The sequence below is a fragment of the Nonlabens tegetincola genome, assembly GCF_002954355.1.
GTDB lineage: Bacteria > Bacteroidota > Bacteroidia > Flavobacteriales > Flavobacteriaceae > Nonlabens > Nonlabens tegetincola.
The window spans coordinates 1-57671 of sequence record NZ_MQVV01000012.1 but is presented as its reverse complement, the minus strand read 5'-3'; the positions used below and the strand labels follow the sequence as shown (position 1 = coordinate 57671).

Below are 57671 nucleotides of genomic sequence, written 5' to 3'. Positions count from 1 at the left end.
ACTATGTTAACTATTAACACAATTTAATTAAAAACCGATATGCATTATTATTTCATTATATAAAATAATTGAGATGAGACTGTACTTTTATTTCAAACAAAAAATAATATTATGAAAAAGATTGGAATAAGTTTAATAGTAGCCGCTGCCATGGTTGCTTGTAATAATGAAAAGAAAAATACGGAAGAACTAGTAGAGGATGCTGGTAATGAAATGCAACAAGCTTACAATGATATAGGAGACGTATCAAGAGAATACGTAAGCTATACAGAGAATGAGGCAGAAAGCATGGCCCAAGACATGAAAACAAATGTCCAGGTAATGGACGATGGGAGCGTGAATATTTCAAATTTTACAGCCTATGGAGAATTACAAAATCAGGTAAAAAACTTATCAACATCACCTAATGTACGTGATGAAATGAATAGTGAAAATGCATATCAAGCATTTCAAACCTTTGTAGAAGAAATGCCAGCTTACTTGAAAACTAATGTTATCATGAAAGAAGTTGATGACGTCGAGAAAGCAATGAAAAAATTAGTTGCAGATCTTGAGGATGAATCAACAAAAGAAAGTACAATTAAAGATCACATCGAGGATATTCAAGAAGCTGTAGAGGATTTAAATGATGAAATTGTAGATGCCAGATTAAGATTTGACGGTTATGAGGATGAAGAACTTGCAAACTATGCAGACTTTGTGAGTAATGTAAACTATGATGATGAAGGTATAATAACGATTGTAGATTTTAATGATTACGAGACTGTGAAAACGGACCGTATGAATATGATGAATGCACAAGAAGACCAAAAAATTACTTATGCTCAAACACTAGTTACGGATTTTAATTCTATGCTTAACAACATGCCTGAGTACTTAAAAGTAGATGATGTAATGGATGCTGTAGAAGATGTTCAAAAAGAAATGAAAGAATATCAAGATGAAAAAGCCACAGCTACTTTAGATGAAAATCTTGAAAATTTAGAAGAAATCGATGAGGCTCTTTATGACTTAAACAAAGAAATGTTGAAAGCTCGTAAAAAGTATGACGAGAATCGTAGAGATGCTATTGAAGAATACTTAGAGGAATTGAACGACACTGATGAACCTATGTCACAAAGGTTGAAAGAAGCTCGTGAAGAGTATAATGAAGAAATGAATGACTAATTAATTAGTGGGAAGCAATGTAAAACCGCACTTTATTGTGCGGTTTTTTTATTCTAGCAATATTAGCATCTTTGTAATAATGAAAGGCTTTCCTATACTACTAATATTTTTTGTTCTATTTTCTTGTAAAAAGGAAGAACAAGCAGTCGCAGTTACCAAAACAGACCCTAACACTTTGACTTTTGCGCAAAGTAAAATGCAACTTATTGGTAAAGCACAACAAGAAGTTATCGCTTGGTCTAATTATGAAAGATTTAAAAATCTATTAGAAAATCTAGACCATACACCTGTAGCAGCTCAAAATTTATATGATGCAGCCCAGGACCTTTCAAAAGATATACCAGAAGAGTTAAACAGTCAGGAAGTAGTTAGCAGAATTAAACTAGTTATTACTCGTGCAGGTATTTACAATAGTTATATAAACTATTCCAACGTGGATGATAATATTCTAGTTAAAAAACACGCTGACCTAATTGAATCATGGGATATGTTAACCATAATCATAAATGAAAAAATAAACATTTATGATAAAATAAAACAAGAAACGCTAGAAGACTTGAAAATCATAAATCAAGCAAAACAACCGGGAACAGATTCACTTGACAATAATCTACCAGGATAAATAACATCTACCAGCCCGGCTTTAAATGAAAATAACATGAGCAGGGAACCTTTATTAAAATTTACAGAACGCGGTATATATTGCTCTGCGGCAAATGTGTATCTAGACCCATGGAAACCTGTTGACAAGGCTTTAATCACACATGGTCATGCAGATCATTCAAGATGGGGAAATAAAAAGTATATTACTCATTTAGATAACTTACCGATTATCAAACATCGCTTGGGAGAAATTAATGCAAGTGGTGTTAATTACGACGAGTCATTTAATATAAATGGTGTTACCTTTTCCTTTCATCCTGCTGGCCATATTCCTGGCTCATCCCAAATAAGAGTTGAACACAAAGGCGAAGTATGGGTTTTTACTGGTGATTATAAAACAGAAAATGATGGTATTTCCGTGCCATATGAGCCCATTCGTTGCAACACTTTTATAACGGAATGCACCTTTGGATTACCAGCATTTAAATGGCGTGATCAAAAAGATGTTATGCATGACATCAATATTTGGTGTTCTCAAAATAACGAAGAAGGTAAAACATCAGTTCTATTTGCTTATTCTTTAGGCAAAGCTCAAAGACTCATTAAGCATCTAGACACTTCTCAAATGAAAATTTATTGTCATGGTGCTGTTTTCAAAATGACAGAAGTTCTTAAAGAGTTAATCAACTTTCCTGATTTCAATCTAATTACCAGAGAAACAAAAAAAGAGGAACTTATAGGAAATATTGTCATTGCTCCACCTAGTGCTCATGGGTCATCATGGATGAGAAAATTAGTCCCGTATGCAACTGCAAGTGCTAGTGGATGGATGACATTCAGAGGAGCGAGAAGAAGAAGAGCTATAGATAAAGGTTTTGTACTTTCTGATCATTGTGATTGGGATGGATTGCTATCCTCTATTGAAGCTACTAGGTGTGAAAATGTAATAACAACGCACGGTTATCAAGAGATTTTTGCTAGATACTTAAGAGAAGAAAAAGGGTTGAACGCAATTTCAGAACGCACTCAGTATGAAGGAGAAAACCTTAATGAACAAGAGGATTTATCCACTAATACGAGTAACACATGAAACAGTTTGCCGAACTCATAAGAACCATAGACGGAACTAATAAGACTAATCTTAAAGTTCAAGCGCTCACCGAATATTTTAAAAATGCTCCAGAGCAAGATAAACTATGGACTATTGCTATTCTTTCTCACAGAAGACCTAAAAGACCGGTAAACACAACTCAGTTAAGAGAATGGGCTACAGAAATAAGCGGTATCCCTAGCTGGTTATTTGAAGAGTCCTACCACATCGTAGGTGACCTAGCCGAAACCATCGCCCTCATTTTACCTAGTTCAAACAATAGCACTGACAAAAGCTTATCTACTGTAATCGAAGAACTAATCGAATTGAGAAAAAAAACCGATGATGAAAAAAAAGCTTATTTAAAAGAAAACTGGCTAGGCCTTAATTATTATGAACGATTTGTTTTTAACAAGATAATGACCGGTGGTTTTAGAATCGGAGTCTCACAAAAATTGATGACAAGAGCTCTTTCAAATGCCACAAATATTGACAAGGATATTCTTGCTCATAAATTAATGGGCAGTTGGACAGGAGAAAATACCACCTACAATGAATTGATTTTTGAGGACAATGAAGTAGCTAGAAGAGGAAAACCTTATCCTTTCTATCTAGCTTATGCAATTGAAGGTAATATTGAGGACCTAGGAGATGTTTCCCAATGGAGTGCCGAGCATAAATGGGATGGAATAAGATCCCAAACCATTTTACGTAGCAACGAAATTTTTATTTGGTCACGAGGTGAAGAATTAGTGACGGATAAATATCCCGAATTTCAATCCTTCCTAAAATACATTCCCAACGGGACAGTTATCGATGGTGAGATTTTACCTTATAAAAATGGAGAAATACTAAACTTTAACGACCTGCAAACAAGGATTGGACGTAAAACTATAGGTAAAAAATTGTTACAAGATGTTCCCGTTGTCATAGTTGCCTATGACCTACTAGAATGGCAAGGTAAAGACATTAGAAATCTTCCATTTGAGGAACGTCGCGCCCTTTTAGACCAACTTGTTTTAGACACTAGAACAAAGGCTAGTATACAGGAACCTGATTCTGATTTTCCTTTATTACTTTCTGAAACTATGAGCTTTTCAACTTGGGATGAAATGGGTGAAGAGCGTGCGCTTTCGCGAAAGCGAAAAAGTGAAGGTCTTATGATTAAACATAAAAAAAGTCCTTATCAAGTAGGCCGAAAAAAAGGTGATTGGTGGAAATGGAAAACTGACCCTTATAGTATTGACGCTGTTCTCACATATGCGATGCGAGGACATGGTAGGCGTGCAAACCTGTTTACAGACTACACCTTTGCTCTTTGGGATAATGGTGAATTAGTCACTTTTGCCAAGGCCTACTCTGGCCTTACGGATGCCGAGTTTAGAAAGGTAGACGCTTGGATTAAGAAAAACACATTAGAACGATTTGGTCCAGTGCGCAGTGTAACGCCGCATCATGTTTTTGAAATTGCTTTTGAAGGAATCGCTCCTAGTAAAAGACATAAATCGGGTGTAGCTACAAGGTTTCCTAGGATTTTACGATGGCGACATGACAAAACCATTGACCAAGCAAACACGATCGAAGACCTCAAAGCTCTTATCCCAAAAGAAGGAGATTTGATTTAACTTACTCTACCCATAAGTTTTAGACTGAAATTGGTGAGTTCCTCTTTTGCTTGTTCTGGAATATCAAGACCTTTAATATCTTGTAAAGCCTTTTCAGTGTAGGATTTTATAGCCTCTAGAGTGGCTTGCGCTCCACCACTTTTTTCAAAATGAACCTTAACTTGTTCTTTTTTATCATCGATCTCATCCATGGTCATGTCTAGATGATTAACAGCAAACCATGTTTTTAAATCGTGAGTATGCTCTAGGTTCTCTATACTTTTTAAGTATAGATACGTCTTTTTATTCTCACGTATATCACCACCAACTTCTTTCCCAAAAGTTGCTGGATCACCAAATGCGTCTAGATAATCATCCATTAATTGAAAAGCTAATCCTAGGTTTATTCCATAGTTGTAAACCTTTTGTTGTTCCTCTTCATTTTTGCCAGCGATAATAGCTCCCATTTGTAACGCACATCCTACTAGAACTGATGTTTTTAACTTAATCATGTTCATATATTCAGCAATCGTAACATCATCCCTACTTTCAAAATCCACATCAAATTGTTGGCCTTCACAAACCTCTAGTGCGGTTTGAGAGAATAATGTAGTGAGTTGCTTAAAAGTACCTGCATCGTACTCATCAAATAGTTGATAAGCTATAATTAACATGGCATCACCACTTAAAATACCTGTGTTTTCATCCCATTTTTTATGAACAGTAGGATTACCACGTCTTAAATCTGCCTGATCCATTATATCATCGTGTAACAAGGTAAAATTATGAAACACCTCAACAGCCAGTGCCGCATTAAGAGCCTTCTCAATACTCTCACCATACATTTGTGCACTTAATAAGGTGAGCAATGGTCTTAATCGCTTTCCTCCTAAATCTAGAATGTAGTGAACAGGATCGTACAATCCTTTAGGCTCGTTATGATTTATAGTTGATTTTAAATGTTTTAGAAAAACTTCTCTTAACTGTTCTAGTGATTTCATGCTGTAAAAATAAGACAGACCGGCAAGTAGTCGATAAAAATGTTTCCTACATGTTAAACAAATGTAAAACTTAGGAAACTATTTTTGTTTTCAAAGTTTCCTATGGATATATTTGCACGCTGAAACAGAAGCAGGAAAATGTCGCAATTGAAAGATCAAATTATTAAAAAATCGCTAGAGATGTTCCTTACACTAGGTTTTAAGAGTGTAACTATGGATGACATCGCAGCAAAATTGGGTATGAGTAAAAAAACTCTTTATACCCATTTTAAAAACAAACAAGAACTTGTAGCTCACGCATCACTTCATATGTGTAATACCATTTGTGATGGTGTGGATAATATTATAGAGCAATATGAAGACAAACCTATCGAGGAGCTGTATGCTGTAAAACGTTTTGTAATGGAAGAAATGAAAGGAGATCAAACTAGCTCAATTCATCAATTACAGCGATACTATCCTGAGGCTTACAAACCGGTGCACGATATCAAATTTCACTACATGGATTCTTGTATTAAAAAAAATGTGAATAACGGTATCAAACTAGGAGTGTATAGAAATAATGTAAATCCTGACTTCATCGCTCGCATCTATTTTATTGGAATGCAAGGGATAAAAGACATTTCCGTATTTCCAACAAACGAATTTCCCGTAAATGATTTATATGACGATTATCTAGAATACCACTTACGAGGAATCCTAACTCCTAAAGGAAGACAAATATTAAACCAAATCATAAATTCTAATCACGATTAAATGAATAAATCTGTTCTATATATAATGGCTTTTATGGGTCTCGCTTTCGCGAAAGCGTACTCACAACAAACCGTTCCAGACACCTTCAGTCTACAAGAAGCGATAGACTATGGTTTAGAAAACAATTACCAAGCAATTAATGCACAACGAGAGGTTGCCAAAGCATTGAAGCAAAAATGGGAAACCACAGCTACGGGACTACCACAAATTAATGGATCAGTTGATTACACCAATCAATTAAAACAACCTGTAACTCCATTACCTGGTGAGGTTGTAGGTGGACAGCCAGGAACTTTTGTGCCGGTTGTGTTTGCGCCAAAACAATCTATGAACTTAACAGCCACTTTATCACAATTAATATTTGATGGAAGTTACCTTGTGGCGCTCGAGGCTTCTAAAACATTTTTGGATTACTCAAAAAATGCAGACAACAAGACTAAACTAGAGGTACGTAAAGGTATTATAAACGCCTATGGTGGTGTTTTACTGGCACAAGAAAACGTTGCCATCCTAACTCGTAATAGAGACAATCTAGATAGTAACTTAAAAGAAACGCAAGAGATTTTTAAAAATGGCCTTACCGAGGAAGAAAGTGTTGAACAACTACAAATCACACTGTCACAAATTGAGAATCAGCTAGCAAACGCTAGACGTCAAGCAGATATTGCAATGGACATGCTTAAATTGTCTTTAGGGATTGATTTATCTGAACAAATAAGCCTGACCGATGACCTAGAGTCCTTAACAAAACAACACTTAGATCCTAGTATCACACAATCTTCCCTAACTCTAGAGGAAAATGTCGATTATCAAATTGCATTAAATTTTTCTGAACAGCGTCGATTGGAATGGAAACTAGAACGAGCAAAATCACTTCCTACCGTTTCAGGGTTTGTGAACTACGGTACTCAAACTTTTGATGATGAATTCGTGTTCTTTAATAGCGATCAGCCTTGGTTTCAACAGAGTGTGGCTGGAGTAAGCATTCAAGTCCCTATTTTCAGTTCCTTTGGTCGTAAAGCTGCTCAAGACAGAACAAAAATTGCGTGGGAACAAGCACTTACCGATCTTGAACGAACTGAGCAGGAATTAAATCTCAATTATCAAACAGCAGTAAACAACTATCAACTAGCAATTGACACATATCAAACAACAAAAGATAATTTATCCCTTGCTGAGCGTATAGAGAACAAAAACTCGGTGAAGTTCAAAGAAGGTATTGCTACTAGCTTTGAATTAAGACAAGCACAAACACAGTTGTACAGTACTCAGTCAGAATACCTTAATAGCATGTACCGTGTTATTCAAGAAAAAGTAAATATTGAAACACTACTTAATACACCTAAATTTAAATAAAAACACCCATCCTAATAATTATCCTATCATGAAACATATTTTAACCATAGCAGTTGCTTTATTTCTGATTTCTTGTGGTGGAGAAAAAACCGCTGAAGAATTAATTGCTGCTGGAGACAAACAAGCTCTTGCAACAAAAAAATCTGAATTGAAAAAACAAAAAGAGACTATAGAAAAAACGATTGCTAAAATTGAAGCCTATGAAAAAAAGAGTAAGGGCGAGGCAATTAAAGCACAAGTAAGTACTATGGTGTTAAAAGACACCCTATTTAATCATTATGTAGAACTGCAAGGTAGTGTAGATACTAAACAGAACATCACTGTAATGCCTGAGACAGCTGGATTACTTACCCAAGTTTATGTAAAAGAAGGACAGCGAGTGTCAAAAGGTCAACGACTAGCTAGTATTGACGATGGTGGTGCCGCTCAAAACCTAGAACAAATGAAGGTACAAGCTCAACTGGCTAAAACTACCTATGAGCGTCAAAAACGCCTTTGGGAACAAAACATAGGTTCAGAGATTCAATATCTGCAATCAAAAGCTAATTATGAAGCTCAAGAGCGCTCAATAAACGCAATGCAACAACAACTTGCCAAAACAGTGGTTACAGCACCTTTTTCAGGAACTATTGACGACGTCATTACAGAACAAGGAAATGTGGTGAGTCCAGGAATGCCTCTATTCCGATTAGTAAGTCTTAAGGACATGTATCTTAAAGTAGACGTTCCAGAAACTTACTTAACCGCAATTAATAAAAATACTGATGTTATAGTTGAATTTCCAGTTTTGGGTGAGACCGTTAAGAGTAAAATTAGACAAACAAGTAACTATATTAACCCGTCAAATCGCTCATTTTCTATAGAGGTTCCTGTTGATAATAAGTCTGGTAACATCAAACCTAATCTTACAGCAAAATTGCGTATAAATGATTACACCTCTAAAAATGCGATTTTAGTTCCTCTTAATGTAATAAACGAGAATCAAGATGGTGATCAATATGTGATGGTTACCGCTCAAGGCGAAAACGGATTAATTGCAAAAAGACGTGAGGTAACAACAGGAAAAGCTTCTGGTGATTATATCGAGATCCTAAGCGGTCTTGAACCTGGTGATGAAATCATCACTGAAGGTGCTCGTAGTGTAAAACCAGATCAAGAAATTAATATTATAAACTCATAAGTATGTCAAATAAGAAAAACAGTGACAAAGAGTTTAAACTCTCATCATGGGCAATTGACAACAGTGTTGTTGTTTATGTCATGATGGTAATCATCTTCTTTCTAGGATTAAATGCTTACAACAGCATGCCTAGGGAAGATTTTCCAGAAATTAAAGAAACAAAAATTTACATCTCAAGTGTTTGGCCTGGAAATACGGCTGAGGACGTTGAACGATTGATTACCGATCCCTTAGAAGACAAGCTTAAAAATATTAGTGGCGTAACAGAAACTGAATCTACATCTCAAGAGGACTATTCAATAATCATTGTTGAATTTGATGATGATATAGCTGTAGAGGCTGCTAAACAACGTGTGAAAGACGAAGTAGATCAAGAATCTGCTGGTGAAGACTGGCCTACATTTAACGATAAGCCGGTTACTCCTAATGTTTTTGACCTTACCCTTAGTGAGGAAATGCCTATAATGAACATCAACATCAAAGGTGATTACACTGTGCGTAAACTTAAAACCTTTGCCGAATATCTAGAAGATGAAATTGAAGATATAGAGCAAATTAAACAAGTAGACATACGCGGTGCACAAGATCTTGAAGTAGAGATTGCTGTTGATATATATAAAATGACAGCAGCTAAGGTAAGTTTTGATAATATCTTAAATACGGTAAGAGGAGGAAATGCAACCGTAAGTGCTGGTAATTTAAAATCTAGTGGTCAACGACGTACTATTAGAATTATAGGAGAAATCGACAACCCTAAAGAATTAGAAAATTTTGTAGTCAAAAATGAAAATGGACCTATTTACCTAAGGGATGTAGCTACCATCAAATTTGAAGAAGAAGATAAAAATACATTTGCAAGGGAATCAGGTGATCAGGTAGTAATGCTAGACGTAAAGAAACGTTCTGGTAAAAACATGATTATTGCGGCAGATAATATACGTGAGGTAATTAAGGAGTCTCAGGATTCCGGAGCATTGCCTTCTGACCTAGAAATTACAGTGACAAATGATTTATCTAGCAAGACACTTAATCAAGTAGATGACCTAGTTAATAATATCATTTTTGGTATTCTACTGGTAGTAGGTGTATTGATGTTCTTTTTAGGGTTTAGAAATGCCTTATTCGTTGGTTTTGCGATACCTATGTCTATGTTCATGTCCTTTGCCATTATCAGCCTATTAGGTTACACCTTAAACACAATGATATTATTTGCTATGATTATGGGGCTGGGAATGCTTGTAGACAATGGTATTGTGGTTGTTGAGAATGTTTATAGGTTGATGGATGAAGAAGGTATGTCACGTATCGAAGCTGCAAAAAAAGGAGTAGGTGAAATCGCCATTCCAATTATTATTTCTACTCTAACTACAGTTGCGGCATTCGTTCCATTAGGTTTATGGCCTGGTTTAATGGGACAGTTTATGATTTACTTCCCAATTACTCTTTCTATAGTTTTAGGAAGTTCCTTATTTGTCGCAATATTCTTTAACTCCATGCTAGTTTCAAAATTCATGGAAATTGATGACCGCAACCTATCTATAAAATCCCTAATATACCTAACCGCTATCATGGTTCCTCTAGGAATATTTATCTTATTAGTAGGTGGACCTGTATCTGGTTTAGGTTCTTTGATGATACTTGTAGCGGTTTTATTTTGGCTATATAAGTTTGCTATCAAACCTCTTACAAGAGGATTCCAACGCACGTTTTTAGTATGGTTAGATAATCTATATGAGCGATTTTTAAGATTTGCATTAAGCGGTATAAAACCATACATCTTTATGATTGGTATGGCGGTAATGTTTGTGGGAATTTTAATGGCATATTTTGGGTGGTCTGTTGCATCTGGAAGAACTAAAATTGAATTTTTTCCAGATAATAAGCCTAATCAAATTATTGTTTACATAGAATATCCTCAAGGAACTTCAATTGAAAAAACAAACAGTATTACCAAAGAAATTGAAGAAGTAGTCTATGAAGTGATCAACGATGATTTCTATATGAAAGACGGAAGAAACGTGCTTGTAGAAAGCGCTGTTTCTCAAGTAGGAATGGGAGCTGGTAATCCTCAAACAGACGGTGGTAGCTCCGCAGAGATGCCTCATAAGGGTAAAATCACCGCGAGTATGCGTGAATATAAATTTCGTGAAGGAAAAGATGGAGAATTAAGAGATAGTGAAGTTTTACGTAAAAAAGTTCAAGAAACTCTCGAAGGTAGATTCCCTGGAGTTGCTATTTCAGTAGAAAAAGATGCAAATGGACCACCACAAGGATATCCTGTGAATATAGAATTAGAAGGTCCTGATTACGGCGAGCTTATATCAACAGCAGAACAAATGGTAAAATTTCTCAACACTAGAAATGTAGCCGGAGTTGATCAATTAAAGGTTGATGTAAATAAAAGTAAACCTTCGATGATTGTTGAAGTTGATCGTGAAAAAGCTGGTGAATTAGGAATAAGCAATAGCCAGGTAGGAATGCAGCTTAGAAGAGCAGTGTTTGGTGAAAAAGCGGGTATCTATAAAAAAGACGGTGAAGATTACGACATCAATGTAAGGTTTAACGAAGATCAACGCTATGATCGTAGTGCGATCTTTAATCAAAGAATAACCTTTAGAGATATGGTAACAGGACAGGTAAAAGAAATACCAGTAAGTGCTATTGCCAAACAACGTAATACTTCTAGCTTTAGTGCTATTAAGCATAAAGATGCAAAACGTGTGGTTACAGTATACTCTGCTCTTAAACCAGGTTTCACCGATGCTGGAGCCGTAGTAGAATCAATAAAATTAGAGATGGTTGACTTTACGATTCCAAATGGTATTAAAGTTGATTATACAGGACAAATTGAAGAGCAAGAAAAAGAGATGGCATTTTTAATGAGTGCTCTATTCGGTGGTTTATTCTTGATCTTCTTGATATTAGTATTTCAATTTGGATCTATATCTAAACCTACTATTATCATGATCGCCATCTTTTTAAGTTTTATTGGTGTTTTCTTAGGGTTGATTATAACGGGAGATCCTTTTGTTATTTTAATGACAATGATGGGAATAATTTCACTTGCAGGTATCGTGGTAAATAACGGTGTGGTACTTATTGATTATATAGACTTACTTAAGTTAAGACGTAGTGAGAAATTAGAACTTGGTGACGATGAAATTCTTCCTAAAAAAGAAATGTTTGAAGCTATAGTTAAAGGAGGAAAGGCTAGGCTTAGACCAGTTATATTGACTGCCATCACAACAGTTCTAGGACTTATTCCTCTTGCTATTGGATTAAATATTAATTTCTTTACGTTATTTACTGAATTTGACCCACAAATTTTCATTGGTGGTGACAACGTAATATTCTGGGGACCATTAGCTTGGACTGTTATTTACGGTCTAATTTTTGCAACCTTTTTAACCCTAGTTATAGTTCCTATCCTATTGTACATGGTACATAGAATCAAGATCAGAATTTACAACTGGCGCAATAATAAAAAGTCATCTGAAGTACAAGTAGCGACTTAGATTTCCCCTATTTCATTTGTCGTTACTACGAGCCCGATTCCCTAATCGGGCTCTTTTTATTTAAGTAGGAATTACCTTTACGCTCTATATTAATGATATATATCCAATAGTAATTCGTTTGACCTATACTAAAGCTTTTCAAACAATAACCTTCGTTTGGAGCTTTATCAATAAGCTGTAAATTTTAATTTGGATGATAAATTAATGTTGTTCTGAAGAAATAAATAGATCTGCTATGATCAACTAACAACTATAAAAAAAGCTCTGTAGAACATACAGAGCTTTTTATATTAAAGGATGTCATCCTTTTATTCTAAGTCAACTTTTTTATCGTACTGTATATAATACTCTTCTACTACTTGCATAGTAGTTTCAATCAAGTCCCTAGTTTCTAACAAAAGGCTAAAATATAAGGTAGTATTCTTAGGAGATTGCTCATCATCCTTAGTACGTTTAACCTGTCTATCGATTTTTGCATCGACTAATGCAAGCAATTCACGTTTTGATCTTATAATTTCATCAAGTGATGAAAACTCTTTATTCTTAAAAGTCTGTTCTGCTTTTCTAAGTATTTGACTCACTTCAGTAATAACCTCTTTCAGGTCTTTCATTTGATTGAACTTCAAACTCTTGTGATTATTACTAATATGTCTAGTACTATTCTTTGTAATTAAGTCCAAAGACTGAGTCATATCTTGAAGATGTCCTAAAACTTCAATGTAAAATTTACTCGCTCCTAGATTCTGTTCATCAAGATTCTTTATAAAGTAGAAAATATTATTCCTAAGATCGTCTATTTCTTCACCTAGCTTATTACTTTCCTTTTTAGAAGATTTAAGAACACTTAAATCTTGAGACATCAAACCCTCTAGAGTATTATTATAAATACGTTTTGATCGCTTAAACACCATTGAAACATTATCAGAACTCTCGTGAATAATACCTTGAATGGTTTTACTTTCTGCCTTTTTAAGCTCATCAGTCTCTTTAATTTTAGTAACAGATTTTTTATGAGCTAAATAACTACGGTATAGCAATAACACGGCCAATATAATTAATGGAAATATGGCATAGTTATTAGTTATATAAATTAAGTAGGCCATTATCGCAGCAGCTGTAAAAGCACTAAAAGCTGTAAAGAACCAACCGCCTATCACATTAATAACACCTGCTATTCTATAAACAGCACTTTCAGTACCCCATGCACGATCAGCAAGAGAAGTACCCATCGCAACCATAAAAGTTACATAGGTAGTAGATAAAGGCAATTTGTAAGAAGTAGCAACCGAGATTAAAATAGCTGCCACCATTAAATTCACACTAGCACGCACATAATCAAATGCAGGCTTATCCTCGTGTTTAGGCACTACATCAAGTTCCGCCACTTTTTCAAACCTCGATGATATATAATTTGATGTTTTTTCTGGTAAAATTGCCTGAATTCCTTCTGCAGCTCTTAATGAATAACGTACTAAAAATCTTGACAATGCATTAGCTTTGAATCGTTCAGTACCTGTATCTTGTCTAGCAAGATCAACTGAGGTTTTAACAACCGCTTGGGCTTTTGATGAGAACCATAGAGTTGCTACCATTATCACACCAGCCACTACTAACAACCACTTATTAGAAGGTAATTTGTTCCCTAGAAAATCCATTGCAACACCAGAAACATCTCCAGGCTGTGTGATAGCATATTCATAAGCTTGATAAGCACCAATAGGCACACCAATAAAGTTCACTAAATCATTACCTGCAAAAGCCATGGCAAGACCAAAGGTTCCCGTGATTATTATTAGTTTATAGATATCCTTTTTAAGTAGAATGACATAAACAAAACTGAACAAGGTCCAGAAAATAGCCGAAATCGTAATAATCTTGGAAACGCTAGTTGTTACTATTATCTCGCCTACCTTACCTAGATCAGCTCCTTTAAGACCTTTTACTATGATGAAGTAAAACAAGCTAGTAAGTGATAAACCACCAAAAATTCCAGCAAAAAAAGCTGGCCTTTTACGGTAGTCAAAGGTGAGCATTAAGCGCGAAATAAACTGCACCAGTGCTCCAATAGTAAAGGCGATGACGACCGATAACAAGATCCCCATGATTATTTGAAGAGCCTTGTCTGATTCAATGTACTTACCTAGGTCTAGAAAGGATTCTTCTCCAACTTGAGAAATTTTGATCAAAGACATGCAAACCGCCGCACCTAAAAGTTCAAAGACAATAGAAACTGTTGTAGAAGTAGGCAATCCCATCGTATTGAAAAAATCTAACAACAGCACATCGGTTATCATTACCGCCATGAAAATGATCATCACCTCACTAAAATCAAATTGAGATGGAATGAATATTCCTTTACGAGCAACTTCCATCATTCCACTGGAAGAAAGAGCTCCAAAAGCAATTCCCACACTCGCAATAATCATGATGGTTTTAAAGTTGATCGCCTTGGAACCTATAGCACTGTTTAAGAAGTTTACAGCGTCATTACTCACACCTACCACTAGATCGGTTATCGCTAGACCTGCTAGAATGATGAGCATTATTAGATAAATATCTGGCATCTATGTACAAATTTTCGACCCGCAAAAGTCGTTAAAAAAATCCTTTACAATGTTATCTAATCGTTATTTATATTGAGGATAGATTCATTACGCTTTCGCGAAAGCGAACCAAACTAAAATCATTTAAATAAAAAAGAACCGCACTTGTGCGGTTCTTTCATTTATCTATAGTGTTGTTTCTTATTAGAAAGAATAACCAGTCCAAGCAAATACTGAAGCATCAGCACCTGTATTTGAAGCTGAAACATTTACCGTAGCTCCAGGAGCATTCTTAACGTCTGTACCATCAGCATTACCACCAGCAGTAGCGTTAACCACAGTAGCGCTAGTAGAATCACCTCTACTATCTTCTAAATCAATAAAGTCAGAAGCTGTAGCAGTACCCGTAATAGATGCCAATGCGTTGTTGATAGTTGCAGTTGCTCCTCTTCTTACTTTAATAAGATCTGAGAATTCTACGTTGTTACCGCTGTTGATTATTGTAATATCTTGAACAGTAAAGTCTGATTGTACATTGTCAGTCGGTGAGTTACCGTCTAGGTTACCATCTGCCTCGATACCACGTGGGTCTGAAGTAACAGCTGTATAACCAGGCTCACGTACACCATATAAGTTTGTACAAGTACCTCTATAACCTTGTGTGAAATCGAACATGTCATCTTTTGCATTAAGTACAAAAATGTTTGAAGCGTTTACAGAACCTCCAAAGAATTCAATTGCATCATCATCACCATCTTTAATCCAGATGTTAGACAAAGTTGTTCCAGATCCTACACCATTTAATGTAAGCCCATTATGTTCTGCACTACCATCAATACGTGCTCCTGTATATTCAATGATCACGTGATCAAGGATACCTGAATCTTCAGTATCATTATTTCCACCAAATAATACACCAGTGTTAACCTCGGTACCAGCTTCGTTTTGTCCAGCTGGGTTTTGTCCAGAAATCCATGCGTTACCATTTATGATAACTCCACCCCAAGCAGCAGGAGTTTGTGAGCTAGCTGTAAAGCGTATAGGAGCTGATGGACTACCATCTGCAACGATTCTTCCACCTCTTTCTACTAGTAAGTAAACATCAGTACCACCAGCCTGAGCTGTAATAGTAGTTCCTTCTTCGATTGTTAATGTAGCACCATTTTTCACAAACAATGGGCCGTTTAATACGTATGCGTTACCTGCAGTTAATGTTCTGTCTTCAGTTAAGTTTCCAGAAAGATTTAGGTCGTTGTTGTTACCGTTTCCACCACCATTTACATCATCATCAGTTTCACAAGATGTGAAAGTAAGTGCTGCAACAGTTAATAAAGATAAGATTGCTTTTTTCATTGTAATCGTGTTAGTTAATTTTTAAAAAATTTAGTTGTGCAAATATGAATCGTTATTATACGATTAATGTTATCTAAACTTTATCAAACTTTTAAAATTGGTAGCTATAACCTAGGCTAATGTCAACTCCACGTTTATAATTGCTTAACACAACGTTACCTAATTCACCATCACGTTCTAATTGAATCTTTGGATTAAGCAGGTTTCTTGCTTTAAGGGATATTTTACTATTATCACCTAATTTTAAACTACTTACAAAATCCAATGTTGGAACTCCTTTTTCTGTAATGTTTTCAAATCCTCTTGTTCCCACAGAGTATACTCTATCACTGAAGTAACTGAAAACTAAAGCTGTATTTAGGTTGCTAGTTCCTATGAATGTGTTATAATTAATATCTGCATTAATCAAAAATGGTGCAGCTCCTTGTAATTCTGTCGAATCCTCAGAAAATTGTGCTAGTGGATTATCTAGATCTTGCTTACTATTGATATAAGAAGCAGTAATTCCTCCAGATAGTTTAGATTCTCTTACTACATCATTAAGGGTAGTCATCTCCTTAGTCACAAAATCTTTTTTAGCTTCAAGCTCAATACCTAAAACTGTTGCTTTTTCACCTACATTTAAATACGTTAAAGTATTTCCTGCAGATGGAATCTCAACTCGTGAAACTGGATCTGAGATATTCTTATAAAAACCAGTTAATGAGATTAATTCACCTTTTGAAGGGTAAAATTCATATGCTACATCTAGGTTGATAATGTTAGATATTTCTAGATCTGGATTACCTTGAATAGCAAACTGAACTCCATCATATCTAAAAGGAGCAATCTCCTTAAACCTAGGCAACATGTAAGTTTGACTAGCTCCTAGTCTAACGATATTTTCTTCATCAATGGTGTATTTAACACCCAAACTCGGTAAGAAGAAGCTTTCATTTATTTCAGAAGGACCATTTATAGAGCTACGTGCAATGTTGGTATTGTATTCAACTTCTTGATTAATATTTTCAAATCTACCACCTACGTTAATTAAGAACTTTTCATTGAACGCTTTAACATAATTCAAATTTCCTGCAATTGTAGACTTATCTCCTATGTAGAAGAAAGGAGTAAATGCTTCTGGATTGATAGCACTACCACGCCCAGTCTCTAGTCTAAAAACACCAGCAGTCAATGATGGTTGATTGTATATTGAATCTGGATTGTTGATATCAACGGCAACACGTGTGTTAAAAGTATGATTGAAAACAGTTGCTTTAAACACGTGATGTGTATTGCGGTAGTCTCCACCCAATTCGATATAGTTTAATAGATCATTATCTATATCCTTGTTCAAATTGTATTTTAACTTCACTGTAGCATTATAATCATTCTCTTGAAGTTCACTGAAATAACGTTGATTATTTCCACCAGAATCAACGTCTGGACTATAGAATCCATCTCGGAAAAGATATTGAAAATCACGACGATCAGGCTCACTTCCTCTTATGGCATTAAAACTTCCCTTAACTTTTAATTCAAGCTTTTCAGACAGGTCAAATCTTCCCAACAATTGATTTACGAAAAGATTGTTATCATTAGTTTGCTGTCTATTGATATAAACTCTATCACCATCTTGTTCTGGGTTGTTTATACCTTCGTACTCCTGAAAACTTTGTGTGTTTTTATGGATGTAAAGAGAAATGAATTCAATATTATTTTTACCCATTCGATAATCCAAGTTTACCATTCCTATCTGTTGGGTATCATAATTATAATTTTGACCTTCTACATCAAAAAATAAAGAACCATTACTAGTAGTGTTTTTCACTTCTCTTTCTAAAAATCTATAACCATTATCAAAGGTTAATAATCCATATACATTTAAATAATTATCACCTATATCAATTCTTCTTCCTCCCATTACAGAGAAGCCTACATTAGGAGCAAAACTGTTCGTGTTAGGAGCAAGATTATTTTCAAATCCATATACGGCAAGATTATTTACGGGAATATTAGAATCACTGAACCCAAAATATCCCTCGCCATCAATACTCTTAAAATCCTCTCCAACAGTTTGAGAGTTCACACCAGTAGAAAGACCAAATCCAAACGCTTTGCGACCGGACAAACCTTTTAAATCTATATTAATATTAGCACCTGCGTTGTCACCAGTGATGTTTGACGTATATACTTTATTAATATCAACTGTTTCTAACAAATCTGAACCAAAGAAATCCAATGAAATATTTTTATATTCTGGATCATCAGATGGTAATGGCAAACCATTAAGAGTAGTTGAGTTATAGCGATCACCTAATCCACGTACAAAAACATTTTTCACACCAGATTGCTTACTCACACCACTTACTTTAGTAACTGCGCCTTCTGCATCACTTACCCCTTTTTTAGATAGCTCCTCTGCACCTATCGACTGTACAATAGTTACTGAGTTTTTCTTTTCTTGGATAAGAGCCTCTTCACTCTCTCTTGTTTTTGCTACAGTAATTTGGATTTCAGTAAGCTGGTCCGCTTTAGCTGTCATAGGAGTATTTACCGTTGTTGTAAATCCAGCCTTAACTTCAATATTTTCGATTTCGACAGTTTGCATACCTACATACGTAAAAATTACAGTGTAAGTCCCTACCGGTGCTGTAATACTGTAATTTCCATCCATATCAGTTTGTGCACCTAAAGAAGTCCCCTTCAACGCTACAGAAGCAAAGGCAAGTGGTTCGTTCTCAAAATCAGCGTCGGTTACTAATCCTGCTACCTTACCAGATTGAGCTGACAATAAGGCGCTTACAAGTAAAAAGCTAAATAAAAAATACTTTTTCATTACATTAAATTTCATCTTGCAAAAGAACTAAGGATATACGTGTACAAAGGTTACCTCAACATTAACTTTAATAGATTCTTACGTTAAGAAATAGTAAATTTCAAATTGTAATCACCAAATCATTCAAAACGTTATCTTGCAAAAAAATGTACCGTATGAACTGGGAGCAATTACTGTCACTTAAAAGATTTGGAGACAAAAAGCCTAGGCCTAGAAACCAGCAAGATGAACTACGATTAGGTTTTGAGGTGGATTATGACAGGGTTATTTTTTCTAAACCTTTTAGAACCCTTCAAGATAAAACTCAAGTAATACCACTTAGTCAATCTGGATTTGTACATACTAGACTCACTCACAGTCTAGAAGTAAGTGTGGTTGGCAGATCGTTGGGTCGAATGGCAGGGAAAGCAATATTAGAAAAACACCCACATCTGGTTGAACTTGGTTATAAACAACAAGATTTTGGGGCAATTGTAGCTGCAGCCGCACTGGCTCATGATATAGGAAATCCTCCATTTGGACACAGCGGTGAAAAAGCAATAGGAAGTTATTTTAATACTCGTGTGGATAAGATGGTATGGGACACGCTTTCGCGAAAGCAGAAACAAGACCTACTCTTATATGAAGGAAATGCAAATGGATATCATCTACTTAATCAAAACAGCCCAGGAACTCCTGGTGGCCTACGTCTGTCCTATGCAACATTAGGTGCATTCATTAAATACCCTAAAGAATCATTACCACATCGTCCTACTAAACACATATCCCAGAAAAAATATGGCGTTTTTCAAGCTGATGTGGATCATTTTAATGACGTGGTTAATGAATTAGGTTTAAAAACTGAAAATAAGCAGGAACCTTTTCATCGTCATCCACTTACATATCTTGTTGAAGCCGCCGATGATATATGCTATACTATTATTGATTTTGAAGATGGAATTAATCTAGGCTATATAAGTGAAGATCATGCTTTGGAACAACTAATTAAACTAGTCAAGGATTCAATAAAGATTGAAACCTACACTCAACTTACAGGTACACAAGAACGGTTAACCTATTTGAGATCACTAGCAATTAATAGCCTGATCAATGATGCAGTAAAGATATTCATGGAAAATGAATCAACTATTTTGGATGGTAATTTTACTTGTTCATTGATGGATAAATCTGCTTACAAACCACAGATCGACGACATATTAAAAATCACCATTGAACGAGTTTACCAGCACCCAGAAGTCATCGAAAAGGAATTAGCAGGATATAAAATGATACAAGATATTTTACATGCTACCATTATCGCTCAACTCAATAAATATAAAGGTAATGAGACGCATTACGACCAATTGATTTATAAAGCCTGTGGAACAGAATTAAGATCGGGAACAACAGAATATGAATGCATGCTTAACGCTTGTGGCTTTGTAGCTTCACTTACTGATAGTAAAGCAATGAATCTTTTTCATATAATCAACGGGCAAACTAAAATAACTTAATTACTTTTATACAAAATTCAGGCTATGAAAACCCTTAGTAAGTTACTTATTATCATGTCGTTTGCCTTTCTTTATTCTTGTGGCAATAACGATACTACCCAAATCAAAGAAGATAGAGAGCAACACGAAGCTTTTCTAGATATTCATCCTTTTAACCAAACTATACAATTATCCAGAGAAGATAGAAAAAAACAAGGTCTTCCACCAAACGCGTATTATGAAAGAGAATACCTGTTAACCATGAACCCTAGTCTGGGTAGACCTACTCCAGAGAAAGTTAAGCTAATAAATAAGGATCTTGAAATTGCTAAAAGTGTTCCAGGAAACTCTAGAAGTTGGGAAGATCGTGGACCAAATAATATCGGTGGTCGCACTCATGTAGTTTTCTTTGACCCGAACGATGTTGGACCTAATAATGGTGATGGAATAGATTACAACCGTGCTTTCGCAGGTGGTGTAGGAGGCGGATTGTGGGTTAACGAGGATGTTACCGATGCAAACTCTTCATGGACTACAATCCCTGGTGTAGCATCTAATCTTAATGTAAGTTGTTATGCAATAGATCCCAACGATCCATTAACCATGTATATAGGGACAGGAGAAATTTATACTTCTGGAGCGGCTGTTGGTAACGGTCTTTACAAAACAACCGATGGTGGTTTAACGTGGAATGAAGTTCCTATTCCAGCTGCCAGTGGTACGGATGTAACAGTTTCAGGGAATTTATTTAAATCTGGAATTTTCTATGTGACAGATGTAATCGTTAGAAATGTAAATGGAACATCTGAAGTATACGTGGGAATAGGTGGTGAAGATTATGTATCACCTAACTTTAATATAAGTAATCCAAACAATACACTAGGAGCACAAAATGCTGGTTTGTATAGAAGTACTGATGCCGGTAGTAACTGGACTCGTGTAGATGGACCGTTATTAAGATACACTGCTAACGGTGACACCTATTACGTTATTCCAAATGATTTTGCAATTGCGGCAGATAACGAACTTTACTTTGGAACCATAGGATCACCAATAAACAATCAAGGAGCTGGTAGAGTATATAGAAGTACTAACGGTACTACATGGCTACTTGCAGATGTCATTCCTGGAGCGGATCGTGTAGAACTAGCTGCATCAAAAACCAACTCTAATTTGTTTTATGTTGCTGTTCAAACAGGAAGCAACCAAGGTGATCTATATATTACTACTGATGATTTTGCTACTTTAAATCCAATGAACGAACCAAATGATGCCGATGTGACCATCCCTGCAACAGACTTCACCAGAGGACAAGCATTTTATGATTTGGTTATTGAAGTAGACCCCAATAATGATCAAATAATATATGCTGGAGGAATTGATTCTTTCCGAAGTACTGATGGAGGAAATAGTTGGAGACAAATATCGAAATGGACAAATGGTAATGGTCTAAGTTCAATACCTGCACCATTTGTTCACGCGGATATTCATGCAATCAGTTTTCGACCTGGAAATTCTAATGAAGGCTTAATAGGATCAGATGGAGGATGCTCTTATGTAAGTAGTTATAGTAGCGCTCCTACCAATGTAAATGTCATCCAAAATAGAAATAATAATTTAAATATTACTCAATTTTATTATGCTGCAATAGATGAAAATGGAGCTGCAGGAGGAGACGACTTTGTAGGCGGTACTCAAGACAATGGTACTCTTAGAGTAAATAACGCTCAACCTGGAGCAAACTCATTTATAGAAGCTGTTGGTGGTGATGGGGCACATGCAGACATTGATGGTGCAGACGGATACGTAGTAGTTTCTACCCAATATAATAATCATAGGTATTACACCTATCCAGGTTATAGTTTTAGATATTGCATAACCTCTCCAAATTGCGGCGATAATGCAGGTGGTACTGGAGATTTCATTAATGTTGCAGAACTAGACAAGGTCAATAATTACTTATTTGCAAATAGTAGAACATTCAATGGTAGTAATGGTATTGAAGTATGTGAATTATTTAATTCATCTTCAAATTGTAATACGATTACAAATACTCAAATAACCAGCGATAGACCAACGGCAATGAAAGCTTCACCTTTTGCTAACGGTAATCCAGTTTTATATGTAGGAACTGAAAGATCGAATTTATACCGTGTAAGTAATATTACAACTACACCTGTATGGAACAATATTCGTCCTGCTGGATTGCTGGGTAGCGTTTCTGATATTGAATTTGGAGCTACAGAACAAGAAATTTATCTAACTATGCATAATTATGGTGTGAATAATATTTATTACACGAACGACGGTGGTACGACCTGGGATCTCAAGGATGGTGATTTACCAGATATTCCCGTAAAAACAATTCTTCCAAATCCATTATTACCAGGAGAAGTTCTTATAGGAACCGAATTAGGAGTTTACACCTCATCAAATTTTAATAGCACTTCACCTAACTGGATTCCAGCAATTAATGGTATGACTAACGTTAAAGTAGTTGATCTAGACTATCGAGCCAGCGACAACACAGTATTAGCAGCTACTCATGGTAGAGGACTATTTACTGGTACCTTAGATACAGCAAGCATAACTGACAGTAACGAAATTTCCAATGAAATTTTTGTTACACCAACTGTGTCAAATGGAACTTTTTCAATTCACAGTGAATTGGAAAATACATATGATGTAAAGCTACATGATTTAAACGGTCGCAGAGTTTGGTCAAAAGAGAATATGACGCTTAGCAAACAAGGTTCTCAAGTACAATTAAACTTAAAATCAGGTTACTATATTTTAAGTGCTTATAAAGACAACATTGCGATAAGTACCAAACTACTGATTAAGTAACTTGCTAAGTAGATTTAGTATAGATTCCTCATCTATACTTACCTCTTTATACAATTGTTCTGTAGGGCCATGACTTATAAATGTGTCTGGAATTCCTAAAGAATGGATTTTGACAGAATATGCTTTTTTGGATTCATCACTGATTGATGGATTTGAAAAAGCATAATTTTTTATAGTGGATCCCAATCCTCCTATCAAACTACCATCTTCAATAGTTACAATATGCTCATGGGATTCAAAAACCGATTGTAACATATTCTTGTCAAGTGGTTTTAAAAAGCGAACGTCAATGTGAGTTACGGATAATTGATTTTCTTGAATAAGTTTTTGCACGGTAACCCCAATAGGTCCCAAGGTTAATAAAGCAACCTGTTTACCTCTAGACAAAGTTCTAGATGTACCAATTGAAATTTTTCCCAAGGTAGATCGCCAATTTATTGAATGACATCGACCTCTAGGATAACGTATAGCAATAGGTAAATCCAACCCTAAAGAAGCAGTGAACATCATACTTCTTAACTCCATCGCATCCATAGGCGCAGCTATAATTAAATCGGGTATACAATTAAGATAGGCAAGGTCAAAAACCCCATGATGTGTAGGCCCATCTTTTCCTACAAGTCCTGCCCTATCCAAACAAAAGATCACGGGTAATTTTTGCAAGGCCACGTCGTGAATCACCTGATCATAAGCCCTTTGTAAAAATGTTGAGTACACATTACAAAAAGGAATTAATCCTTGTGTGGCCATCCCAGCTGCCAATGTTACAGCATGCTGCTCTGCTATTCCTACATCAAATGCTCGATCAGGAAATGCTTGCATCATGATTTTCATAGAGCTACCAGTAGGCATTGCAGGCGTTATGCCTATTATCTTATCATTAACTTGTGCAAGTTCAACAAGCGTATGACCAAAAACATCTTGGAATTTTGGCGGTAACATACTCGTATCACTAGGTGTAAGATCACCCGTTATCTTATCAAATTTACCAGGAGCGTGATATCTTACTTGATCAATTTCAGCCTGCTTTAGACCTTTTCCTTTAACAGTTCTTATATGCAATAAACGTGGGCCATTAAGAGTTTTTTGCCTCTTTAGCTCACGTAATAAGCCATTCATATCATGACCATCAATAGGTCCCGAATAATCAAATTTGAGCGCTTCAAAAATGTTATCTTGACCTGTTTCTTTTCCAGATTTGGTAGTGGTTAAGTACTCTTTAAGAGCTCCTACACTAGGATCAATACCTATTGCATTGTCGTTTAGTATAACTAATAAATCTACGTTACTAACTCCGGCGTGGTTGAGCGCTTCAAATGCCATACCACTAGCTATACTAGCATCTCCTACAACGGCTATATGTTTTTTTGACGAGTTTGATAATTTACTAGCTATCGCCATTCCTAAAGCTGCACTTATAGCTGTAGAGCTGTGTCCTACACCAAATGTATCGTAGTTGCTCTCATCAATTTTTGGAAAACCGGATAACCCACCATAATCACGGTTAGTTTTAAACGCTTCTCTGCGGCCCGTCAAAATCTTATGGCCATAAGCTTGATGACCTACATCCCAAACTAATAAATCATTAGGTGTATCAAAGACATAATGCAACGCTATAGTAAGCTCTATTACTCCTAAACTAGCTCCTAAATGTCCTTCCTTCTGAGAAATTATTTCTATGATATAATCTCTTAGCTCTTGAGCAATTTGGGTGAGTTCGCTTTCGCGAAAGCGTCTTAAATCACATGGATCTTCTATCCTAGAAAGCAATGTTTCCTGCATGAGTCAAAGGTAATTCTTATCGTTGGGAATTTACTACTACCACTTTAATAAAGGCTTTATAGTCCTATTGTACCTATATTTTGTACAAAGTTATCGCGTAACTTACATTAAGATAGTAATAGTTCTACTACTTTTACAGCATGATTGAACCTTACGACGATATTTACTTTATGAAAAAAGCGATTCAAGAAGCTCAAGAAGCTCTTGACCGCAATGAAATACCGGTAGGTGCTATCATCGTTACACAAAATAGAATCATAGCACGAGGACATAATTTAACCGAAACATTAAACGATGTTACCGCTCATGCCGAAATGCAAGCTATTACAGCTGGCGCTAGTTTTCTAGGTGGCAAATATCTTAAAGACTGTACTATGTATATCACACTAGAACCTTGTCAAATGTGTGCCGGCGCATTGTACTGGTCACAAATAAGCAAGATAGTTTTTGGCGCTAGCGACAGCTCACGAGGATACAGGAATATGGGAACCCAACTTCACCCTAAAACTGAAGTTGTAAGTGGTATATTAGAAAATGAATGTGCTGGCTTGATGAAGGAGTTCTTCAGAAGAAAAAGAGCGCTTAATTAGCAAAATAATTTGGTCTTTGAAGAAGGGCAACCTTTGAAATCAAATTTTGATAAACACCCATATGCTTGGCTCGCCAAGTAACTGACTCACCTTCCTCTATTAATCCACTAGTTTTTCCAGCGATCGCACGTTCCTTGCTACCAGATGTTGAAATAAGATGAAAATCTATACTCCTGGCTAGATCAAAAACAACTTTCACATCGCCTTTAATACGTGTTTCTATTTTAATTACAGGCATATAAGCCTAGTTCCCGTTAAAATACCTCTTACTTAATCTAGTAGCCAGCTCACTCATCTCATCTTGTGACATACTTACTTTTGACGAGAAACGCATATCATCCATCGTACGTATGGGAATTAAATGTACATGAACGTGTGGTACTTCTAATCCAATAACCGACATTCCTATACGTTCACAAGTAATCTCTTGTCTTAATATTAAAGCGACCTCTCTTGAGAAACTCATTAAATCGTCATACTCTTGCTTTTCTAGATCAAATAGTTTGTTCACTTCCTTTTTTGGTATACATAGAGTATGTCCAGGAGCATTTGGATTAATATCTAGAAAAGCTAGAAAATTCTCATTTTCTGCCACCTTATGACAAGGAATTTCACCAGTGATAATTTTAGAAAAAATACTCATTACCTACTTATTTCCAGTATTTCTAATTTAATGATTCCTACAGGAACTTGAACTTCGGCCACTTGACCAACTTCCTTACCCAAAAGTCCTTTACCTATAGGAGAATCGACTGAAATGTATCCCTTAGCTAGATCTGCCTCGCTTTGAGCAACAAGTTTGTAATTCATCACCATGTTGTTGTTCAAATTTTTAATCTTAACAGTGCTATGAATAAGTGCTTTGGATAAATCCAGGCTGTTCTCATCAATAATCCTAGCGTTAGCTACGACTTGTTCTAGTTTTGAAATTCTCATCTCGAGCAAGCCTTGAGCCTCTTTGGCTGCGTCATATTCGGCATTTTCACTCAAATCACCTTTATCTCTTGCCTCGGCGATAGCTTGTGATGCCTTTGGACGTTCAACGTCTTTTAGTTGCTTTAATTCGTCTTTTAATTTCTTAAGACCTTCTTCCGTATAGTATGATACATTACTCATTATGCTATTTTTATGTGGATGTTTGTGTCGTATTTCGCTTTCGCGAAAGCGGAATAACTACGCCATCATGTTCAAACATCACACAGGTTGTTCTATAAATAAGAAAATCCCATCATTGCTGCGGGATTCTAAATCAAATATACGAAATAACTAAGTTTGCGTTATACATTTACACTCATTTTAAAAAAAGCTATGAAAAATTGGAAATTAATTTTAATTGTTTTGGGTTTTATATCCTGTGAGGACGACGAGTTGCGCAATCGTAATCCTAACTTACTGGATCTAGGGTTTGCAGTCGAGTTGAACACATCCTTACCTCAATATAGTGGTTTAAACTTTCCCGGTAACACGGTTGAGGTTTCGGGTTTTGGAAATCGTGGTATTGTGGTCTATAATTCAAACAATAGAGATTATTTTGCCTTTGATTTAAGCGATCCTAACCATACACCTAATGAATGTTCTAGAATGGAAATAAATGGTATTGAAGCTAGTTGCCCATGCCCTACAGATAATAATAAATATAGCCTAATCAACGGTCAACCTTTAGAAGGCAATGGAGAATATGGCATGAAGGCATATCGTGTAGTGCGCAATGGGAACATTATTACCGTTTCAAATTGATTAAATTATGTATAGCTACAAACCTTATGATTAGAAAGGATATGGACTAATCTAGGGTTTTCCTACTTTGGTTTTCAATACATTTCAAAATGATTTGGAATACCGGATTTAAAACTTAATTTACTTCTGTCATGACAATTAATAGTGCGCGGAACTCTGAAAAGCACCTAATAGAGTAATAAAAAATAATAAAATCCTGTACCAAGGTAGGTACAGGATTTTATGATTCTTCAAAGTTAAATAACTTTAAAAATTCAAGGTAACACCAGCTAAAAAGTTGATACCAGCTTGTGGATAATAACCTACACCTTCAATTGTTGTAATTGTATTTGGATTAGACCACGTGTCATCAAATGTGAAATAATAACCATTTGAGACGTACTTCTCATTAAAGATATTATTAATCAATCCAGTAAAAACTATTGAATCAAAAATGGATTTAGTTTTAAGAGTGTATATAAAGTTGATGTCAGTGGTTGAATAACTATCTAACCTTGATAAATCAGCTTCTGTATTACTCATAAATTGTTCTCCTACAAACTTGGTCAATAAACTTACTTGAAAGGCTTCACTAGGTTGGTAAGTAAGCTGATTTGCTCCTACTATATTAGGTGAAAAAGCGATATCTGTAGATCCTAAGTCAACTAGCTCTCCATCTCTTGAAACTACAGTATCCAGGTTCTTATTTGAGCTTAAAGTAACATTGGTTTGTAATGTGAACTCATCAGATAATTGAATGGCAGTTTCTAATTCTAAACCTAGTCTATAACTCTCGCCACTATTATCTCTTAATGCCGCACCTACGTCATTGATTTCACCAGTAAGTACAAGTTGCTCCTCGTAATACATGAAGTAGGCATTTGCATTAAAGGCAATCTTATTTTTTTTATGACGCCATCCCAGTTCAAAATCATTTAAACGTTCTGGCTCTATATTAGGATTATTCTCAAAATCATCTCTATTAGGTTCTCTACTAGCTCTTGCATAAGAGAAGTATAAATCATCATTTGAATCAATTGAATAAGTCAATCCTGCCTTTGGATTGAAGAATAAATAGTTCTCATCTACATTAAACATAGTAAGATTTGAATTTATACCCGATGTCTCGTAGTTAACATTTCTTACTTGCGCATCTAGATATAATTGAAATCTATCATCGAGTTTAAAGGTTCCTTTGGCAAAGGTTGAAAAATCATTTTTCTTACCATTTCCTTCATAATAACGGTCTCTAATTTCACTTTGACTAGCAAATCGCGCCCATATAACCTCACCGAAGTGATCTCCATCATAGTGACTAAAAGATGTTCCTAACAAAATATCCATCTTATTGTCCTTATAATTAACGTTTGCATTAACCACATAATAGTCATTATCTAACCATCTTCTGCGTATGAGATCAGTAGTATTAACCACCTGACCATCAACCGTTAATTCATCAAAACCGTAGGTACTGAAATCATCATCCTCTCTATACTGCTCAAAGAAACCTCTACCATAGGTATAGTTCAAACCTACATTTGATGACCAATTGTTATTGAAACGTTCATTCCAATGTAACTGATAATGATCTTGTTTATAATCATCTACTTCACGATCATAAAATTGTGTAACACCGTTTTCATCTTCATATTGACCAGCAGGATTGAACCTGCGGTCTTCTCTTAATTGATCTCCATCGATACCGAACCAAGATTGGTAAGTAACCTCTTCGTTGGCAAAAGTAATGGCCTTGATCAATGTATTGTCATCAACATAGGAACCTTGTAGGTAATACGATTTTAAATCGGTTGACGCTCTATCGATATACCCATCTGATGCTATGTTAGATAACCTTCCTGATATTTCAAAATGTTCATTAAGTAATCCTGTAGAGAACTTTAAAGTATGCTTTCTACTATTAAAGCTACCATAACTATTTGCAATTTGGCCAGTAGCGTTTTTATTAACCGCATCAGTCAACAAATTAATACTTGCACCAAATGCTCCACTACCGTTAGTAGATGTTCCTACACCTCTTTGTAATTGTAAACTTTCAACAGAAGATGAAAAGTCTCCTAAATTTACCCAAAACGTACCTAGAGATTCTGCATCGGTATAGGGAATACCATTAATCGTAACATTGGTAGATTGTGAACTTACACCACGCACTCTTAAACTGGTGTAACCTATACCAGCACCAGCGTCACTAGTTGTAACAACAGATGGTAAAAAATTAAGTAATGTAGGGATATCTTGTCCTAAATTACGCTTTGCAAGTTCCTCTTTGGACACGTTGCTGTGTGTGATTGGTGAGTTTGCGTTTACACGAACGGCTTTTACAAGAACCTCATCCAACTTTTCGGCATTGGTAGTATCGGATACTTGTGTGTTTTGTGCTGTGACGCCTAATCCTAGTAAGGTCAATACAGCGACTGATAAATACTTCATTTTGAACTTTTTCGTTCAAATAAAAGGGGCATTTATTCGGTCTTGTTAATTAAAAATTTAAGAGGAATGTCTTTTCCTTTAATTAAGTGGATAATTACGCTTTCGCGAAAGCATAACAATCACCAGATTTAAAGAATATCCCTTGGCAGCATTACCTGCCCAGGTTCCTCGGGTATAATCTCAGCCAGTAATACCAGCACCCCTTGAGACGGCGCAAAAGTAATATGTACAAACTAAATACCAACTAAAAAAAAGAGTATTTATTAGGCCTTATTTTCCTACAAATAATAAGAACTTACTTGAATTTATAAATACAAAAAAGTCCTTTAAGCAAGAAGCTTAAAGGACTTTTATACTATTAGTTAGGCAATTATTAGTTGCTTGTAATTCTAATGTTATCTAATTCGTAAGTTCCATCAAAACCAGCATCACCTGATCCCTCGTACTTAAATGCGATATAACCAGTACCCGTTAAACAGTCTAGGCTAGCAAATCCTGAAGGAACCCAGTTACCGAAGAATTCACTGTCTTCCACAATTGTAGGATCAGCAAGAGCTTCCCAAGTTGCTGTAGTTATTCCAGCAGTTGTTCCATCCCAGTCTGCACTGTAAAGTACTTGCATTTCTGAACCATCAGCAAAGCTATTAGATGTTTCAAAATCAAAAACTTCACCAGTTTGAGCATCAAAATCAATTTGTGGAGTAATTAACCACGAGATAGTACTTGTATCGTTTGAACGGAAAGAACCTACTCTTACACTATTTCCTAATGAAGCATTAGTTCCTCCTGCGCTATAAACTTCCCAAGTTTCAGTACCAGCTTCAATGAAGTTAGTCCATCCAGCTGGCTGTGCTATTTGACCTGTTGATTGTGTCTCAAAATTCTCTGAAAGAATTGTTGTTGCGCCAGCGGCACCAACTAATCCACATGATACTACGTCAAAATCACAACGTACGTTAGGGTCAAAATCAAAATCTGCAGGACCGTTTACCACGATTACAAAATTGTCATCTTCAAAATCTCTAGAAAGAATAGCAGTTACACTACCGCTTCCTCCTGGTACACTTGCAGCTTTAAAATCTGAAAAAGTACTAGTTTCTAGGCGTACTGCAGGTGCAAAAAAGTCGGTACAAGATTGTAGAAATCTTAGTCCATCAAACTGATCAGTTGCCTCGGCAGCAAATGAACGGTTATTAGCTACATCCTCGTCAGAGAACTGTGCACCATCTAAAACGATGTACGTATTAAGTTTATCAGTAGCAAAGTCGCTAGGAGTTACAACTGTAGGAACAATTTCTGCAACGATGTCATCTCTCAAAATGAAATCTTCTTGTTGTGAAGGTGCGATCTTCTCGATGTTAGTACCACTACCAGCTATTCCAATAACAGGAACACCATTAGAAATACCAGCAGTCAATCCATCTAATTTTACAAAAATTCTACGACCAAATTCATAGGTTGTAAATAAAGGACTGTTATCTATAAGAACTTTTATACCAACTGTTGGGTTTTCAGGAGCATCCTGGATAACTATCTCTTCAAAAAAGTTTCCTGCTTCGTCACTTGAAATTACATAACCTTCCATGAATTCACCTGGAGTATCAAATGTTACTGTTCCGTTTTGTGACTGGTCAATTTGTGATACTACGTTACCTATTGTAACAATATTACTAGGATCTTCAATATCTACTAATCTTGTATCTGGCACTTCATATTCATCGTCTTCTACACACGAGAATGCAACAGCCATGATAGCTGCTAGTGCAAAAATTTTATTAATGTGTTTCATTGTTGCTTTATTTAAAAATTTCATCATTGCTTTATTAGAATCTTAAATATACGTTTAAGTAATAAGTTGTTCCATTTCCAAAGAAATATCTAGGAGCAAAAACTTCTTGAGGATTGTTTTGGTCATCCCTTACCGATCTAAAGTTAGAGTTACGTGCTTGTTCAAAACCACCTGTTTTGTATTCTCTATCAAATACATTATTAATAGTAGCAAAGAATCCAACAAACTTGTCTCCAATCTTCCATGATTTACCACCAATTACATTTACAAGCACATAATCTTCAAATTGTTCTTGAGCAAGTAATTCATTAGCCAGATCTTGATCATAATCATTAAATACCTGACCGTCATAATCTAAGATAAAATTATCACTTCTGCGTAATGCGTTAACATCGATATAACCATTTGCAAAGTAATTCGTAGTTAGACCAATGTTCCAGTAATCAGGATCACGATATTCAAAACCTATTTGTAAAGCAGTTTCTGGTCCACCAGCTACATGATATCCGTCTAGCTTTGCAGTACCATCACCAAATCTAAGTTGACCGTCAAAATCATCACTAGTTAAATATAAGTCTGGATTATTAGTAAATACATTTTGTCCTAGTGCTGCAGCAGCTTTTAATTTAATCGTTGGAGTTGCTTGAACTTCAAGACCCATTTCAAGACCCATATTTCTACGGTCTATATTAGTCATTACTTCTTGAACAAAAGCACTACCATCATCTAGCGGTAAACCAGTAAGATCCTCTGTAAAGTAAAAACCTACATCGCTACCATCCATAAACTTGGTATAGTAGGCAGTTAAACGTGCTTTTACATTTGGAGTACTCAATACATAGCTCAAATCTGCGCTGTAAGAACGCTGCGATTCTATACCATCAACAATGTCGTTGTTTTGTCTTGCATTTGAAAAAACTGTTCTTATGTAAGGAGCTTGCGTCATATAAGCTGCGTGAAAATCTAAGAAGTTTTGTCCATTGATCTTATAAGTAGCACCACCTTTTACACCAAAATCGGTAAAGTCAACTTTATCACTTTTACCAAATGAACGATCACCTTGGAAGTTTCCGTTTTCAAATTTACCATTACGTTGGTATGAGGTTTGTGACACAGATCCAGAAAGGAAGAAATCAACCTTTGCCGTTTTAAATTGTGCTTGTGCAAATGATGATATCACATCACTATCAATTTCATAACTGTACTTATAACGATCACCTAGCCCAACGATTCTATTCGGGTTTCTTACATCTGATTGAGCAAGAACATCAAGGTTTACATCTACCGACTCTTCCGCAAAAAAGTCTACATCTAGATAACCAGTTCCTCCTAATAAATCGTCAATTCTAGCATAGTTGTCACTATTTAAAGTTCGGTAACGAATTCCTCCGTTAAATAGGATATTATCTGTGATATCGGCAGTAATTATAGTGTTTGCAGAGAATAATTTGTCGTCAATTCTATCTTCTTGTAAAACATAAAGTGCGTTTCTGCCTTGATCAGCAAGAACTCTATTAGCTTCATAAAGACTGTTCCAGTCTAACTGACCGTCATTGATAAAGGCTTGTTCTGCTAGATAAGCATATTGAAAATCAATCGGATCAGACCCATTTCTTAAAAAGTAAGAAGGTAAGTTTTGATAATAATCCGGATTAGGATTTCTTGCACCACCTACATATACATTTTGACCACCAATTGTTTCTTGCGTAGTTCCTCCATTATCAATTCTAGTGTTACCTATTTTACCAAATTGATATGCCACATTGGTATTAACTCTAAGTTTAGGGTTTACATCCCAATAGTGGTTAAGCATTAGTATTGGCTCTTCTATCTCACGAATTCTAGAGTTGCGCTCATCATTGTTTAATTCACCCCAAAATGGATTGTAAGTAATTCCTTTTAAATCACGAATTTCTTGAGTAATAGCAGTACGTCTACCTCTTCTATTTGGAGTATACATACCTGTGAAGTTTAAGCTGTGTTTATCATTAAACTTCTTTTCAACAGAAATACCTAAAGAATTTGCATCGTAAGGTGTTCCATCAGTAAAACCTTCTTCACCAGCACGTCTTGAAGCATTAATTGCATAAGCCCAACCGTTATTCATTAAGCCAGATCTATAACTAGCCATTAAACGATGTTGGTAACTACGATTACTTGATGCATAAGATATTTGAGATCCTGGACGCTGTTGCGACGCTCTCATATTTATACTTTGAACACCACCATAACCACCAAAGGTCTCATCAGCAGCACTTAGCCCCATAGTAAACACCTGGTTTCTCATGATATCATTAAGTCCACCCCAGTTACTCCATTGTGGACGACCAGAGAATTGCTTATTCATTTCAATACCATTAATAAGAACTTTACCGTCCTCACTATTTAAACCACGCGGTCTGAAGAAAGTTGCACTAAAATCAAATGCTGCAGCTCTCAAGAATTGATCTCTAGCACTCATCAACAGACCAGATACGTTGTTTGCCGCATTTTCATCATCGGCAAGATCATTCTCAGTTAAAGAAATAATCCCTTGTGACTGCACCTCTAGTGAATTATCTGGTGTCATGTACAAAGGATCTAAATCAACAGGATTTTGTAAAGAAATCACTACAGGTAGTGAAAGGGCGTAGTATCCTGTGCGAACTACTTGAACCGTTTGGTCTCCTACTGGGATTGCTCCCTCTATAACAAAGTATCCATCTGCATTAGAAGTGGCCTTGAAGTCCAGACCTTTAACGGTAATAATAGCACTAGGAATGGGCTCTTCTGTAACTTCATCAATCACGCGTCCTTTAATTAGTTCTTGCGCTTGGATTAAAGAAGTAAACAAAATTAAAAACCCGAAAAGTGCTTTTCTTAAGCTAGTAATCATAAGGTTAATATTAACATTTCGTTATTAAATCGGCGCAAAACTACGTCTTTATTATCAGTTATGTACCTTTGGCACCGATTTTGACTAGATATTTTACAATAACATAATATTTGAAAGAAAAAATGTTCAAAAAATTATTTCTAGGTGCTTTATGTATTTTTGCTTTCGCGAAAGCGAACTCACTACAAGCCCAGACTACACAAGCAAAACAGTACAAAGTTAAAACTGTTGCTTTTTACAATTTAGAAAACCTATTTGACGCCGAAGACGACACTACTATTAATGATGAGGCTAGTCCAATAATGGAAATGGCTGAAGGTAGACGCGCAGAAGTTTATAAGAAAAAGCTTACTAGTATGGCGCGAGTTATTAGAAAAATAGGTGCCGATAAAGCTCAAACAGCTCCAACCATTCTAGGAGTTTGTGAAATTGAAAATCGCCGAGTTCTTGAAGATCTTGTCAACCATCCTTTACTCAAGGAATTTGACTATGGCATTGTACATTTTGATTCACCAGATCGTCGTGGGATTGACACTGCAATGTTGTATAAAAAAGCTGATTTTACAGTAACCAATGCAGAATCAAAAGAGCTTTTGATTTTTGATAAATCAAGCGGAAGAAGAATATACACTCGTGACCAAACTGTTGTGACAGGAAAACTAGATGGAGATGAGATTACATTTATTGTAAACCACTGGCCATCACGTCGTGGTGGTGAACAAAAAAGTAGACCCAACCGTGTTGCTGCTGCTGCATTGAATAAAAAAATCATGGATTCAATTCATAGTATTAATTCAATGGCAAAAATCATTACCATGGGTGACTTAAATGATGACCCTACAAATGAAAGTGTAAAGGTTACATTAAACGCTCAAAAGGATCGTGAAGATGTTAAACCACAAATGATTTACAACCCGTATATTCAAATGTTAAAAGATGGTTATAATACATTAGCTTATAGAGACGCAGGTAACGTTTTTGACCAAATAATGTTTACATATCCTTTATTAAGTGAGGCAAAACAAGATGGATACATGTATTATCAAGCTAATATTTTTAATCCTAGTTTTATGACCAATAAGACTGGACGTTATAAAGGTTACCCTAAAAGAAGTTTTTCTGATGGTGATTTTACCGGTGGTTACAGTGACCACTTTCCTGTTTACATTTATTTAGTAAAAGAAATTGAAGCTAAAACAGCAAGTCAAAAAGGATAGTTTTTACTAATCTAATATTTTAAAAATCCGTAGGCTCTACTTACGGATTTTTTTGTTTTCATTAAAAGTGATAGAAAGCATCTGTTATGAATTCCATACGAGTTCCTGCTTTATTTTTTATTATACTCATAATATCAAAACGCACTTCTACATCTTCTTGTGGTTCTAGGATTTCTTCTACAAAATGATGAGCTGCTGCTACTATCCTTTTAATTTGACTAGGTTTTAAAAAATCCTTAGGATCACCAAAGTCTGGTGTACTTCTGGTTTTAACCTCTACAATGGCTATAACATCGTTTAATCGAGCTATAATGTCAATCTCATTTTTTTGATAGACAAAGTTGGTAGCCAGAATTTCATAACCCAATTTTTCAAGATGAGCTACTGCCATCTTCTCTCCTTGTTTCCCTAATTCATTGTGTTGCGCCATCCTATTGAGTTAATGTAATACGAGATTCTTCAATCGAGATATTCATAATTCTTCCCATTATCAAGCTTTGATTATTCTCGACATGTCCAGCTGGAATGTTGTAAATGACAGGATATGAATATTGTGCAGTACGTTCTTCAATAATTTGTATAGCTGTTTTACCAAAGGGAATGTCGTGATCATTCATACTGGTTAATCCACCAACTACTATCGCCTTTAATTGCGATAACACACCAGCTCTGTGCAATGAATACAACATACGCTCAAAATGATACAAATACTCATCTATTTCTTCTATAAACAAGATGGAATTATGTGTTTTTGGGAAATCATCACTTCCTAGTAAACTGTATAAGATAGACAAATTACCACCTATGAGAGTTCCCTGAATTTCCTGTGGTTTGATACCTCTATCATTTGGCACCATCATCTTAACAACTGGGTTAAAAAGAACCTCTATGAAACTAGACTGATTAGCTAGTGATTTATTGGTCCACTCCATAGGCATTAAACCATGAATACTTTCCAGTCCTAGATTAATAATTTTTGAATGAATCAATGTGATGTCCGAATAACCGATTATCCATTTAGGATACTTTAAAAGGACATTTAAATCTATCAAATCAAGTATTTGAATAGTACCATAGCCGCCGCGTGCAATCCAAATTGCCTTTACATCTGGATTGCTTAATGCATTATTGAAATCATCTATTCGTTGTTGGATGGATCCTCCTTGTTGATGCTCTATTTTTCCAATGGTATCGCCACATATAACAGACAATCCTTGCTGTTCCAGTGCTTTGATAGCAGGTTGCAAAGAATCTTTTTGTGCACTTCTTGCTGTGCATAGTATATAAACAAGATCTCCTTTCTCTAAGTAATTTACTGGTTTATAACTCAATACAATTGGTTTTTAATCGATTTTTAAACTTTAATGAGTAATAAAAGTCATAAAACTAAGTTATAAATTTTTAACTTACCCTTTTAAACCACGTTGACATGACGGCTACACTTACTTCTTGTAATACAGATACTCTTAATACTTATGTGCCTAGCGGTTCAAAACCATGGAATATAAATAGGGTTAGGCACGCTGTACGGAGGTTAGGTTATGGAATAGATCACATTCAAGAAAACAATGCATTGTCTGTTTCACCAGACGTATTTATTGAAGGTCTTATAACCGATGCGCTGGCCTACAATAACACCCCAGCTCCTAATTGGGGTTATTGGCGTCAAAGTGATTATACGGATTATAATAATGAAAGAGTAACCCAAATACAGCAATGGTGGACTCAAACTATGAATGACAATCTAAATCTTGGATTGAAGGCAAGAATGACCATGTTCTGGCATAATCATTTTGTTACCCGTGTAGAGGATTATAATGCGCCCAGTTGGTTATTTCAATATTACAATTTGCTACAAACTCATTGTTTAGGGAATTTTAAATCACTTACCAAAGCCATAGGAAAAAATGAATCCATGCTTGTATTCCTCAATGGAGTTCTAAATTATCAAGGTAATCCTAATGAGAATTATGCCAGAGAACTTTTTGAACTGTTTACTTTAGGAGAAAACAATAACTACACCCAGCAAGATATTGTTGAAGCTGCAAGAGCGCTCACTGGATATAATAGTTATACAGAGCTAGGTGCTCCCATTAACTTTTTACCAGCAGGATTTGATAATCAGTCCAAAACAATCTTTGGAGTATCGAGTAATTTTAATCACGATACTTTAATTGATCATTTATTTGCTGTAAGGGCAAATGAAATTTCAGATTTCATCATTAAAAAATTATATCGCTATTTCGTAAGCCCAGAACTACCTGCACAATCCATTATTGATACTCTCGCACTTACCTTTAGATCAAATAACTGGGAACTACTTCCCGTTCTCAGACAATTATTTAAAAGTGAACATTTTTTTGCTCAAGATGCTATAGGTGTCGTTATTAAGTCTCCTATAGATTGCTTTTTAACCTTTGTCAAAGAAGCGAATTTTACGATAACAGATCAACAATTATCAATTGTACATTATGTGAGTGCTGCATTAAGCCAAGAGCTTTTTAATCCTGTCGATGTTGCTGGATGGCAAGGAGATCAAGAATGGATCAATAGCACTAGCTTAACAGGTCGCTGGCAAGGATTAGAGTATATTATGTGGCAAGTATGGAATGACGATCCAGAACATTATCGCAATCTAGCCCTAGATATCGCTACCTCAAATACCGATCCTGCAATTATCGCACGTGATATAGTGGATAGGTTTGTTCCTCAATCATTGCATACAAATACAGATTACACGCTTGCAACACAAGTGTTTAAAGGAGATGTTCCAGAGAACTACTTCACATCGGGACAATGGAATTTACAATGGGGTAGCGCTCCATGGCAAACTCTTTTGCTCATTCAACACATATTTAGAATGCCAGAATTCCAACTTAAATAAGAAGCGTCATGTGTCAAAATAATAACAACTATCAAGATCCTAAATCACAAGCGCATCATGACGAACATGAAGCATGGAATCGTAGAACTTTTATACAAGCTTTAGGACTAGCAGGTGCAGGAGCATTTACTTTAGGCGGCAGCCAGATAAGTAGTGCCATGGCCTCACCCATAACAGCAGCACTTACTACAAGTACCAATGATAGAATTTTAGTACTTATTAGACTTAAAGGTGGAAACGATGGCCTAAACACTATCGTCCCTATATACGACTATGGAACCTATGCTAGTCGTAGACCTAGTATTTCATTACCTCAAAATACGCTGTACAATCTTAATTCCAATCTCGGGTTACCATCATTCATGAGCAGCCTGCAATCTAGATGGGGAAATGGAGAAATGAAAGTTGTTCAAGGTGTAGGTTATAATAATCAAGACTTATCTCATTTTAGATCTTCAGATATTTGGGCAAGCGCTGTGGAAACTACCAATGAAGAAACCGGCTGGCTAGGGAGATTATTTGAAAATGAGTATCCTAACTTTATACTCAATCCGCCAGCAGTACCACCTGCTATTCAAATAGGTAGTTTAGGTAATTTGATATTTGACGGACAACAAACCAACTACGCCTTTTCAGTTGCCGATCCTCAACAATTGTATAATCTCGCACAAAATGGATGGCAGCATGATGTACTTAATGTCCCACCATGTACTTATGGAGACCAACTGAGTTTTTTAAGAACAACTACAAACACCACTTTTCAATATGCTGGTGTCATTCACAGTGCTTACCAAGCAAGTACTACACAAGCATCGTATAACAACAACACTATAGCCGATCAACTAGCCATTGTTGCTCGATTAATAAAAGGAAATTTAGGTACTAAGGTTTACATGGTAACCCTCGATGGATACGACACACATGCTAGTCAAGCGGCAACACATGCAGATCGTATGCAAAAATTAAGTGATGCCATAGATGCTTTTTACACCGATCTAGCAGCTTATGGAAATCAGAACGAAGTACTCGCGATGACTATTTCAGAATTTGGTCGTAGAGTAGAAGAAAATGGATCTAATGGTACGGATCATGGAGCTGCTGCACCCATGATGCTTTTTGGACCAGGATTAAACGGTAATGGGTTTGTAGGAAACCACCCTAGCCTTACTCAATTAGACGCTGCAGGTAATATGATCCATAATATAGATTTTAGAGATGTTTATAAAACCGTACTGCAAGATTGGTTATGTATACCTCAATCAACCATCGATCAAGCCATGCTCAATGGGAATTATAATACCTTAAATCTTGGTTTTAATTGTACAACTTTAAGTTTTGATGATAGTTCAATCCAAGACATCAAACATTTAGTCTACCACTCTGGCACTGAAAATATTTTACACCTTACCTTACAATCGGGTCGTAAATGTGACATTCGTATCTACGATATGCTAGGTAAGGAGATAGGTCAAATTTCTTCGGGATATTTAATGCCTGGTACACACGAATTTAATATTAAAAACACCCTAAACACAAGGCTTCAAGAAGGTATTTATATTTATAAAATTCAAGCTGGCCAGGATCAATTATCTAGTCAGTTCCTTATGAAGTAAACGGGTTATTTGAATTAAGTTATCCTGAGCTCAAGAAAGTGCTTAAGATTGCTTGTGCAGTGATCGCTTTCGCAAAAGCGTACTAAAAATTACAACTATTACAGGCCCAGAAAATATTTTATAAATGCTTTAAAACACTAGTAGTAACCTGTAACTTTGTACTCTTAATTTTACATGCATGAGTAATAGAGTAACAATAACGGCAGCATTACCTTACACCAACGGACCTGTTCACATAGGACACCTAGCTGGAGTGTATGTGCCAGCAGATATCTATGCCCGTTTTAAGCGTTTAAAAGGTGAAGATGTAGCATTTATTTGCGGTAGTGATGAACATGGAGTACCTATTACAATACGTGCTAAAAAGGAAGGCGTTACACCACAAGAAATAGTAGATCGATATCACAAGATTATAGGTGATAGTTTTAATGATTTTGGTATTTCATTTGACAATTACAGTAGAACCAGCGCACCTATCCATCATAAAACAGCAAGCGACTTTTTTAAGAAATTGTATAAAGAAGGTAAATTCATTGAACAGGTTACTGAACAACTATATGATGAAGAGGCTGATGAATTTCTGGCAGATCGATTTGTTGTAGGTACTTGCCCAAAATGTGGTAATCCAGAATCGTATGGTGATCAATGTGAAAAATGCGGGACAAGTCACAACGCAACAGACTTAATCGATCCACGTAGTGCAATTACTGGTAATAAACCACAACTTAAAGAAACAAAACACTGGTTTTTACCACTTGATCAATACAGTGATTTTTTAGAACAATGGATTGTTAAAGACCACGCTGCAGACTGGAAAACCAATGTTCTAGGACAGGTGAAAAGCTGGATAAATGACGGTCTTAAACCACGCGCTGTAACTCGTGACCTAGACTGGGGTATTCCTGTACCTGTAGAAGGTGGTGACGGTAAAGTACTTTACGTTTGGTTTGACGCTCCTATAGGTTATATAAGTGCTACAAAAGAATGGGCAGATCGTACCGGTAAAAATTGGGAGAATTACTGGAAGGACAAAAACACCAAACTGTATCACTTTATCGGTAAGGATAATATCGTATTTCACTGTATCATATTCCCTGCCATGTTGAAGGCACACGGCGAATTCATCCTACCAGAAAATGTCCCTGCAAATGAATTTTTGAATCTAGAAGACGATAAAATTTCAACCTCGCGCAACTGGGCTGTATGGCTGCATGAATATCTAGAGGATTTCCCAGGGCAACAAGATGTATTAAGATATGTGCTTACTGCAAATGCCCCAGAAACAAAAGACAATAATTTTACTTGGAAAGATTTTCAAGCACGTAATAATAACGAACTAGTAGCTGTACTCGGTAACTTTATTAATCGCGCACTCGTGCTCACGCATAAGTACTACGATGGAATAGTACCACAGCCCAATGACTATAGTAGTTACGACCTACAAACCCTGAAAGAATTAAAGAAGTTCCCTTCTATTATTGAAGAAAGTATTGAAAAATTCCGCTTTCGCGAAAGCGCAACAGAATTACTTAATCTAGCCAGATTAGGAAATAAATACCTCGCTGATGAAGAACCATGGAAACTTATAAAAACAGATCCTGATCGAGTGCAAACAATCATGTTTGTTGGGTTACAAATCGCCACAGCTTTATCAGTATTAAGTAAACCCTTTTTACCTCACACGGCAGTTAAATTAAATAACATGCTTAATTTAAAAGCAGAGGATTTATCATGGAACGACATAGCGACTAACGATGTTTTACTTCCTTCTAATCATCAAATTAATAAAACTCAATTGTTATTCTCACGTATTGAGGATGAACAAGTTCAACAACAGTTAGATAAGCTTGAAGCAACTAAAAAAGAAAACGCACAATCAAATCCTAAACTTATGCCACAAAAAGAAGAGACAAATTACGATGACTTCATGAAAATGGATCTGCGAGTAGGAGAAATTCTAACTGCCGAAAAGATGCCTAAAACGGACAAACTCATGGTAATGACCGTAGATACTGGTATTGATAAACGCACCATAGTTTCTGGAATAGCACAACACTTTACAGCAGAAGAATTAATAGGACGTAAAGTTACCGTGCTTGCCAATCTTGCGCCTAGAAAATTACGTGGTGTGGAATCTCAAGGGATGATTTTACTAGCCGAAGATCCTAATGGTAAACTGGTGTTTGTTAATCCAGATGACGCTGTTGTAAATGGCGCTACCATAGCATAAACATACTAAGTAATCCTTCTTATAAATAAAAAAGCAGCTGTACAGCTGCTTTTTTATTTAATGAACCTAAGGTTTTATTTTAGTTCGCTGGAATCAAGAATTTTCTATGATCTAGGCAATGGTACATAACTATCGTCATTATCCATCATAGGAAATGTTTTGTTACGCCACGCTTGCTTTGCTTCTTCAATCTTATCCTTTGAACTACTCACAAAATTCCAGTGTATAAAACGTTGTTCTGGAAATGGTTCTCCACCAAAAAGTAATATATGGCTGTTGGCTTTGATGGTAAGGTTGCACACGTTTTCTGTTTTACTTACCAGCATGTTTCCTGCACTTACGGCTTTATCACAACCGATCACACCACCTTCAACTATGGTAACACCTACCTCTCCTTTTAAATTATCAGCAATACACAAATCATAATCGGCTGTGGTTTTAATATCAATCATGAATAAAGGAGAATGTACGGGAACAGGTGATGTTTTACCATAACCAGTTCCAGCTACAAGTGTGAATTTTGCAGCGCCATCTTCCCAATTAGGTAACTCATTAGCATCGATGTGATGAAATTCTGGTAGCGTATTTTCAAGTTCCTTGGGCAAGGCCACCCATATTTGATAACCATGCATGGTAAACTCAACTCTATCTTGCCTTAATTGATCTGGTGTACGTTCTGTGTGAGAGCAACCACTTCCTGATACCATCCAATTAACAGAACCTGGTTCAATGAGCTGTCTGGTTCCTAGAGAGTCTTCATGCATTATCGAACCTTCCATTAAATAGGTAAGAGTGGATAACCCTATGTGAGGATGTTGATCAACATCCATATACTTATCTGGACCTAGTTTTGTTGGTCCCATGTGATCGATAAATATAAATGGGCCTACCATGCGCTTTTTCCTAAAAGGAATCAACCTACCTACTAGAAAGTCACCTATATCGCGACTGCGCTCCTCAATAATTAAATCAGTATTTGACATGGGTTATTTTTCATAAATATAGTAGGAATATCGCTTTCGCGAAAGCGAGGTAACACTCAAATCTTTTTACATAAAAAAACCGTTACTTGAATAAGTAACGGTTTCTATATTCTATAAGAATCACTTATTATTTCAAAGTTTTCTTTACTTCTACCTCACGGAAACATTCAATAATATCTCCTTCTTGTAGATCATTGTAATTCTTGATTTGCATACCACATTCGTAACCTTTTGCTACTTCCTTAACGTCATCTTTGAAACGTTTAAGAGCTGCAAGTTCACCAGTATACTTAACAACACCATCTCGAATTAGGCGCACGCCACCATTACGATATATCTTACCATTAAGAACCATACAACCTGCAATGGTACCTACTTTAGATATCTTGAATGTCTGACGAACCTCTGCATCTCCGGTAATTTCCTCCTTAAGCTCAGGAGAAAGCATTCCTTCCATAGCATCCTTAAGATCGTTAATCGCATCATAGATTATGCTATAAGTACGGATATCCACCTCTTCCTTCTCTGCTACTGTACGAGCATTACCTTGAGGTCTTACGTTAAACCCGATGATAATCGCATCTGAAGCTGTTGCAAGAAGCACATCACTTTCTGTAATTGCACCTACACCTTTATGGATGATATTAACTTGTATTTCTTCAGTTGAAAGTTTCTGGAACGAGTCAGTAAGTGCCTCTACAGATCCATCAACATCTCCTTTCAGGATTAAGTTAAGTTCTTTAAAGTCTCCTAAAGCAATACGTCTACCGATTTCATCAAGTGACAGCGTTTTCTGAGTACGTACAGATTGTTCACGTTGTAACTGTGTACGTTTAGCGGCAATATCTTTGGCCTCGCGTTCATCTTCAAACACATGGAACTTATCACCTGCTTGTGGCGCTCCATCCAATCCTAAAATAGAAACCGGAGTTGATGGTCCAGCTATTTCAATAACTTTACCACGCTCATCATGCATTGCTTTTACTTTACCGTGTGTACGTCCTGCAAGAACGTAGTCTCCGATTTTAAGAGTACCAGCTTCAACAAGAATGGTAGAAACATATCCACGTCCTTTATCCAAGTAAGCTTCTACAACTGTACCTACAGCAGGCTTATTAGGATTTGCTTTTAGATCAAGCAGCTCGGCTTCTAAGATTACTTTTTCAAGTAATTCTTGAACACCTAAACCGGTTTTGGCTGATATATCGTGTGATTGAATTTTTCCACCCCAATCTTCGACTAGTAAATTCATATTTGCTAGCGACTCTTTTACCTTATCAGGATTTGCAGTTGGTTTATCTACCTTATTTATTGCAAATACGATAGGAACTCCTGCGGCTTGGGCGTGACTAATTGCCTCTTTGGTTTGTGGCATTACATCATCATCTGCTGCAATTACAATTATTGCGATGTCAGTAACTTGTGCACCACGAGCACGCATGGCTGTAAAGGCCTCGTGACCTGGTGTATCAAGAAAAGCAATACGTTGACCATTATCAAGAGTCACACCATAAGCACCAATGTGCTGTGTAATTCCTCCACTTTCGCCAGCGATTACATTTTCCTCACGTATGTAATCCAGTAATGATGTTTTACCGTGATCTACGTGTCCCATTACTGTAACAATAGGAGCTCTTGTTTCTAGATCTTCTTCGTTGTCCGCAACTTCTGTAATTGAATCTTCAATATCGGCAGTAACAAACTCTACTTCATAGCCAAATTCCTCAGCTACTATAGTCATTGTTTCTGCATCCAACCTTTGATTCATTGTCACCATCATACCTAGGGACATACAAGCTCCAATAATCTGGTTAACCTGAACATCCATCATAGTAGCTAGATCGTTAACAGTAACAAACTCTGTTACTTTAAGGATCTTTTCTTCTGCACTAGCTTGTTCTTGTTCAACGCGCTCTCTATGTTGATCACGTTTATCACGACGGTAACGAGCAGCTTTGGACTTGTTAGATTTACCTTGCAGTTTTTCTAATGTCTCGCGAACTTGTTTTTGGATTTCCTCATCAGTAGGTTCCTCCTTAACAACATTCTTTCTACCTCGTTTATTACTTGGTTTGTTTCCTCCTGGTTTACCGCCACGACGGTTATCAGGTTTAGAGATACGTTTACGTTTACCTCTTGAAGAATCTGTCTTCTTTTTCGGTTTTTGGAATTTAGAAAGGTCTATTTTTTGTCCCGTAACCTTTAACCCATCTAATTTCTTATATTCCGTTTGAATCTTCTCTGGTTCAGAGTTTTCAGGAGCTGCAGCTTTCTCAGGAGCAGGCTTCTCTGTCTTTACTTCCTTTTTAGGAGTTTCCTTTTTTGGAATCGGTTTTTGATCTTGTCTAGCTTCCTCTTTTTTAGGAGCAGCTTTTTTAGGCGCTTCCTTTTTCTTCTTAGGTTCAAGATCAATTTTACCCTTAATAGTTGCTCCTTTAACAGCTTTTCTGTTTGAAACTACTGCTGGTCCTTGAGTCTCCTTTTCAGGAGTTTTCTCTTCTACCTTTTCAGGAGTTTTGTCCTGGGTTTGTTTTTCAACTTTAGCAACAGGTTCTTCCTTTTTCTCAGGAGTTGGTTCCTCAACAGTTTCTTCAGGTTTAGCATCTAAATCTACTTTACCTACCTGTTTAGGTCCGTCCAGTTTAGCTTTGGCTTTAATGATTTTTTCTTCCTTAATGCGCTGCTTTTCCTCTTGCTCCTTCTCACGCTGTAAACGCAATTCTTCTTGTTCCTTGCGTTTTTCGGCGCTTACTTCTTTAGAAGCTACCTTCTTGCTTTTGTCTGTCTGAAACTCATCAGCAAGTGCCTGATACACGGTAGCATCAATCTTAGTCGTAGGTCGAGCTTCAATCTCGATACCTTGAGCGTTAAGATATTCTACAGCGCGATCAAGAGAAATATTAAATTCTCGAAGCACTTTATTAAGTCTCATATTTTTAATTTCAGCCATAAATATGGTTACGGGTTGTGACTACTATTTAATCTTCAAATTCAGACTTAAGAATGTTTACTACCTCATAAATAGTTTCATCCTCAAGATCAGTACGTTTTATTAAGTCAGCAACGTCTTGCTCTAGAACACTTTTGGCAGTATCCAAACCTATTTTCTTGAATTCTTCAATAATCCACATTTCGATTTCATCAGAGAATTCGGTAAGCTCTACATCTTCTTCAGCACCTTCACGAATAACATCTATTTCGTACCCTGTAAGCTTTCCTGCAAGACGTATGTTATGTCCGCGTCTACCTATCGCTTTTGATACTTCATCAGGATGTAAAGTTACTTCAGCACGTTTATTTTCCTCATCTAGATTCATTGAAATAATCTTAGCTGGACTCAATGCGCGTGCAATATACAACTGTGTATTGTTAGTAAAGTTAATTACATCAATATTTTCATTTCCTAGTTCACGTACAATACCGTGAATACGAGAACCTTTAACACCAACACAGGCTCCTACAGGATCAATTCTATCATCGTAACTATCGACTGCTACTTTTGCTTTTTCACCTGGTTCTCGAACCACTGCTTTAACCTGAATAACCCCATCAAAAACTTCTGGAATTTCTTGCTCAAAAAGCTTTTCTAAGAATTTAGGAGATGTACGAGAAAGAACGATGTTAGGTTTTGTACCTCTCATTTCAACACTCTCTATTACTCCTCTAACATTCTCCCCTTTTCTAAAAAAGTCAGATGGTATTTGTCGATCTTTAGGTAGAATAATTTCATTTCCTTCATCATCTAGCAATATAATCGCTCTATGTCTGATGTGGTGAACTTCGGCACTGTACAACTCACCTTCAAGATCTTTAAATTGTTTAAAGATGTTTGTGTTATCGTGCTCATGAATTTTTGAAATTAAATTTTGTCTAAGTGCCAATATAGCTCGGCGACCTAATTGTACTAATTTAACCTCTTCTGCAACATCTTCTCCAACTTCATAATCTGGCTCTATTTTACGAGCCTCGGTTAATGAAATCTCTGAATTATCATCCTCAACCTCATCATCTGCCACTACGACGCGATTACGCCATATTTCTAAATCTCCTTTATCAGGATTAATGATAATATCAAAGTTATCATCCTCTCCATACTTTCTTTTCAATGCAGTCCTAAGAACATCTTCAAGTATCGCCATCAACGTGACGCGATCTATCATTTTTTCATCCTTAAACTCAGAAAAAGACTCGATCAACGCGAGATTTTCCATATCTTGATATTAATTAAATTTTATTACCACTTTTGCTTTTTTGATCTCTTCAAATGAAGGAGACCATTCTTTTTCAACAGTCATTTTTCCTTTTCCCACCGTTTTAGGAACACGTGCTTTCCACTTAATGGTTACACCATTTTCTTGAACCGAAATAAGCTCACCAGTTTCTGAACGTTTTTCTCGATCGGTAATCTCTAGTGTGCGTCCTATATTTTTCTTGTATTGTCTAGGCAGTTCTAAAGGAGTTGTAGCTCCTGCACTCGTAACCTCTATTGAGAAATCAACTTCATCTCTATCCAGGTTGTGCTCTACTGCTCTAGAAACAAATACGCAATCTGCAAGAGTCACGCCATTATCACCATCGATGATTACTTTCATGTCATTACTAGCTCCCATTTTAAAATCGATTAGATATAAATCAGGACGCTCTTCAAACGCTTCATTTAGTAATTCAAGTGCTTTTTCTTTCAACATAGCTATAAAAAGAGGGGACAATCGTCCCCTCGAATCCTTTCAAATACGCTGCAAATATAACACGATTTAATGATTACTGCAAGTAACACAGCTATTTATGATTATCGATAAATTCACTATCTTTAATACTCACTAAAATCCACCAAGATGAAAAAAATAATCGTCCCTACTGATTTCTCCATTCAAGCAGAAAACGCATTGAGAATAGCGGCCGACATGGCACGTGAAAACGATGGCGAAGTATACCTTCTTCATCAACTAGATCTTCCTTTACACCTAGCAAATAATGGCAGCTCTAATTTACCCGAAGCTGTATTCTTTATGAAATTAGCCAAAGAAAAATTTGACAACTTGATGAAAGCAGATTTCTTAGACGGAGTAACCGTTCATGGTGACGTTGCTACTGGCGCAGCATTTAGCGGAATTATGGACACCGTAAAAAGACATAATGCCGATATTATTGTAATGGGTTCACATGGTGCCGATGGTGTTAAAAATCTATTTATAGGTTCTAATGCAGAAAAAGTAGTGCGCAATTCTGAAATTCCGGTACTTATCGTAAAAGACCGTAAAGAAAGATTGGATGTAAACGAATTCGTTTTTGCAACGGATCTAGATCCTAATTCAACAAGCGCTCTTAAAGAGGCTGATAATTTTGCCAGACAAACAAATTGCCACTTACACTTACTATACGTAAATACACCAGGAAACTTTTTATCCACTAGAGACGCCAGCGCCAAAATGCAGGAATATTTAAAAAATGTAAATGTAGAACCCAAAGATTATACTATATACAATGATCAATCGGTAGAAGAAGGTGTTTTTAATTTCTCCAAGGATATCAAGGCCGATGTTATAGGAATGGCAACACATGGACGTCGTGGTTTATCTCACTTCTTTAATGGTAGTGTAAGTGAAGATGTAGTTAACCACAGCAGTCTTCCAGTTATCACTTTTAGAATTAAGTAGTCTAAAAACTAAATTTAAAAACAATAACAATAAAAAAATCCCGAAGCAAAAACTTCGGGATTTCTCGTTACTTGTTGGCCTACTAGGACTCGAACCTAGAATGACGGTACCAAAAACCGCAGTGTTACCATTACACCATAGGCCATCTAAGCGGATGCAAATTTAATACAAACCTATAACTGTGCAAAAAAAATCGAAAAAAAATTAAAAAAATTGTTCCCGTCCATAATCTAGCCTTTTGCCGTACAAGAACTACTAGGTTTTGCCGTTATGCTTTACAAAAGCATGAATAAGAATGCTTATTTTCGCCCATAGATTTTACCACAATTATGAATTGGAATTACGATCAACTAAATAAAATCATTGGATGGATCACCTTTGCCATCGCTTTAACCATATTCTGGCTTACAGTAGAACCTACAATTAGTTTTTGGGACGCTGGTGAGTACATCGCAACATCAGCAATGCTCGAGGTAGGACATCCACCTGGAGCACCGTTGTATCAAATGCTAGGCGCATTCTTCTCAATTTTCACTACCGATGCTACTCAAATCGCCTACATGGTGAATTTGATGTCGGTGTTCTCAAGTGCCTTTGCTGTGCTTTTTATGTTTTGGTCACTCACTTTATTACTTAAAAACCACATACTTAAAGATAAGGCAAGCGATACTATGGTTCTAGGTAGCGCCATGATAGGCTCATTAGCCTTTGCTGTAACTGACAGCTTTTGGTTTAATGCTGTAGAGGCAGAAGTATACGCCATGACAACCATGCTCATGAGTTTAATGTTTTATCTAGGCCTTTTATGGGAACGCGACATGCTTAAACCTAGAGGTAATCGCTGGCTTATTTTAATCTCATTTATTATAGGTCTTTCCTTTGGAGTGCACTTTCTAGGGTTACTTACCATACCAGCTATTGGACTTTTATGGTACTTCAAGCATTATAAAAAAATCACTCCTCTTAATTTCATACTCGCAAATGTCGCTGTTGTCGCAGTCCTTCTATTTGTTTTCCTATTCTTAGGACCTAATACCTTGGCTATTTTTGGCCAACTGGAAATTTTCTTTGTCAATGACATCGGGTTGCCATTCAATTATGGTACTATTATAGTTTTTGTTTTAATTGTAGCCTTATTCATTTATTTAATTACGCTTTCGCGAAAGCGTAATCTACCACTACTAAATACCATAACACTAAGTATCGCATTTATCCTTATAGGTTTTTCCTCATGGGTAATGTTACCCATAAGATCAAATGCTGGAGTTCCTATAAACGAAAACCGTCCCGAGGACGCACGATCTTTACTGGCTTACTATAATCGTGAACAGTATCCTAAACAAACTATTTTCTACGGACCTTCATTTACCGACAGGTATGTAGGTCTAGATCCTGATGAGCCTTACGTGGATGAGAAACCTAAATATGAGCGCAATGATGAATTAGGAAAGTACGTGATCGTAAATAATTATGAGGATGCTGCTCAAAACACCCATAGCGATCACAAAGGATTTTTTCCTAGAATGACCGATGGTAGTAGGGCTACTAATTATGTTGAATACATGGGTGAGCTGCCTTATGAAATCAAAAAAGGGTATGAAAACAATCCACAACTACTAGAGGTTTTAGGCCAGTTAGAACTAGATTACAAATCAGGAAAAATTGAAACTAACGAGTATATCAATGCCATTGTAGGTTTAAGAGATTATATTACTGTTTCAAAACCAGAGTTCTTTCAAAACGTAGATTACATGTTGAATTATCAAATTTCATACATGTACTTAAGATACTTCATGTGGAATTTTACCGGAAGACAGAATGATGTTCAAGGAGAATGGGATCCATTTAATGGTAACTGGATAAGCGGAATTAAATTTATTGATGAATTCAGACTAGGTAATCAAGATGAGTTAAGTGAGGACATGTTAAATAATCCTGCACGCAACACTTATTTCTTTTTACCATTAATCCTAGGTTTATTAGGTGCTATATTTCATTTTACAAAAGATAAAAAGTCTTTTTATGTTACCCTAGTACTTTTTGTTTTCACCGGGATAGCTATAATTATTTACCTTAATCAAGCCATTTTTCAAGTAAGAGAACGCGATTATGCCTATGTAGGTTCCTTTTTAGTATTTTCTATGTGGATAGGAATGGGAGTTTATTCTATCTATGAAGGATTAAGAGACCTTATAAAATCAAAGCCAGCACAATTAGTTTCACTCGTAGCTTGTTTTGCAGCAGCACCTTTACTCATGGGTGTTCAAAACTGGGACGACCATGATAGATCAGGAAAATACTCTGCCTTAGAAAATGCGCGTAAATACTTAGATAGCTGCCTACCTAATGCCATGATATTTACAATAGGTGACAATGACACGTTCCCTTTATGGTATTTACAAGAGGTTGAGAATTATCGCACTGATGTTAGGGTTGTATGTACTTCCCTATTAAGCACAGCCTGGTATATGGATGATATGAAAAAGCAAGCATGGGACAGCGCTCCAGTTCCTAGCACTTTATCACACAGCGATTACACCTATGGCACTAGAGATGTTTTATTACCATTAGATAAAGAAAAAGCTGTTGAAATGGGTGCTCCTAAGGCATTCCTTAAAGATACGCTGGACATTACAGACTGGATGGCATGGGTACGCAGCAACAAGCGTTATACCATGGAAGATCGATTCGGGCCTTATGAAGAGCATACTTATCCTAGTAAATTCATACGAGTTCCTGTCAATAAGCAGGCTGTACTAGCTAATGGTGTGGTACCTGAAAAAGATGCTGATAAAATAGTTGACGAAATAATCATTGAACTAGACAGTGATTATGTATATAAAAACAGAATGTTCATGCTGGATATTCTTGCAGCTAATAACTGGGAACGACCTATTTATTTTTCTGGTGGTGCCTTTGGTGACGAAGACTATATTTGGATGAAAGATTATCTTCAATTAGATGGCTGCGCTTATCGTCTAATACCTATAAAATCAGAATACGACCCTAGAGATCCATTTTCAATGGGTCGCGTTGATGCTGATCATGGATATGAGGTATTAAAAAGTTGGAAATGGGGTAACAGCGGTAATCCAGATGTTTTACACGATGTAGAAACTAGACGCAATAGTGTAGGGTTTAGAAGTAACATTACCCGAGTAGCTACCGCACTTACCGAAGAAGGCAAACTAGATAAAGCTGAGGAAATCCTAGACCTGGGAATGGAAAAAATGCCTTTAGAATTATTTGGCCATTATTCTATGATAGAACCTTTTGTGACTGGTTATTATAATATCGGTAAAAGAGAAAAAGCACGAGATTTACTATTGAGAGTAATTGCCAAATATCAAGATGAATTAGAGTTCTATGAAAACTTTAATATTGACGATCAAGGTGAAGATGTAAGCATTGCAATTATTACTGCTGTTGAGAGGTATAGAAACCTTGTACAGTCTGCTATTCTAGCAAAAGATATGAAATTTGCTACTGAGCAAATTGATATTTTTAATGAATATATGATGCGATTCCCTAAACAGTATGATCCTAGAGAAAAATTAAGTATTGTAAATACTATATCGTCAAATAGCGACGATTTAGATCCTGCGTTAATCGATAGTGCAATGCTAGAATTACTAAGAATAAACGAGGAAAATACTGATCTTGAATCTTTACAAACTCCAAAGTCAGATAGCCTGGATTAAAAATGAGATGGTATCCCTTTCATAATCCTGATTGGGTCACTTCCCTTTTCCCAGGTTGTACCTGGCACAAAAGCCGTTCAGAAAAAAAAGTTTATTTAACCTTCGATGATGGACCACAACCAGATGCAACAGCATATGTTCTAGAGCTTTTAGATTCCTATGGAATGAAAGCTACTTTTTTTTGTGTAGGAGATAATGTAATTAAACATCCTGATCTTTATGACAGTATATTAAATGGTGGTCATCAAACAGGTAATCATACTCAACACCATTTAAATAGTTGGAAAACCAATGACAAACAATACATTAAAAATGTAAAGCTTGCAGAGTCTTCTATTAAATCAAAGTTGTTTAGACCACCGTATGGTAAATTGGGGTTATCTACTTATAACTCATTAAAAAAACTAGGGTATCAAATTACAATGTGGGACGTACTTTCAGGAGATTTTGATGTTAATCAAAACCCGACGGTTGTATTAAAACAGTTAAAAAAGCATACTAAAAACGGAAGTATTATTGTATTTCATGACAGTGACAAATTTCTAGAAATGTTGAAACAAGTGCTTCCCGAATATTTACAATACGTGAAGGACAACGGCTGGGAAACAGCGACTCTTTAATTTAAGAGTATTGTTGTAATAGGGTAACAAGAGCATTTCCATCTTGTATTCCACTTTGACGCCACATCATCTCACCAGACTTATAAAGAATAAAAGTAGGCAAGGTTTTAATACGTAGGGCATTGGACAACTCGACATTCTTATCGACATTGATTTTTATCACTTTTGCCTGATCTCCAAGGGTAGCAGCAACATTTTTTAAAATATCCTGCATACTTTGTGATTCCTCATTCCACTCGGTAAAAAAACTAAGTAGAACAGGTTTTTCAGTATTTATAAGCTCGCCAAATTTTGACATATCAAGTACACCTTATCTTATCAAAAATAAGAAACTTTACCCTATTAAGCACGTTTTAAGGTTATCACTGTTATCTCTGGCCAAATTCCTGCACGTCCAGAATAACCTATGAAACCAAATCCACGATTAACATTTAAAAATTGATCTAATTCCTTATAGATACCAGCCCATCGTTTGTAAACAAAACTCACTGGACTCCATTTAAAAAAACCAGGTATCTCAACACCAAATTGCATTCCATGAGTATGACCACTTAGAGTGAGATGAAACTTTTTAGGATGATCTTTAACTTGTAATTCCCAGTGACTAGGATCATGACTCATTAAAACTTTAAAACTAGAATCCGACAACGAGGCGCTAGCTTTGTCTAGATTACCATATTTAGGAAAACGTCCACCACCATAATTTTGAACTCCTACAATATGTAAACTATCCGTACCTCTCTTAATTTCATGTGCTTCATCCATCATTAATCGCCATCCCATATTCTTTTGAATCTGGAATAACTCTTCAAGATTTTTACGCTTTTCACTTTGACTATCCCAATTCACATAATCACCATAATCATGATTCCCTAATACAGAAAACACACCATCCTTTGCCTTTAATCTTCCCAAGATTTCTTCCCAGCCATAAAGTTCTCGTGCCACATTATTAACCAGATCACCTGTGAACAATATGACATCACTTTGTTGTTTATTTACAAGGTCAATGGCATAGGCTACCTCATCCTTATCATCAAAACTACCTACGTGAATATCACTTATTTGAGAAATTTTATAACCATTAAATTCTTCGGGTAAATCATCAAAACTTAATTCATATTCACGTACTTGATAATTGTATTTCCCTTTCCAGGCTCCATATAAAATAGCTCCAAAAGGCAATGCAGCCAGTGCTAGTCCCGTTTTGGCTATAAATGAACGACGGCTAGGCAGGAAAGATGAGCTAGCGTCAGACATTCCTTCTAGATCGGTAGAATTATGCTTTCGCGAAAGCGAGATAACACCTTCTACAATCCTCACAATATCCTCGAAGAACATGATGAGTAAGAAGACCGTTTTGGCTGCTAGAAAAGCCAAAAATAAGGTTACTGCAAAATCTCTTACTGGAACTACTTGAGTGCGATCTGGAGATAAATAGAATTGTAAAACAACGTTTAGGAAAATAAGTATTGATACCGCTAGATATACCCATTTCCACCAATGACCCTTAGCTAGTACTCGAATAAGTTGAAAAGCATAAATTTCAACAATAATGAAAAAACCTATGATATATATAAATCTCATGGCGCTAAATTAACCCAATACAACAGGTTATGGATTAAGATAAAGTTAAAGCCGGCGCTCTTGCTCACCCTAGCATATAGTTTTATCTTTAACCTTCTCAAATTTTCATCATGACGAACGACGGAACCGACGATAAAAGACTGTTTTTACTAGATGCTTATGCTTTAATTTTTAGAGGATATTATGCTCTTATTAAAAATCCTAGAATCAATTCACAAGGCATGGATACCAGTGCCATAATGGGATTTACTAACAGCCTTTTTGATGTTATAAGACGTGAAAAACCAGAATACCTAGCTGTTGCCTTTGACAAGGAAGGAAGTGCAGAGCGTACCGAACTATATGCAGATTATAAAGCTAATCGTGACGAAACACCAGAAGCAATTAAAATAGCCGTACCCTACATACAACAAATATTAAAGGCAATGCATATTCCCATTATCGAGGAAGCTGGTATCGAGGCCGATGATTTAATAGGTACTTTATCAAAACAAGCCGAAAAAGAAGGATTTACCGTTTACATGGTAACACCTGATAAGGATTATGCACAGTTAGTTTCTGACAATATCTACATGTATCGTCCTGCTCGCATGGGCAATGGGATAGAAATATGGGGCATTCCCGAAGTTCAAAAAAAGTTTGAAGTAGATCGACCTGAACAAGTAATCGACTATTTAGGAATGATGGGTGATGCCAGTGATAACATTCCAGGGTTACCTGGAGTAGGAGATAAAACTGCAAAAAAGTTTATTAAGGCCTATGGATCCATGGAAGGACTTTATGAAAACCTTGATCAACTTAAAGGTAAAATGAAAGAAAAAGTAGAAGCTAATAGAGAATTAGGTTTTCTTTCAAAACAGCTTGCAACCATTAAATTGGATTGTCCTGTTCAATTTAACGCAAGTAAATACACACTAGATGATCCAGATGTTGAGAAAGTTCATGAGATTTTTGATGAATTGGAATTTCGTCGTGCCAAAGAAACACTAGCCAAAATATTTGCTCCAGATAATGTCCCTGGTGTTAATTACAAAGAAGACAATAAAAAAACACCGTCTGATAACAGCACCAGTTCATCAAGTGGTCAATTTGATTTGTTTTCTACACCAGGATCAGGTACCGCTGCAGAGGCTGATGCCACTGGTCGTAATACACTTTCAACCACCGATCATTTGTACCAGATCGTGCAGCCTGGAATGGGACAAAATTATTTATTCAGACCTTAATGAATCAAAACAGCGTTTGTTTTGATACTGAAACCACAGGACTTGATCCTTTAATAGCTCAACTAGTAGGAATTGCATTTTCATGGGAAAAAGGTAAGGGTTATTACCTACCTTTTCCAGAGGATCAAGAACAAGCCATAGAACTATTACAGCAGTTAAAACCATTTTTTGAATCTGATCAGATTGAAAAAGTTGGACAAAATTTGAAGTACGATATTAAAGTACTAGACAAATATGAGGTTAAAGTAAAGGGCCCTATGTTTGACACTATGCTAGCGCACTATTTAATTAATCCTGACATGCGTCACAATATGGATGTCCTAGCAGAGACCTACTTGAACTATACGCCACAAAGTATTACCGAATTAATTGGAAAGAAAGGTAAAAATCAAAAATCCATGCGCGACGTGGATTTGGATAAAGTAAAAGAATACGCCGTAGAGGATGCAGACATCACGTTCCAGCTTAAGGAATTTTTTATCAAAGAACTAGCTGCCGCTGGTACTGATAAGTTATTTCATGAAATAGAAATGCCACTTTTGAAGGTGCTTGCTGCTATGGAGATTGAAGGTATAAATCTTGATTGCGATTATTTAGATACGCTTTCGCGAAAGCTAACAGAAGACATAGCCCAGTTAGAATCCAACATATATGAAATTGCAGGTGAAGAATTTAACATAGGATCTCCTAAACAATTAGGAGAAATACTATTTGGCAAAATGAAACTTGTCGATAAGCCGAAGAAAACTAAAACAGGACAATATTCTACTGCAGAAGATGTACTAAGTTATCTAGCTAAAGATCATCAAATTGTTGCCAATGTTTTAGAATACCGAGGACTCACTAAACTTAAATCAACCTATGTAGACGCATTGCCTAATCAGGTGAATCAACAAACGAAACGCATACACACTAACTACATGCAAACTGTAGCTGCAACGGGAAGATTAAGCTCCACAGATCCTAATTTACAAAACATACCTATACGTACTGAACGTGGCCGACAAGTGCGTAAGGCTTTTGTACCACGCAATGAAAATTACAGGCTTGTCGCGGCTGATTACTCCCAAATTGAATTGCGCATTATTGCAGCATTAAGTGAAGAGGAAAACATGATTGCAGCTTTTCAAAACAATGAAGATATTCATGCCAGTACAGCAGCAAGGGTATTTAATGTTCCTATTCAAGATGTTACCCGTGAGCAACGTAGTAACGCAAAGACAGTGAACTTTGGGATTATTTATGGGGTAAGTGCATTTGGCTTAAGCAATCAGACAGATTTATCTCGTAGTGAAGCTAAAGAACTTATTGACACCTATTACGCAACTTATCCTAAGTTAAAAGCATACATGCAAGAACAAGTCGACTTTGCTAGAGAGAATGGATATGTAGAAACTGTGTTAGGTCGTAGACGCTACTTGAAGGATATAAATAGTTCTAATGCTGTT

Annotated in this window: 38 protein-coding genes, 1 tRNA gene and 1 pseudogene; 20 read left to right on the top strand and 20 right to left on the bottom strand. The window is 36.2% G+C overall.

Annotated features, from left to right (window positions below):
- The first annotated feature begins 111 nt into the window (after positions 1–111).
- From BST93_RS04025 to BST93_RS04010, 4 genes are all read left to right on the top strand, one after another.
- A complete protein-coding gene (locus BST93_RS04025; RefSeq protein ID WP_042276233.1) occupies positions 112–1167 on the top strand; it encodes a hypothetical protein in 1056 nt (351 codons plus the stop codon).
- 79 nt (positions 1168–1246) lie between these two features.
- On the top strand, positions 1247–1789 hold the full coding sequence (locus tag BST93_RS04020; RefSeq protein WP_105018176.1) for a hypothetical protein: 543 nt from the start codon (positions 1247–1249) through the stop codon (positions 1787–1789).
- A 36-nt stretch (positions 1790–1825) separates the two neighbouring features.
- The gene (locus BST93_RS04015) at positions 1826–2860 is read left to right on the top strand and encodes a ligase-associated DNA damage response exonuclease (RefSeq protein ID WP_105018175.1); all 1035 of its coding nucleotides are present in this window, start codon (positions 1826–1828) and stop codon (positions 2858–2860) included.
- On the top strand, positions 2857–4485 hold the full coding sequence (locus tag BST93_RS04010) for an ATP-dependent DNA ligase (protein WP_105018174.1): 1629 nt from the start codon (positions 2857–2859) through the stop codon (positions 4483–4485). The genes BST93_RS04015 and BST93_RS04010 overlap by 4 nt, the downstream gene beginning before the upstream one ends.
- Here the strand turns inward: BST93_RS04010 and BST93_RS04005 are convergent.
- Complete coding sequence (locus BST93_RS04005; protein WP_105018173.1) at positions 4482–5465, bottom strand: polyprenyl synthetase family protein; 984 nt, start codon at positions 5463–5465, stop codon at positions 4482–4484. The genes BST93_RS04010 and BST93_RS04005 overlap by 4 nt on opposite strands.
- A gap of 138 nt (positions 5466–5603) precedes the next feature.
- Here BST93_RS04005 and BST93_RS04000 point away from each other — a divergent pair, with 138 nt between their 5' ends.
- The 4 genes from BST93_RS04000 to BST93_RS03985 are packed head-to-tail and all read left to right on the top strand — an operon-like array spanning position 5604 to position 12272.
- Entirely contained in the window at positions 5604–6221 is a 618-nt protein-coding gene (locus BST93_RS04000; protein ID WP_105018172.1) for a TetR/AcrR family transcriptional regulator, read from the top strand.
- The gene (locus BST93_RS03995; protein WP_105018171.1) at positions 6222–7577 is read left to right on the top strand and encodes a TolC family protein; all 1356 of its coding nucleotides are present in this window, start codon (positions 6222–6224) and stop codon (positions 7575–7577) included.
- 28 nt (positions 7578–7605) lie between these two features.
- Positions 7606–8757: an efflux RND transporter periplasmic adaptor subunit gene (locus BST93_RS03990; RefSeq protein WP_105018561.1), complete on the top strand. Its 1152-nt coding sequence runs from the start codon at positions 7606–7608 to the stop codon at positions 8755–8757.
- 2 nt (positions 8758–8759) lie between these two features.
- Positions 8760–12272 carry an efflux RND transporter permease subunit gene (locus tag BST93_RS03985; protein WP_105018170.1) on the top strand — a complete coding sequence of 1171 codons (3513 nt, stop codon included), beginning with the start codon at positions 8760–8762 and terminating at the stop codon, positions 12270–12272.
- 308 nt (positions 12273–12580) lie between these two features.
- Here the strand turns inward: BST93_RS03985 and BST93_RS03980 are convergent, their stop codons facing one another.
- The 3 genes from BST93_RS03980 to BST93_RS03970 form a co-directional block, all read right to left on the bottom strand.
- Positions 12581–14836 (bottom strand): inorganic phosphate transporter, encoded by a 2256-nt coding sequence (locus BST93_RS03980; RefSeq protein ID WP_105018169.1) that lies wholly within the window; start codon positions 14834–14836, stop codon positions 12581–12583.
- Between the two features lie 183 nt (positions 14837–15019).
- Positions 15020–16168 (bottom strand): beta-helix domain-containing protein, encoded by a 1149-nt coding sequence (locus BST93_RS03975; RefSeq protein ID WP_105018168.1) that lies wholly within the window; start codon positions 16166–16168, stop codon positions 15020–15022.
- A 91-nt stretch (positions 16169–16259) separates the two neighbouring features.
- Complete coding sequence (locus BST93_RS03970; protein WP_181072540.1) at positions 16260–18986, bottom strand: TonB-dependent receptor; 2727 nt, start codon at positions 18984–18986, stop codon at positions 16260–16262.
- A gap of 155 nt (positions 18987–19141) precedes the next feature.
- On the opposite strand from BST93_RS03970, the gene dgt reads away from it, so the two are divergent.
- Both dgt and BST93_RS03960 read left to right on the top strand, forming a co-directional pair.
- Positions 19142–20479 carry a dGTP triphosphohydrolase gene (gene dgt, locus BST93_RS03965; RefSeq protein WP_105018166.1) on the top strand — a complete coding sequence of 446 codons (1338 nt, stop codon included), beginning with the start codon at positions 19142–19144 and terminating at the stop codon, positions 20477–20479.
- Between the two features lie 24 nt (positions 20480–20503).
- Positions 20504–23305, top strand: coding sequence for a T9SS type A sorting domain-containing protein (locus BST93_RS03960; protein ID WP_105018165.1), 2802 nt, complete (start codon positions 20504–20506; stop codon positions 23303–23305).
- Here BST93_RS03960 and BST93_RS03955 read toward each other — a convergent pair.
- Positions 23291–25087, bottom strand: a complete 1797-nt coding sequence (locus BST93_RS03955; RefSeq protein ID WP_105018164.1) for a 1-deoxy-D-xylulose-5-phosphate synthase — start codon at positions 25085–25087, stop codon at positions 23291–23293. The genes BST93_RS03960 and BST93_RS03955 overlap by 15 nt on opposite strands.
- A gap of 140 nt (positions 25088–25227) precedes the next feature.
- On the opposite strand from BST93_RS03955, the gene BST93_RS03950 reads away from it, so the two are divergent.
- Positions 25228–25677 carry a nucleoside deaminase gene (locus BST93_RS03950; protein WP_105018163.1) on the top strand — a complete coding sequence of 150 codons (450 nt, stop codon included), beginning with the start codon at positions 25228–25230 and terminating at the stop codon, positions 25675–25677.
- Here the strand turns inward: BST93_RS03950 and BST93_RS03945 are convergent.
- From BST93_RS03945 to greA, 3 genes are read right to left on the bottom strand one after another with little or no spacing between them, the layout of a single operon-like run.
- Positions 25670–25915 carry an SRPBCC family protein gene (locus tag BST93_RS03945; protein WP_105018162.1) on the bottom strand — a complete coding sequence of 82 codons (246 nt, stop codon included), beginning with the start codon at positions 25913–25915 and terminating at the stop codon, positions 25670–25672. The genes BST93_RS03950 and BST93_RS03945 overlap by 8 nt on opposite strands.
- Positions 25916–25921: 6 nt before the next feature.
- The gene (locus tag BST93_RS03940) at positions 25922–26320 is read right to left on the bottom strand and encodes an HIT family protein (protein WP_042276267.1); all 399 of its coding nucleotides are present in this window, start codon (positions 26318–26320) and stop codon (positions 25922–25924) included.
- Complete coding sequence (gene greA / locus BST93_RS03935; protein WP_105018161.1) at positions 26320–26793, bottom strand: transcription elongation factor GreA; 474 nt, start codon at positions 26791–26793, stop codon at positions 26320–26322. The genes BST93_RS03940 and greA overlap by 1 nt, the downstream gene beginning before the upstream one ends.
- Positions 26794–26985: 192 nt before the next feature.
- Between greA and BST93_RS03930 the strand changes: the two genes are divergently transcribed.
- Positions 26986–27414: a Rieske (2Fe-2S) protein gene (locus BST93_RS03930; protein ID WP_042276271.1), complete on the top strand. Its 429-nt coding sequence runs from the start codon at positions 26986–26988 to the stop codon at positions 27412–27414.
- 246 nt (positions 27415–27660) lie between these two features.
- On the opposite strand, the gene BST93_RS03925 is transcribed toward BST93_RS03930, so the two are convergent.
- The 3 genes from BST93_RS03925 to BST93_RS03915 form a co-directional block, all read right to left on the bottom strand.
- The gene (locus BST93_RS03925) at positions 27661–29841 is read right to left on the bottom strand and encodes a TonB-dependent receptor (RefSeq protein WP_105018160.1); all 2181 of its coding nucleotides are present in this window, start codon (positions 29839–29841) and stop codon (positions 27661–27663) included.
- 373 nt (positions 29842–30214) lie between these two features.
- Positions 30215–31630, bottom strand: coding sequence for a DUF5689 domain-containing protein (locus BST93_RS03920; protein ID WP_240919351.1), 1416 nt, complete (start codon positions 31628–31630; stop codon positions 30215–30217).
- 34 nt (positions 31631–31664) lie between these two features.
- Positions 31665–34505 carry a carboxypeptidase-like regulatory domain-containing protein gene (locus BST93_RS03915; RefSeq protein ID WP_105018159.1) on the bottom strand — a complete coding sequence of 947 codons (2841 nt, stop codon included), beginning with the start codon at positions 34503–34505 and terminating at the stop codon, positions 31665–31667.
- Between the two features lie 122 nt (positions 34506–34627).
- On the opposite strand from BST93_RS03915, the gene BST93_RS03910 reads away from it, so the two are divergent.
- A complete protein-coding gene (locus BST93_RS03910; protein WP_042276278.1) occupies positions 34628–35722 on the top strand; it encodes an endonuclease/exonuclease/phosphatase family protein in 1095 nt (364 codons plus the stop codon).
- A gap of 61 nt (positions 35723–35783) precedes the next feature.
- Here the strand turns inward: BST93_RS03910 and BST93_RS03905 are convergent, their stop codons facing one another.
- A complete protein-coding gene (locus BST93_RS03905; RefSeq protein WP_105018158.1) occupies positions 35784–36152 on the bottom strand; it encodes a YraN family protein in 369 nt (122 codons plus the stop codon).
- Between the two features lies 1 nt (position 36153).
- Positions 36154–37053 (bottom strand): S66 peptidase family protein, encoded by a 900-nt coding sequence (locus tag BST93_RS03900; protein WP_105018157.1) that lies wholly within the window; start codon positions 37051–37053, stop codon positions 36154–36156.
- 98 nt (positions 37054–37151) lie between these two features.
- Between BST93_RS03900 and BST93_RS03895 the strand changes: the two genes are divergently transcribed.
- From BST93_RS03895 to metG, 3 genes are all read left to right on the top strand, one after another.
- Positions 37152–38606: a DUF1800 domain-containing protein gene (locus BST93_RS03895; protein ID WP_105018156.1), complete on the top strand. Its 1455-nt coding sequence runs from the start codon at positions 37152–37154 to the stop codon at positions 38604–38606.
- 8 nt (positions 38607–38614) lie between these two features.
- Positions 38615–40219: a DUF1501 domain-containing protein gene (locus tag BST93_RS03890; RefSeq protein WP_105018155.1), complete on the top strand. Its 1605-nt coding sequence runs from the start codon at positions 38615–38617 to the stop codon at positions 40217–40219.
- Between the two features lie 178 nt (positions 40220–40397).
- A complete protein-coding gene (gene metG / locus BST93_RS03885) occupies positions 40398–42449 on the top strand; it encodes a methionine--tRNA ligase (RefSeq protein ID WP_105018154.1) in 2052 nt (683 codons plus the stop codon).
- Positions 42450–42553: 104 nt separating this feature from the next.
- On the opposite strand, the gene BST93_RS03880 is transcribed toward metG, so the two are convergent.
- The 4 genes from BST93_RS03880 to rimP all read right to left on the bottom strand — a co-directional run bounded on the left by BST93_RS03880 (position 42554) and on the right by rimP (position 48120).
- On the bottom strand, positions 42554–43432 hold the full coding sequence (locus BST93_RS03880; protein WP_105018153.1) for a pirin family protein: 879 nt from the start codon (positions 43430–43432) through the stop codon (positions 42554–42556).
- Positions 43433–43559: 127 nt separating this feature from the next.
- Complete coding sequence (gene infB, locus BST93_RS03875; RefSeq protein WP_105018152.1) at positions 43560–46382, bottom strand: translation initiation factor IF-2; 2823 nt, start codon at positions 46380–46382, stop codon at positions 43560–43562.
- Positions 46383–46410: 28 nt separating this feature from the next.
- Positions 46411–47643, bottom strand: coding sequence for a transcription termination factor NusA (gene nusA / locus BST93_RS03870; protein WP_060523323.1), 1233 nt, complete (start codon positions 47641–47643; stop codon positions 46411–46413).
- A 9-nt stretch (positions 47644–47652) separates the two neighbouring features.
- Positions 47653–48120, bottom strand: coding sequence for a ribosome assembly cofactor RimP (rimP, locus tag BST93_RS03865; protein ID WP_042276295.1), 468 nt, complete (start codon positions 48118–48120; stop codon positions 47653–47655).
- A gap of 147 nt (positions 48121–48267) precedes the next feature.
- Here rimP and BST93_RS03860 point away from each other — a divergent pair, with 147 nt between their 5' ends.
- Positions 48268–49089 (top strand): universal stress protein, encoded by an 822-nt coding sequence (locus tag BST93_RS03860; RefSeq protein ID WP_060523324.1) that lies wholly within the window; start codon positions 48268–48270, stop codon positions 49087–49089.
- Between the two features lie 74 nt (positions 49090–49163).
- Here BST93_RS03860 and BST93_RS03855 read toward each other — a convergent pair.
- Positions 49164–49234, bottom strand: a tRNA-Gln gene (locus tag BST93_RS03855).
- A gap of 184 nt (positions 49235–49418) precedes the next feature.
- Here BST93_RS03855 and BST93_RS03850 point away from each other — a divergent pair.
- Positions 49419–52790 (top strand): glycosyltransferase family 117 protein, encoded by a 3372-nt coding sequence (locus tag BST93_RS03850; protein ID WP_105018151.1) that lies wholly within the window; start codon positions 49419–49421, stop codon positions 52788–52790.
- Positions 52791–52792: 2 nt separating this feature from the next.
- Complete coding sequence (locus BST93_RS03845) at positions 52793–53410, top strand: polysaccharide deacetylase family protein (protein ID WP_105017691.1); 618 nt, start codon at positions 52793–52795, stop codon at positions 53408–53410.
- Between the two features lies 1 nt (position 53411).
- Here BST93_RS03845 and BST93_RS03840 read toward each other — a convergent pair whose 3' ends face one another.
- Both BST93_RS03840 and BST93_RS03835 read right to left on the bottom strand, forming a co-directional pair.
- A complete protein-coding gene (locus tag BST93_RS03840; RefSeq protein WP_042276304.1) occupies positions 53412–53708 on the bottom strand; it encodes a thioredoxin family protein in 297 nt (98 codons plus the stop codon).
- A gap of 44 nt (positions 53709–53752) precedes the next feature.
- On the bottom strand, positions 53753–54997 hold the full coding sequence (locus BST93_RS03835; protein ID WP_105017692.1) for a metallophosphoesterase: 1245 nt from the start codon (positions 54995–54997) through the stop codon (positions 53753–53755).
- A gap of 110 nt (positions 54998–55107) precedes the next feature.
- Here BST93_RS03835 and polA point away from each other — a divergent pair.
- A pseudogene (gene polA / locus BST93_RS03830) lies at positions 55108–57671 on the top strand (DNA polymerase I); the annotation flags it as partial.

What these genes read in the sequence shown, in the direction of transcription:
- BST93_RS04025 (WP_042276233.1), top strand. Translation starts at nt 112, where the DNA reads ATGAAAAAGATTGGAATAAGTTTAATAGTAGCCGCTGCCATGGTTGCT.
- BST93_RS04020 (WP_105018176.1), top strand. Translation starts at nt 1,247, where the DNA reads ATGAAAGGCTTTCCTATACTACTAATATTTTTTGTTCTATTTTCTTGT.
- BST93_RS04015 (WP_105018175.1), top strand. Translation starts at nt 1,826, where the DNA reads ATGAGCAGGGAACCTTTATTAAAATTTACAGAACGCGGTATATATTGC.
- BST93_RS04010 (WP_105018174.1), top strand. Translation starts at nt 2,857, where the DNA reads ATGAAACAGTTTGCCGAACTCATAAGAACCATAGACGGAACTAATAAG.
- BST93_RS04005 (WP_105018173.1), bottom strand. Translation starts at nt 5,465, where the DNA reads ATGAAATCACTAGAACAGTTAAGAGAAGTTTTTCTAAAACATTTAAAA.
- BST93_RS04000 (WP_105018172.1), top strand. Translation starts at nt 5,604, where the DNA reads ATGTCGCAATTGAAAGATCAAATTATTAAAAAATCGCTAGAGATGTTC.
- BST93_RS03995 (WP_105018171.1), top strand. Translation starts at nt 6,222, where the DNA reads ATGAATAAATCTGTTCTATATATAATGGCTTTTATGGGTCTCGCTTTC.
- BST93_RS03990 (WP_105018561.1), top strand. Translation starts at nt 7,606, where the DNA reads ATGAAACATATTTTAACCATAGCAGTTGCTTTATTTCTGATTTCTTGT.
- BST93_RS03985 (WP_105018170.1), top strand. Translation starts at nt 8,760, where the DNA reads ATGTCAAATAAGAAAAACAGTGACAAAGAGTTTAAACTCTCATCATGG.
- BST93_RS03980 (WP_105018169.1), bottom strand. Translation starts at nt 14,836, where the DNA reads ATGCCAGATATTTATCTAATAATGCTCATCATTCTAGCAGGTCTAGCG.
- BST93_RS03975 (WP_105018168.1), bottom strand. Translation starts at nt 16,168, where the DNA reads ATGAAAAAAGCAATCTTATCTTTATTAACTGTTGCAGCACTTACTTTC.
- BST93_RS03970 (WP_181072540.1), bottom strand. Translation starts at nt 18,986, where the DNA reads ATGAAAAAGTATTTTTTATTTAGCTTTTTACTTGTAAGCGCCTTATTG.
- dgt (WP_105018166.1), top strand. Translation starts at nt 19,142, where the DNA reads ATGAACTGGGAGCAATTACTGTCACTTAAAAGATTTGGAGACAAAAAG.
- BST93_RS03960 (WP_105018165.1), top strand. Translation starts at nt 20,504, where the DNA reads ATGAAAACCCTTAGTAAGTTACTTATTATCATGTCGTTTGCCTTTCTT.
- BST93_RS03955 (WP_105018164.1), bottom strand. Translation starts at nt 25,087, where the DNA reads ATGCAGGAAACATTGCTTTCTAGGATAGAAGATCCATGTGATTTAAGA.
- BST93_RS03950 (WP_105018163.1), top strand. Translation starts at nt 25,228, where the DNA reads ATGATTGAACCTTACGACGATATTTACTTTATGAAAAAAGCGATTCAA.
- BST93_RS03945 (WP_105018162.1), bottom strand. Translation starts at nt 25,915, where the DNA reads ATGCCTGTAATTAAAATAGAAACACGTATTAAAGGCGATGTGAAAGTT.
- BST93_RS03940 (WP_042276267.1), bottom strand. Translation starts at nt 26,320, where the DNA reads ATGAGTATTTTTTCTAAAATTATCACTGGTGAAATTCCTTGTCATAAG.
- greA (WP_105018161.1), bottom strand. Translation starts at nt 26,793, where the DNA reads ATGAGTAATGTATCATACTATACGGAAGAAGGTCTTAAGAAATTAAAA.
- BST93_RS03930 (WP_042276271.1), top strand. Translation starts at nt 26,986, where the DNA reads ATGAAAAATTGGAAATTAATTTTAATTGTTTTGGGTTTTATATCCTGT.
- BST93_RS03925 (WP_105018160.1), bottom strand. Translation starts at nt 29,841, where the DNA reads ATGAAGTATTTATCAGTCGCTGTATTGACCTTACTAGGATTAGGCGTC.
- BST93_RS03920 (WP_240919351.1), bottom strand. Translation starts at nt 31,630, where the DNA reads ATGAAACACATTAATAAAATTTTTGCACTAGCAGCTATCATGGCTGTT.
- BST93_RS03915 (WP_105018159.1), bottom strand. Translation starts at nt 34,505, where the DNA reads ATGATTACTAGCTTAAGAAAAGCACTTTTCGGGTTTTTAATTTTGTTT.
- BST93_RS03910 (WP_042276278.1), top strand. Translation starts at nt 34,628, where the DNA reads ATGTTCAAAAAATTATTTCTAGGTGCTTTATGTATTTTTGCTTTCGCG.
- BST93_RS03905 (WP_105018158.1), bottom strand. Translation starts at nt 36,152, where the DNA reads ATGGCGCAACACAATGAATTAGGGAAACAAGGAGAGAAGATGGCAGTA.
- BST93_RS03895 (WP_105018156.1), top strand. Translation starts at nt 37,152, where the DNA reads ATGACGGCTACACTTACTTCTTGTAATACAGATACTCTTAATACTTAT.
- BST93_RS03890 (WP_105018155.1), top strand. Translation starts at nt 38,615, where the DNA reads ATGTGTCAAAATAATAACAACTATCAAGATCCTAAATCACAAGCGCAT.
- metG (WP_105018154.1), top strand. Translation starts at nt 40,398, where the DNA reads ATGAGTAATAGAGTAACAATAACGGCAGCATTACCTTACACCAACGGA.
- BST93_RS03880 (WP_105018153.1), bottom strand. Translation starts at nt 43,432, where the DNA reads ATGTCAAATACTGATTTAATTATTGAGGAGCGCAGTCGCGATATAGGT.
- infB (WP_105018152.1), bottom strand. Translation starts at nt 46,382, where the DNA reads ATGGCTGAAATTAAAAATATGAGACTTAATAAAGTGCTTCGAGAATTT.
- nusA (WP_060523323.1), bottom strand. Translation starts at nt 47,643, where the DNA reads ATGGAAAATCTCGCGTTGATCGAGTCTTTTTCTGAGTTTAAGGATGAA.
- rimP (WP_042276295.1), bottom strand. Translation starts at nt 48,120, where the DNA reads ATGTTGAAAGAAAAAGCACTTGAATTACTAAATGAAGCGTTTGAAGAG.
- BST93_RS03860 (WP_060523324.1), top strand. Translation starts at nt 48,268, where the DNA reads ATGAAAAAAATAATCGTCCCTACTGATTTCTCCATTCAAGCAGAAAAC.
- BST93_RS03850 (WP_105018151.1), top strand. Translation starts at nt 49,419, where the DNA reads ATGAATTGGAATTACGATCAACTAAATAAAATCATTGGATGGATCACC.
- BST93_RS03845 (WP_105017691.1), top strand. Translation starts at nt 52,793, where the DNA reads ATGAGATGGTATCCCTTTCATAATCCTGATTGGGTCACTTCCCTTTTC.
- BST93_RS03840 (WP_042276304.1), bottom strand. Translation starts at nt 53,708, where the DNA reads ATGTCAAAATTTGGCGAGCTTATAAATACTGAAAAACCTGTTCTACTT.
- BST93_RS03835 (WP_105017692.1), bottom strand. Translation starts at nt 54,997, where the DNA reads ATGAGATTTATATATATCATAGGTTTTTTCATTATTGTTGAAATTTAT.